This window comes from Bacteroides clarus (assembly GCF_015555825.1).
In the GTDB taxonomy this organism is placed as follows: Bacteria; Bacteroidota; Bacteroidia; order Bacteroidales; family Bacteroidaceae; genus Bacteroides; species Bacteroides clarus.
Window position 1 is genome coordinate 57672 of record NZ_JADNLF010000008.1, and the last position, 57671, is coordinate 115342.

At 46.6% G+C, this 57671-nt stretch carries 35 protein-coding genes (2 of these 35 cut by a window edge); 9 read left to right on the forward strand and 26 right to left on the reverse strand.

The window, feature by feature from the left end; translation table 11 throughout:
• The 13 genes from I2F54_RS10175 to I2F54_RS10235 form a co-directional block, all read right to left on the reverse strand.
• On the reverse strand, window positions 1-1322 hold the 5' portion of the coding sequence (locus I2F54_RS10175; protein ID WP_195501116.1) for a pectinesterase family protein. It extends 1081 nt beyond the left edge of the window; the window shows 1322 of its 2403 coding nt (coding positions 1-1322); its start codon is at window positions 1320-1322; the stop codon falls past the left edge of the window.
• Window positions 1323-1362: 40 nt separating this feature from the next.
• Complete coding sequence (locus I2F54_RS10180) at window positions 1363-3210, reverse strand: fimbrillin family protein (RefSeq protein ID WP_195501117.1); 1848 nt, start codon at window positions 3208-3210, stop codon at window positions 1363-1365.
• A gap of 71 nt (window positions 3211-3281) precedes the next feature.
• Window positions 3282-4925, reverse strand: a complete 1644-nt coding sequence (locus tag I2F54_RS10185; protein ID WP_087412761.1) for a DUF5123 domain-containing protein — start codon at window positions 4923-4925, stop codon at window positions 3282-3284.
• A gap of 22 nt (window positions 4926-4947) precedes the next feature.
• Window positions 4948-6849: a RagB/SusD family nutrient uptake outer membrane protein gene (locus I2F54_RS10190; protein ID WP_022218886.1), complete on the reverse strand. Its 1902-nt coding sequence runs from the start codon at window positions 6847-6849 to the stop codon at window positions 4948-4950.
• Window positions 6850-6872: 23 nt separating this feature from the next.
• Window positions 6873-10088 (reverse strand): SusC/RagA family TonB-linked outer membrane protein, encoded by a 3216-nt coding sequence (locus I2F54_RS10195; protein WP_195501118.1) that lies wholly within the window; start codon window positions 10086-10088, stop codon window positions 6873-6875.
• A gap of 32 nt (window positions 10089-10120) precedes the next feature.
• Window positions 10121-12571: a BACON domain-containing protein gene (locus I2F54_RS10200; protein WP_195501119.1), complete on the reverse strand. Its 2451-nt coding sequence runs from the start codon at window positions 12569-12571 to the stop codon at window positions 10121-10123.
• A gap of 30 nt (window positions 12572-12601) precedes the next feature.
• Window positions 12602-14413 carry a DUF5123 domain-containing protein gene (locus I2F54_RS10205; RefSeq protein WP_195501120.1) on the reverse strand — a complete coding sequence of 604 codons (1812 nt, stop codon included), beginning with the start codon at window positions 14411-14413 and terminating at the stop codon, window positions 12602-12604.
• 18 nt (window positions 14414-14431) lie between these two features.
• Window positions 14432-15292 (reverse strand): hypothetical protein, encoded by an 861-nt coding sequence (locus tag I2F54_RS10210; protein ID WP_118046177.1) that lies wholly within the window; start codon window positions 15290-15292, stop codon window positions 14432-14434.
• Between the two features lie 352 nt (window positions 15293-15644).
• Window positions 15645-16226 carry a Maf-like protein gene (locus tag I2F54_RS10215; protein WP_118046176.1) on the reverse strand — a complete coding sequence of 194 codons (582 nt, stop codon included), beginning with the start codon at window positions 16224-16226 and terminating at the stop codon, window positions 15645-15647.
• Window positions 16227-16269: 43 nt separating this feature from the next.
• Complete coding sequence (locus tag I2F54_RS10220) at window positions 16270-16800, reverse strand: KdsC family phosphatase (protein WP_195501121.1); 531 nt, start codon at window positions 16798-16800, stop codon at window positions 16270-16272.
• Window positions 16801-16822: 22 nt separating this feature from the next.
• A complete protein-coding gene (locus I2F54_RS10225; protein WP_195501122.1) occupies window positions 16823-17614 on the reverse strand; it encodes a Rossmann-like and DUF2520 domain-containing protein in 792 nt (263 codons plus the stop codon).
• 1 nt (window position 17615) lies between these two features.
• The gene (locus tag I2F54_RS10230; RefSeq protein ID WP_022218893.1) at window positions 17616-17951 is read right to left on the reverse strand and encodes a hypothetical protein; all 336 of its coding nucleotides are present in this window, start codon (window positions 17949-17951) and stop codon (window positions 17616-17618) included.
• A 2-nt stretch (window positions 17952-17953) separates the two neighbouring features.
• The gene (locus tag I2F54_RS10235) at window positions 17954-18490 is read right to left on the reverse strand and encodes a nitroreductase family protein (protein ID WP_195501123.1); all 537 of its coding nucleotides are present in this window, start codon (window positions 18488-18490) and stop codon (window positions 17954-17956) included.
• Between the two features lie 79 nt (window positions 18491-18569).
• Here I2F54_RS10235 and I2F54_RS10240 point away from each other — a divergent pair, with 79 nt between their 5' ends.
• Entirely contained in the window at window positions 18570-19553 is a 984-nt protein-coding gene (locus I2F54_RS10240) for a GNAT family N-acetyltransferase (protein WP_195501124.1), read from the forward strand.
• 92 nt (window positions 19554-19645) lie between these two features.
• Here the strand turns inward: I2F54_RS10240 and I2F54_RS10245 are convergent, their stop codons facing one another.
• From I2F54_RS10245 to I2F54_RS10260, 4 genes are all read right to left on the reverse strand, one after another.
• Window positions 19646-21286 carry a SusE domain-containing protein gene (locus I2F54_RS10245; protein WP_009122415.1) on the reverse strand — a complete coding sequence of 547 codons (1641 nt, stop codon included), beginning with the start codon at window positions 21284-21286 and terminating at the stop codon, window positions 19646-19648.
• Between the two features lie 21 nt (window positions 21287-21307).
• A complete protein-coding gene (locus I2F54_RS10250; RefSeq protein WP_195501125.1) occupies window positions 21308-22936 on the reverse strand; it encodes a RagB/SusD family nutrient uptake outer membrane protein in 1629 nt (542 codons plus the stop codon).
• A 12-nt stretch (window positions 22937-22948) separates the two neighbouring features.
• Window positions 22949-25957, reverse strand: coding sequence for a SusC/RagA family TonB-linked outer membrane protein (locus I2F54_RS10255; protein ID WP_009122417.1), 3009 nt, complete (start codon window positions 25955-25957; stop codon window positions 22949-22951).
• A 398-nt stretch (window positions 25958-26355) separates the two neighbouring features.
• On the reverse strand, window positions 26356-28824 hold the full coding sequence (locus I2F54_RS10260) for a glycoside hydrolase family 2 TIM barrel-domain containing protein (protein WP_195501162.1): 2469 nt from the start codon (window positions 28822-28824) through the stop codon (window positions 26356-26358).
• 354 nt (window positions 28825-29178) lie between these two features.
• On the opposite strand from I2F54_RS10260, the gene I2F54_RS10265 reads away from it, so the two are divergent.
• The 6 genes from I2F54_RS10265 (at window position 29179) to I2F54_RS10290 (ending at window position 39550) form a co-directional block, all read left to right on the forward strand.
• Complete coding sequence (locus tag I2F54_RS10265) at window positions 29179-30186, forward strand: LacI family DNA-binding transcriptional regulator (RefSeq protein WP_039950921.1); 1008 nt, start codon at window positions 29179-29181, stop codon at window positions 30184-30186.
• 36 nt (window positions 30187-30222) lie between these two features.
• Complete coding sequence (locus tag I2F54_RS10270) at window positions 30223-31593, forward strand: SLC45 family MFS transporter (protein WP_195501126.1); 1371 nt, start codon at window positions 30223-30225, stop codon at window positions 31591-31593.
• A gap of 181 nt (window positions 31594-31774) precedes the next feature.
• A complete protein-coding gene (locus I2F54_RS10275) occupies window positions 31775-34093 on the forward strand; it encodes a family 65 glycosyl hydrolase domain-containing protein (RefSeq protein WP_195501127.1) in 2319 nt (772 codons plus the stop codon).
• A gap of 9 nt (window positions 34094-34102) precedes the next feature.
• Window positions 34103-35155 (forward strand): efflux RND transporter periplasmic adaptor subunit, encoded by a 1053-nt coding sequence (locus I2F54_RS10280; protein WP_195501128.1) that lies wholly within the window; start codon window positions 34103-34105, stop codon window positions 35153-35155.
• 51 nt (window positions 35156-35206) lie between these two features.
• Window positions 35207-38236, forward strand: coding sequence for an efflux RND transporter permease subunit (locus I2F54_RS10285; RefSeq protein WP_195501129.1), 3030 nt, complete (start codon window positions 35207-35209; stop codon window positions 38234-38236).
• Between the two features lie 39 nt (window positions 38237-38275).
• Window positions 38276-39550, forward strand: a complete 1275-nt coding sequence (locus I2F54_RS10290) for a TolC family protein (protein ID WP_087425184.1) — start codon at window positions 38276-38278, stop codon at window positions 39548-39550.
• A gap of 92 nt (window positions 39551-39642) precedes the next feature.
• Here the strand turns inward: I2F54_RS10290 and I2F54_RS10295 are convergent, their stop codons facing one another.
• The 9 genes from I2F54_RS10295 to I2F54_RS10335 all read right to left on the reverse strand — a co-directional run bounded on the left by I2F54_RS10295 (window position 39643) and on the right by I2F54_RS10335 (window position 49532).
• On the reverse strand, window positions 39643-40878 hold the full coding sequence (locus tag I2F54_RS10295; protein WP_009122426.1) for a sodium ion-translocating decarboxylase subunit beta: 1236 nt from the start codon (window positions 40876-40878) through the stop codon (window positions 39643-39645).
• Window positions 40878-42713, reverse strand: a complete 1836-nt coding sequence (locus I2F54_RS10300; RefSeq protein WP_009122427.1) for a biotin/lipoyl-containing protein — start codon at window positions 42711-42713, stop codon at window positions 40878-40880. The genes I2F54_RS10295 and I2F54_RS10300 overlap by 1 nt, the downstream gene beginning before the upstream one ends.
• 41 nt (window positions 42714-42754) lie before the next feature.
• On the reverse strand, window positions 42755-43012 hold the full coding sequence (locus I2F54_RS10305) for an OadG family protein (RefSeq protein WP_009122428.1): 258 nt from the start codon (window positions 43010-43012) through the stop codon (window positions 42755-42757).
• 195 nt (window positions 43013-43207) lie between these two features.
• Window positions 43208-43678, reverse strand: a complete 471-nt coding sequence (locus I2F54_RS10310; protein ID WP_187366644.1) for an HU family DNA-binding protein — start codon at window positions 43676-43678, stop codon at window positions 43208-43210.
• Between the two features lie 861 nt (window positions 43679-44539).
• Window positions 44540-45523 carry a helix-turn-helix transcriptional regulator gene (locus I2F54_RS10315; RefSeq protein WP_195501163.1) on the reverse strand — a complete coding sequence of 328 codons (984 nt, stop codon included), beginning with the start codon at window positions 45521-45523 and terminating at the stop codon, window positions 44540-44542.
• A gap of 139 nt (window positions 45524-45662) precedes the next feature.
• Entirely contained in the window at window positions 45663-47237 is a 1575-nt protein-coding gene (locus tag I2F54_RS10320; RefSeq protein WP_087412775.1) for a peptide chain release factor 3, read from the reverse strand.
• Window positions 47238-47270: 33 nt separating this feature from the next.
• Window positions 47271-48131, reverse strand: coding sequence for a dTDP-4-dehydrorhamnose reductase (gene rfbD / locus I2F54_RS10325; RefSeq protein WP_009122434.1), 861 nt, complete (start codon window positions 48129-48131; stop codon window positions 47271-47273).
• 134 nt (window positions 48132-48265) lie between these two features.
• Window positions 48266-48811, reverse strand: coding sequence for a DUF4924 family protein (locus I2F54_RS10330; protein WP_087412776.1), 546 nt, complete (start codon window positions 48809-48811; stop codon window positions 48266-48268).
• 67 nt (window positions 48812-48878) lie between these two features.
• Window positions 48879-49532 carry a LysE family translocator gene (locus I2F54_RS10335; RefSeq protein WP_009122436.1) on the reverse strand — a complete coding sequence of 218 codons (654 nt, stop codon included), beginning with the start codon at window positions 49530-49532 and terminating at the stop codon, window positions 48879-48881.
• Between the two features lie 261 nt (window positions 49533-49793).
• Here I2F54_RS10335 and purL point away from each other — a divergent pair, with 261 nt between their 5' ends.
• The gene (gene purL / locus I2F54_RS10340; RefSeq protein WP_195501130.1) at window positions 49794-53501 is read left to right on the forward strand and encodes a phosphoribosylformylglycinamidine synthase; all 3708 of its coding nucleotides are present in this window, start codon (window positions 49794-49796) and stop codon (window positions 53499-53501) included.
• Between the two features lie 222 nt (window positions 53502-53723).
• On the forward strand, window positions 53724-57671 hold the 5' portion of the coding sequence (locus I2F54_RS10345; protein ID WP_195501131.1) for a hybrid sensor histidine kinase/response regulator transcription factor. Its footprint extends 111 nt past the window's final position; 3948 of the gene's 4059 nt are visible here — the first part of the coding sequence; its start codon is at window positions 53724-53726; the stop codon falls past the right edge of the window.

The window sequence follows — 57671 nt, forward strand, 5'->3', positions numbered from 1 at the left end:
ATAGCGTTTTTATCAATTACAACGTAATATTCCGTATCAAAGTCCAGACGTTGCTGGTGAGGCTTGATGATAAAATCGTTTCCTTCCACCCGCGCCGGATAATAATTTACGACACGGCGGCTGACAGAAGAGCCTTGGGGCGTTACGCCAATAATATCCATCCAAGTATTGAGCAATGTTTCTCCATCTTTAATGGATACCCGGCCTTCTCCCATATTAATCTCATCCACCATCTTATGGTCGCTCTTACGGTAAATACGGATATATCCACTCTCCCCTAATCCAGGTGCCACACCTTCGAAAGAAATCTTCAATTCGGTATCGGCAAATGCATCGGTCGCTTCATTGGCAGGGAAAAGATTATATCCGGCAGGCTTATGTCCGTCAGCCGTACCTTCTTCTTTGCTTCCATCATCCCAAGGAGCGGAGCTATTACCGGCATCTACATCTTCCAACCGTCCTACAATAATATCGGCAGTAGGATCAATGTATATCCCAAATGTATATTGAGAACCCGGATTGAACTTGGGCAAACTGATGTCGAGGTCGGCAAATACCCATTCACGTGTTCTGCCATCCAGCACAAAAGATACTTTATAGGCATTACTTAATGCAGTAGGCAGAATAATAGCTTCCCGATAGTCCGTGGCAGTATTCACATAGGGAGCGATATCCGAAACGGCAGCCTCGTCCGTAGTCAATACTCCTGTCTGCACGTTGAATGAAGCCGAAACGGGCATTCCCTGTATCTTTACATCACTTACTGTCAAAGGTCTTTTCTCCATATCCATGAACTTCAGTACCACTTTGGAAAGGCGGTGAGTAAACTTCAACGCGATATCAGTATCACTCTCTTTATCATAAACATACGGTTCGGCCGTAGTACCGTAAAGCAAATCGCAGGCTGTACTTCCATTGCTTTGGTCGGCTATTGCCACAGGATAATTGAAGTCCTGTATATCCGCATTGTACGGATAATAGGCTACGAACTTCACCGGAGTACCGTCATCCTGCACCGTAAGCGGCGTTTCCGAAGTAAAAGCCACCGATTGTCCGGCCTCTGTGCAGACATAAGGCGTATTGACGGCTTCCGATACAAGTTCGGAAGTTTCCGCATTCAATACGTAGGTTCCAATCTTATCCCCGTTTGTCCAGGACGTTCCGTCCTGTGTAATGCGGGTTGTAAATCCTGTCAAATCTATACCGAACGTAATCGCTCCGGAATTAAGGGCAGGATTACTACCCGTCTCCTGCTCGTCATCCGAGCAGGAGAGGCATAGTAGGCCTAAAAGGGGATATAATAAGGTATGAAATAGTCTCATGATTTTTATATTCTAAATAATATTACGATAGAAGCAAATGTTATTCTACTGACTTGTACCAACGCGGGTCGCCGACTTTGGCATCAATCAAAAGCGTAAAATCTCCGTTGGCTGCATCCTGCATCAGTTCGGACATCTGATAATCCGTATTGAAGTTAACATTTTTAAATCCTCCCGTAGCAACTACATCCGTACCATCATTCTTTGCTGCATAGTTGCCTTCCCCTGTGGATGCGGTGGTATTATAAGAAAGATTATCGTGTGAAGGGTCTATCAAAGCAGACACATTGTTTTCGTAGGTTATAACACAGCCATTACTCGTTCCCTGAATAGGTGTCTTATCCAAACTTACCAAAGTACAGTGCTGTACAATAATGGTCGGATTGGGAGCCGTTCCATAAGTATGCGGATGAATAGCCTGTCCTGACATTTTATAGAAAGTCGAATTGGTCAATACTAATTCTTTCGAGCGATATTCTTCAAAGACAGCCGTCATATCGTGCATATAGCAATCGTCTACGATAAAAGAGGCCAAAGCGTTTCTGTCAGCATCATATTCCGTATTACCATTCCAATTACAGAGATGCTTCATTCCGCTAAGCTCGCATTTCTTAACTTCAATGACTGCATCTGCCGCAAACTGATTGGCAAGATTATCATCTGCGGCATTGCTCAATAGAGAAGTATTCTTATCACCCGTTATTTTCAGATTATTCAGAGCCAATCTTTGAAGACCTGTATTTATAATACTTTTCATCGCAACTTCCACCTGTTCTTCTCCGTCGCCCAACAACATCAGTTCCGTTACTTCGGCCGGTACGACAAGGTTCTCGCTAAAACTATAAGACGCGTCAGCCGCAAACAGCAAAGCAATCTTACCCGAAGCATTATTCAATACAGCAGTCAAATCCGTAGCCTCATTCACCGGAACCGTCGCATATCCGCTTGGTATTGCCGGATTGGTTTCGGTAGCATCACCATCTTCTCCCTCGCCCGGTTTCCAACCTTCCGTACTTCCATTACCCCCCGAAACCAAGTTACCAGACATATCTTTCAGATTAATATTAAATGTATACTCATAACCCGGATCAAACTTTGTCACTTTACTGGTTGACGGCACCATATACTGGAATCTTTCACCATTAGCATCAATAGTAACCGACATTACTTGCGCCAAACTTCCGGCAGGCAGCATTACACCTACGAAAGACTTATCCGACAATTTATGTAATGTTATCGCTTGCGGCATATCCTCTATGGCTAACTCACCTTTAAGAAGGTCGAATCTCGCAGTAGAATTCAACCCGTTGACTTTGACACTCTCTACTTTAACATCATCATTGTTTATATTGACATACAACAAAGCCAACTGGTGATGAAAGGTCAATGACAGTCCTTTACTCAACAAATCACCCGTACTCATGTCACCGGTTGACGCCCACATCAAATCATGTGCGGAAATACCTGCCGACTGGTCTGCAATATCTACATTATAAATGCCTGCACCCGCATCAACTTTACCCGCATCAGCAGAAGAGTACGGATAATACGCCATAAAGTAACAAGGTTGATCGTAAATACCGATACCACCGTCATCAGCCACAAAATTTGTGGTAGCTGATGTTTCTTGTAAATCTGCGTTATATTGTATATTCATGGCAGAGTTTCGAATATTATCAGTTTCCGCATCCAACATATACACTCCAATGGCATCCCCTTGCTCCCACTTACTATCCAAACTGACACGTGTAGCAAAACGATCGGTACCGGATTGTATGGTTTCCAACTTTTTTTCACCCAAAGCATTGGAAGCCAATTCGTCCACCTCGCTGCATGCAGCCGCCAATGTGGAAGCGGCCGCTGCAAAGAATAAGTATCTAAGTTTCATACTATTAAATTATTAAGTTTGTAATTTCTATTGTTTCTTCCATTAATTTCTATTACTTATCTCATTTTTTATCAAGGCAACCAGCGCGTATCACCTGCACGGTTAATTACAATAGGTGAAGAACTGTCCTTGATGGTAAGGTCTCCATTGTCCGGATCAACAAAAAGTTCTGCTGCCGTGATATCCAAATCCGTTGCATTCATCTTGGCACCACCCAATGCATAATCCTTTGTCGTATAGTTATTGGAGAAATGAGTGGTAGTATTAGCACCCGCCACATATAAGTCTCCCGAAGGTGACGCAAGCACCATACCTTCAATGGTAAGTTCGGAACCAACTGCAGAGCTGATGTTAATCAATCGCTTGTTGAGACTATAGTTATAGATTGTAATATTCTTGAATTCCAACTGTATAGGCTTATCCACATAAGGCGCATAGAAAAGATTGCCCCAACCGAATCCTGCCGTTCCGTCATTATCACGACTGAAAGTACAGTTACGGAACACCGCCTTATCTATCTGGTCGTACGATGTCGGGTCATTGAACGAACGTAAATCTACCAAACCGTAACTACCCGTCTGCCATCCGCATTTGTCAAAACGGCAACCTTCTACTTCAAAGTTCATAATATGCTTACCGGTTGCTTGCTGATGACGCCAGAATCCACGGGTCAACCCGATGAAGTCACAGTTGACAAAGCTGACGCTCTCAAGAGTAAACGATTTATCGGCATTCATAAAGTATTTATTGTTGGAAGCATGCTGGAACTCAATATTCTCAAATTCCAATGATGTAATATACGAACCCTCCGCAATCTTCCACCAATCATCCAGAATCACTTTCGGCTTGACTCCATCACTGCTGCCCACCAAACGGAAACCTTTGGCAAGCTCGAACGGAGTGACGCGATAAGAAGAACCGGCAGGCAGATAATATTCCGTTCCTTCGGGAACTTCAGGGTTGAGGTCGTTTTCCTGCAACATGGCAGACAAGTCATCCGACGGCCCCACAGGTATGGAAGAAGCCGACGGCCCTGCGGTACGAAGCGTCACCGAGTTGTAAGGTTTATCATACTTACGAGGTTTGTTGGTATCATACACATTGACGGTATAAAGCGTATTCTTTGTCAACCCCTCAATCTCGGCATAGCCCTGCAACATTTCATCAATAGTAAGATAACGGCTGACACCCGGCAGCGTTGTATCCATCATCGGCATGACACTGATACTGTCCACCGGGTCTTGTTGATAGTTTTTCTTCCAGCGGATGACAGCCGACGTTTCGGTAATTTCCGTCTTGGAAACATCTTCGAGCAAACGCGTGAATTCCGGACGTTTCTCGGTAGATGCCGTAGCATAGCTCCACTGTGAATTGTTGACCGCATCGGCAGCATTGCTGCGTACACGGATATAGTAGGTGGTTCCATAAGGAATATCATCTACAAACAACTGAGGCACCGTAGTCTCTTGCGCCATGAACAGATTGTTGTGATACTGGTCCAGGTAGTACTCTACGGTATAAGAAACCGCATCATTCACCTCGTACCACACAAGGCTGATAGAGTTTCCTGTCACTTCAGGCTCGTCCAACACGAAACGGGGCTGAAAGAGGTCGTCTATCTTATTGTATTTATCATCCGTACAGCCGGTAAGCAGCGCCCCACACAGCAATACGGGCGATGCGGCCATTATCAGTTTATGGAATAATTTTATCATAACTTTCTTCTTTTTGCTGTTATTAATATCCGTAATAGTTTTGAATCAGTCCCCGGTGGTCGGTAATGACTTTAGAAGGATAGGGACAGAGGTAACGCAGAGGATCGGTAGGCTTTACCGTCTGCTCATTGTTTTGATTGATGAAGCCTCGGAAACTCCAATAGATTTCGCTCGCGGCCTCATACTGTTGCGTCTCCTGATTAAGCACCCGCCATGCAATGGCATACTCTTTCATCTCGTAACCGGCAGGACGCCCTACTTCCGGACCGTATTCATCAATACCTACAATATCAAGAACCTTGCGTTCGGGATGTTCAGAATCTTCCACACTCTGATAGTAGATACGTTCAGGCACTTTATCCACACCCGGAACGGCAGTACCATTGGCAACCAACCCCCAATCAATCATCTGGTTGTAAAGATTGTAAATAACCTCACCGTATTTATTCCAACGGGCAAGGTCGTACTTACGGATTCCTTCACCGCCAAACTCCCACTTGCGTTCGTCCATTATGGCTTGAAAAAAGTCCTGTTCATTGGTGAGCGCGGCTACATAAGCATCTACCTTTTCTGCATGAAGAGAAGAGTCGAACGCACGGCGCCGTACACGTTTCAAAGCTTCCTGAGCATCATCACGCGGACCATAAAGTTCGTTTACGGCTTCGGCATACATCAACAGTACATCTGCAAAGCGCATACGTACATTGTTAATTCCCGTATTGGAACCGCTGGTAGCACCCAAAGGAGCCTGCATATAGAGTTTAGACCATTTGGCGGCGCCCATCCCTGCAATTCCCATATCATATTCCTGATTGAGATTTTTGTCGTATTTGTAAGGAACGCAAGTCATGTCACGGCGCAAATCGTCTTTATCGAATGAAAATACGTACGTACCACAAAAGGTTACATAATTACGGGCGCTTCCATACTCATGGCTGCCTTCGGCAATCGTTACGCCAATGTTATAGCCAAAACGGCTGCTTATGCTTTTCAACATAGGTACAGCAAAGATTACATCATCGTTATTAGCAGTTTTCCAGTTACATTCATTCACCCACAAATCTTTAAAGCTCTGGTTCAAATCGTGTTTCCCCTCTTTGATAACCTTGCCTAAGTAGGTTATGGCGATTTGATAATAGTGTTCAAAATTGTCTCCACGTTCCATATAACCCACATTAGCCGGATTATCCTTATCGGCACGCAACGCCCAGCCACCGCGATAAAGAGCAAGCTGCCCTATAAGTGCCTGGCAATATTCGCGTGAAGCGCGCTCTACGCCATAATCCAAATCGGCCGCGTACTTCATCATCGGCTCTGCGGCAATAAGGTCATCGATAAGAAATTCCAATATCTTATCACGATTGGTTGTACCGCGGCTAAAGAAATCATCGGTAGACCGCGTAGCCTCTGTAACAAACACCACATCTCCCCATGTACGGATCAAATCGAGGTAGAACATGGCACGAAGCGTTTTTACTTCACCATACATTTGCTGTGTTTCGGTAGGTCCGTCTTTTGACACCTCTTCCGACCAAAGGGGAGACTCCTCGACAGATTGCAGGAAGTCATTGGCATAGTTGATTACATAGTACAAATTGTTCCAAGTACTGTTCAGCGTTCCCCAAGTGGGGCGCGAATCGAAACAACCGATATCCGAACCGGCAGAATTGACTGTGCTGTTCTTAAAGGATGACATCTCCACATCGGTATTCGTATTAAGACCGCTTGCAAGGTTACTGCCGTAAAGCCCGTCTTCCGTCATGGAGGAGTAAATGCGGGTCATCAGCGATTTCATTTCTTCCTCAGAGGAGAACACATATTCCGGAGTAAAGCCTGATGCAGGAGTCACATCCAGAAAATCATTGCAGGATGACAAGGAAAGCATAGAACCTGCGATGAATGCGTATAATATTTTCTTATTCATTGTTCCTTCGTTTTTAGATTCAATTAAAAGGTTAACTGCGCACCAAAAGTATATGTACGGCTACGCGGATAACGGTTGTTATCGATATTCGGCGTAAGTCCGGTAGCGATGTCCACTTCCGGGTCGTAACCGCTATAACCGGTGATAGTGAACAGATTACTGCCTGCCACATAGAAACGAACTTTATTCAGACCGGCTTTCTTTGTCCACTCCTGAGGTAAAGTATAACCAAGCGTAGCAGAGTTGAGACGTAAGAACGAACCGTCTTCTACCGCATAGGACATGCTGATAGGCTTACCGATAGAGGTGGGATTCCACATCGTAGCATTCTTATTGAACTCGGCAAGAAGTTCCGGACTGTAACGAATTTCATTACCCATATCATCGAAGTTACGCCAACGCTTGTCCGAAGCTACCTCCATACCGAAATTGTTCTCGTGGTTGTCGGCCCATGTAGTAAGCATCACTTTATTGGCATTGAATACATCAAAGTCATACATGAAGTTGAAGAACATACTGAGGTCAAATCCTTTATATGTGGCGTTCAGGCCAAAACCACCCGAGAACTTCGGAGTAGTATTACCGATAACCGTACGATCCGCCTCTGTCAGTTGATAAGGATTGGAACTGTTCGGGTCTACGGGAGTCAACTTCTTGAACTTGGCATTACCGGGACGCGGAGTGTCTGAAAGCGGGCTTGAATCTACCACACCTTCTTTCAGCTTCCATGTGCGCGATTTGGAATCGAAATATTCAAAGTCTTCCACTTTATAAAAACCGTCATTGACATATCCGTAAATCAAACCGCTGGTTCCACCTACATAAGCGCGGTAATCGTCAGCGTTCATCACACTCTTATTCCAACCGGAAGTAAGTATCCACTCTTTCTCTCCGCTCGCCAGTTTATCAATCTTATTTTTATTATGACCGATGTTGAAAGTCGCGTTCAACGAGAAATCTTTTGTCTCGACGATGTAAGCATTCAATTGAAGCTCAATACCTTTGTTGGATGTTTGTCCCACATTTGTCATCAGCTTGGTGTAGCCCGTATAGCCGGGGATGTCCGAAGGAACCAACAGGTCTTTCACCGTATTCCAATAGATATCTACCGTACCGCTAAGACGTTCTTTGAAGAAACCGAAATCGAAACCCAAGTTACGGGTAACGGTCGTTTCCCATTTCACATTAGGATTGTAGACGTACTTGGTATTGTAGAACTGATAATAATAGTGGCTCATCTCTCCCCAGCCGGCAGGTGTCTTGCTGCTTACTCCGTAAAGCTTTTGATATAAATCGGCATCAATGCGGTCATTACCGGACGTACCGTAACTCAAACGTAATTTCAAATTGGATATCCATGTAACATCCTGCATAAAGCCCTCGTTAGAAAGACGCCATGCCAATGCTCCTGCGGGGAAAAATCCCCAGCGATTATTGGCTGCGAACTTAGACGAACCGTCGGCACGGAGTGTAAATGTAGCCAGATACTTATCCTTATATCCGTAGTTGATACGACCGAAGAAAGAGGAAATACGTGAAGGAGAATCCGCCTTTGAGGAATTCTCATAAGGCGTACCGAGCGACAAATTGTCAAACGCCTTCTCCGCGGTTGTATTCTCCGGAAAATAACGTGTGGAATACGTTTTCGTAGTTGTTTGCTGGTTCTTGATTTCCTGTCCTAACATCAGGCGGATATCATGCGCATCATCATCTAAAGTAAAATTATAGTTCAAGACGTTGGTCAACTGCCATTTGGTTCCTTGCTTCATCATCCATTCCGCCATGGGTTGGTTGTTGTTGTTCTTGGCATTTTTGGTTCCCATCCCCCAGAACTTACGCTGTTCTTCCGTATTATTTTCGAAGCCAAATTCGTTACGCAAAGTCAGCCCTTTCGCAATATCCCATGTCAACGCTCCCATAGTATTAAGCGATTTATTGATTCGCTTCTTATAGTTCTTCTCGGATTCCTCCTTCGGATTGAAACGTACGATTTCTTCCAATTGGTCGGGATCGAAATAAGTATCGTCTTCGGGTAAAGTCATATATTCGTCCAGCCCTTCGGTAGGAGCCTGACGCAGAGCATCCAGCAAACTGACACCTTCCGTACCCGAACCGTCCACTTCTTTGTGCAACAGGCGCGTACGGTATTCCATCGTAAGAAACTTGAAAGGCTTGAAATTAAAGGAAGCATTCAGGTTATTTTGCTTCAATCCATTACCTACCATTACACTGGGTTGGTCTTGATGAATAAACGCCAGTTTATACTTTGCTTTTTCAGTACCTCCGTTTACGCTCAAATCAAGATAAGAAGCCACGGGATGGGTTCCGAACACTTCATCCTGCCAGTCCGTACCGGGATCTCCCTGATAAATATAATGCTCGTAGGCATGACCATATTTATTGTTGAAGTCAGTCGGATTGGAACTTTTCTGACGGGCATTTTCATATTGCATCAGTACAAATTCATAAGGGTCCATCACGTCCAGTTTATTGGAGAGTGTTTTAGTTTGTATATATGTATTCAAGCTGATAGACACACGTCCCTCTGTCGGATTCTTGGTCGATACCAAAATAACGCCATTAGCACCGCGGGCGCCGTAAATAGCGGTAGAAGCAGCATCCTTCAATACCTCGATAGACTCTATATCCGTAGGCGGAACATCATTCAAGCTACTTACTTCGAACCCGTCAAGAATAATCAACGGACTGTTGTCCTGCGTAATAGAACCACCGCCACGCACCAAAATCTTAACTTCCGCATCCGGTGAACCATCTACTGTCGTTACCTGTACGCCCGGCAGTTTACCTACGATAGCCTCAGCCGCAGAAGTAGTCTGTACTTTCTCCAATATCTTTCCCGATACACTGGAAATAGAACCTGTAAGGTTACCTCTTTTCTGAGTTCCGTAACCGATAACCACCACATCTTCCAGCATACTGGCAGACTCTGTCATGTGTATATTGATGCCCGAAGTACGTCCTTTCAAAGGTTCTTTTACTTCTTCCATACCCACAAAGCTGATTTTCAGAACAGCTTTATCTACATTAGGAACGTTTGCCAACGAAAACTTTCCATCCAAATCCGTAGTACAACCAATTGTTGTACCTTGTACTATTACGGTGGCGCCAATCACAGGTCCGTAATCATCTGTCACCGTACCGGTCACAGTGGCAGTCTGCGCCACAGCACCGACTGCTACCATCAACAGGGTAAATATGCTTATGATTAACTTATTCATTCTTCTAAAGTATTATATATGTCTGTTATTCTTTACTTTCTTTCCATGGGCTGCCCGCCTTGGTTTTGATAATAGACAATGTGTTGCACCAGATTATGGAAGTAAACTTCCAAATTGGAGTAGCGACCGTTAGGGTCTACACTGCTACTGATTACATTTGCATCACTCGGATCTTCAGGATTCAAGCCATAGGCGAGTTCCCAAATATCGGGTATACCATCATTATCGCTATCCGGCCAGAGATATCCCTTTTTCATCTCTACATAACCGCCCGCGGCATCGCTTGGAGTATCGATGATACCCGGCTTCTTATCAGAGTCCTTCAGAGTTACCAAGTTTCCTTTCTCATCCCAATAAGACATTTTAGAACCTTTGTAGGGAGCGCTTCCCGCTCTGACTTCACCTATAATCCGCCGGTCTATTTCATCTCGACGCAAGGAAGCGCCTGCATAGTCCAATACTCTTTCATAGGCTACCTGCGCCGTATGGCTGGTCACTTTGCTGAAAGGTTGGTAGTCCGCCATCTTCATAGCCTGCTTTTCTTCATCCGATACGCCCTGTTCTACCAAGCTCTTATCAAATTGCGCCCAAACACCGTCCGTCCAATTATCGGAACTAACTTTTGAATTACCCTCTATATAATTGTCGCTAATATAGGCTCTGGCCGTAGGATCGGTAGAAAGGACACGATACGACTTATAGCCCGTACCTGTGGCCGGTCCCGGTTTGTAGTAACAGTTCGTCAGGTTGAATGTAGCATATTTGCCACCATAACTTCCAAAACCGCTCTCACTCCAATTGTAATAAACATTATTACGTACATCGAAATATCCGCAGTAGTCATAAGAGCCTTGAGTTCCCGGTTCCGAGAGATCGGAGATACGTGGGCAACGGCTACCGTGATGCGCCAGCAAAATATGGTGGAAAGTAGTATTGTCACCGCTAAACATAGCGCCATAACCGTGAGCACCCTTGGCATGGTTCGATAAGTTCAGACTTTCACTGGCGATACACCATTGCGCCGTAAAGTTCTGAACTCCATAGAAAGTCAACGTTTCATCCACACTCCAACCGGCTGTTACATGGTCTATGATACCGTTCTTGAAATAACGGCCACCGATAGCATCTTCCGCATAATCGGAGCAAGCGTCACCCGGACGAATACGTAAGAAACGGACAATGGCATTAATACTGTTTCCCGCACCCTTTTCCGGATCTTTAGAAAGATTGAATGAAAAATTGTAATTCTTCAACGTGATACCTTCACCGGGAGCAGTCTGCCCGATAATACTTAAATCGGGATAATCCACCAAATAAATCCCCCGCTTCAGTTCAATCGTACCGTCTACATCAAAAACAATAGTACGAGGACCTTGAATCTGCTCGATACCATAACGTAAGCTACCTTCTATCGGAGTTTCGCCCAGACCGTAATCATCCAGATTCGTCACTTTGTAAAGTACTCCGCCACGTCCGCCTGTAGTGAAACGCCCACCGCCTTCTGCACCGGGGAAGGCAAGGGCTTCAACACTCTTGTCATCACCAATACCGGTATCAGGCTTACCATACTGAAAGATAGTTATGGTCTTATCCAAAATACGCACGGTAGAGGTACGCGGCAGAAAATCTTCATTATCAGCAATCGTCAAAACTATTTCGTTGCTCGTAGACTCTCTTTTGTTATGAGTAATCCAAGCCTCGGAAGGAATAGCATCGAAATTATCTACCGGTTCATCTCCTTCCTGTGTGAAAGGAATTACCAAAGTCCGGCATTTATAAGGAATAGTATATTCATCCTGCTCGATAGCAGCCACACCGTTTACCGCTTCTTGCATCACTTTCAACACACGTTGTAGTTTATACTCACCTACCGTACTGAATACAAGTTCCGTTGTACGTGCATTACCGGTATTCAACGCGACTTTCAGTTTCAGAATCTGTTCGGAGAAATTACGGGTTACCGGAGTTTCTTCCACAACTTCAATCCAGTCGCACTGTTCATCAATATCCATCTTCCATTCCATATTGGCTACAACTTTGAGCTCTACTTCCGCACCACGGAAAGAAACAGGTTCGGAAATAAATTCAAACAGAATATCCGGGTCGGAACCTAATTGCTCTATGGCAATCTCTTGCTCCAAGGTAGAGCCTGCACCTGCCATGGTAACCTTAACCTTACCCATACGTTTGGCTCCGTCTGTATTTTCCGCTACAAACAGGCGAAGTTCATCATTTCCCGTACCATTGCTTTTCGACAACGTAAGCCAAGCCTGCTCCGCATCATTGGTGGCCGGTTCTACTACGGTTGCCAACCATTCACCGGTGGCGGTTATATCCACAGTGGAAGAAGTAGCCACATTGGACAGTTTCAGTTCCTTTTTCGATAGTTCCAAGCTATCGGTTCCTACGGCGCCATTCAATTCGCCCTCGTCACTGCATGCTCCTAACAAGCCTGCTAATAGTATGAATAGAAAATATCTCATAGCTTTTATTTGTTTTTCGTTAGTATTCGATTATTTAATCCAATGCGGATCGCCGATGTTATTCGTATAAATCTCAGAACTCTTATCAGTAATAGTAAAGTCTCTGTTAGCTACATCCCGGAATAGTTCATCCATTCGGAGAGCGGTTTGCTTCGGTTTCTCATTTTCTCCCACACCCCAATTATTCAATGTAAAGCCGTTGGTGATGTAGTTATTCTCAAATATGCGGGTAGTAATCTTTTCATGGATATTAAACCACGTACCTTTTTCACTGTCAACAGCACCGCTGAAAAGATTATTTCTCACTGTCAGGCTACCGTTCGTTATACTCTTAGCACCCAAATCGAAGAAAGTCATACCCGTTTTCATAGCAATAAATGTACAGTTCTCTATTGTAACATTCAAATCACCGGTCATTGCTCCCAATCTTGTAATCAATGCATTATTCAAATCATTAGCATGGAAAGTAGAGTTTCTAAATTCAAAGTTATGTACTGGAGCATCCTGACTAGCAAGGCCGAACAAACCACTTTCACCGGAATTCAATCCGAAGAAACGACAGTCTTCAATAACAATCTTGTTTACGGTCTGCTTTTGCGCAGCATCCACTCCCTGATACCACATGGTACGTTGCAAGTCGTTAATTTCACAGTTCTTCCATGAGATAGTCCCGATATGGAATTCCTGGTTCTTAAATTTAAAGAAATCCTGCGCATCCACCTTTATCACCAAGTTCTCGAAGCGGAACGCTTCAATATCATCCGCACTCGATACGCTCAGGCTTGATTTCAATTCCAATACAGCCAAGTTTTCACCCTCTTTAGGTTCCTGCCCTATAATAGAAAGCCCCTTAGGCATATCATCCAACGTTTTGGCAACAAACTGATAAGTTGTCCCCGCTTTCAGGAAAAGTTTGATGTCTGTTGCAGTTTCATCGTTCTTCAATCTATTGAAGACGTTATTGATATTCTCTCCCGGGCTAACGTATGTATATCCCTCCGGCACGCGAATAGGAGCATCCGGATTAATATCTTCTTCTTCCCATTCTTCCGGAGCGATAGTTACCGTATAATCCTGAATAGTCGGTTCATCCGCATTGTTCAATTCGAAAGAAACCGTTGTAAGGTTCTTTGGCAGAATAGGGAAAGTTCCTTCTATCTCTTTGGTCTGTATTACTTGCTGATTTGCGTCCAAATATTCAAAACGGACTGTTACCGCTTCGTTATCCGTATCGGTCTCGAACAATACCAAGTCGTCGGTATAGTTCACACCACCCGTAGAGGTCGCTGTATTGCGTACCACCTCGATAGGCGACTTCACAAACGTGGCATCCGAAATCTTATAGCCGGATATAGGCGTAGAAACGATGGCGCGTATCGTAGAATAACGTTTGTCCGCCTTACGGTCGGTTGCCCGCAAACGGAGCGTACCGGTACGGTTATACATACGAATCTCCAAAGGCTCATCAAAAGGAGAAGCGTACTCCACCGGAGCAGACAAAGCATAGACTTTCTCTGCTTTGGGGTCTTGATTAAGCACTATATCATTCAAATTGCCCGGATGCGGCAACGAATCAGCTTCCGTAGTAGCAACAATACGATATGTACCGTCAGGCAATTGGAAACGGTATAAAGTAGAATAGTTCGCCACATAGCTGCCATCGGCAGCATAAATAAACAGCGGTTTGTTGGATGAGCCTGTATTCAGCGAATAAGCCTCATCATCCAAATACATTTGAATATCCTTCACTACCGAAGAGTTGTATTTACTGTCTTCGGAACAAGCAGCTATGCCGAGCAGGAGCATCAGTCCCGCCACAGCAGATGATATACTTTTTCTCATATTAGATTTTGCAGGAGTTTAAAGTTCTGTTTCTTCTGTTATATCTTCCCATCCCGTTTCTACCCAATCTTCATTCAGTATTTCCATGTGAACGACCGAACGCTTGGACGACTTAAAAGCAATACCCGTATCAAGCGCACCATTCGTACGGTTCACTTCCACTCCTTCTTTTAAGTAAGTAACATCAACCGACGTACGCGAACCGTTATTCTCCGTGGGGAAGGAATAGACAAAAGCCTCGAAACCGGCGGTACGGTCTGTACGTACGGTTACATCTTCAAGGACTGCTTTTTCATCCTTCACATTATAAGCCACGCCTACATTGGTAAATGTTATATCCAACGCGTCAAAATGGGTAATACCGTCCAATTCCTCCGCTGTTTCTTTGGGACTGAACACTGCTTGTCCCATCAATCGCTTCAACTCAATATCGAGTGATTTTACGGAATTGTCCGAAGTAAATCCCATTATCCCGGAAATGTAGACAGGTTTCTGCATATTGTCTTTCTGACGGATAACGGTAGTAGAGAGCTTATCGGCACCGGACACTTCATCAGCATTCGCTACAACAAACGTCTGCAAATTCTCTCCCAAAGGTAAAGGAACCTCAACAGCCCCATGTACCAAAGATTGCGTTTCTCCATAAATAAGAGAATCGGACATATACACATAAATTCCGATTTCGGAGATACCCTCTGCGGCAAATGTCTTAATACTCGATTGGCTGAAACGGACACCAACGGGATGCAGTTCATCTTTCCGAGAAGTGTTACCTTCGTCTTGAGGAAGCTCACCATTATCCCAAATCTCGTCAACTTGCGAGGTACAGGAAAAAAAAGCTAAAAGCGGAATAAATAATAATTTCATTAAACGCTTCATAAGTATTAGTGTTTTATAGTTAATATTCGAAGTTCACAAATAGCAGTTCTAATGCCTGTGCAAATATCCGTAAATGGAAGAAACTATGTGAGTAAGATTTAGTACAAAAAGGGTAAAATCCGGTCTGGCACAAATTAATTACCCGCTCAGAGACATCTCTACGAGCGATTTTAAGTATTTCACAAAATATCAGTCAATATTATTTATGAAGTAAGCAAGTACTCGTTTTATAATGCTGACAGGCACGAATTATATGGAACTTCACGACTATCCTGTCTATAAAACCGTGAACTTCCATATAATCCGTGCCTGTTTAAAAATCATCCGGTAAATGCCCGAATATAAAAAATACTTATATCCTGATAAGTTCCTTATAAAGTCGTTGTACCGGCAACCCCATTATATTATAATAACTTCCCGAAATATTCTCCACTCCGATAAAGCCAATCCACTCTTGCACCCCATAGGCGCCGGCTTTATCCATCGGTTGGAACTTATCTATATAATAAGTGATTTCCTCTTCGCTCAGTTTGGAAAAACGAACCTCCGTCTGGGCGGCAAAACTTCGCTGCCATTCCGTTGTAGTAATACAAACACCGGTAAATACTTCGTGAGTGCGACCTGACATAGCGCGAAGCATACATAAAGCATCTTCCCTATCCTTAGGTTTTCCAAGTACTTTTCCATCTAACCAGACAATGGTATCGGCCGTTATCATCAATTCACCCGGTTGTAACATATCCCGATAGGCATCCGCTTTTTCTTTCGCTATATAAAGAGGTATATCCGCTCCTTGCAATGTATCAGGATACGATTCGTCTACATCCGGCAAGGTACGCACTTCGTAGTCCACGCCAAGTCCTGCCAACAATTCTTTCCGGCGGGGAGAATTGGAAGCAAGTATGACTTTATATTTTTTGAGATTATCCAACATGACTCTAATAAATTATGAATTGCGAGTTATCAACTGACAGAAATTACCAACCAAAGGCTTTCTCGTCTGCCATCCAAAGACCTTTTACTTTTAAGAACTGCTCTACAATATCCCGTCCGCAGCCATATCCACCCTCTTTGTGGGAAATGTAGCGGGCAACGGATTTTACTTCGGGAGCGGCATCTTTCGGACAACAAGGCAAGCCACAAGTACTCATCACCTCAATGTCAGGAATATCATCACCTACATACAATATTTCTTCATCCCGCAAACCATAACGGTCACGAAAATCATGATAATCATGTATTTTGACGGAAGACCCCATATAGATATTCTCTGCCAATATTCCTAAAGCAAGAAAACGCTTGCGCACCGCTTCCGTACGCCCACCGGTTATAATGGCCAGTGGAATTCCATATTTGGCAGCCAGATGCAATGCATAACCGTCCTTTATATTTACCGTGCGCATCGGCTCACCTTCCGTACTCATCGGGATAACGTTAGTGCTCAATACCCCGTCCACATCAAAAGCGAGCGCTTTTATCTTATTCAAATCATAGTTGATTGTACTCATACCGTTATTCTTTACTCAGAAGTCAGCTGTTTTGTTGATGTATACTTTCGCTAATCAGCCTATACAGTTCTTGCATTCCCGGTTCATCGGAAAGCATCTGCAAGTGATTGTTGATGACATTCTCGTCATACCGTATGGCAGGCCCCGTCTGCGCAAGACGCGGTTCGAGTTCGTGTACTTTGCGGGCAGTCTCGTCTATCAAGGGTAACATCACTTCAAAGGGAAGCTGATATTTCTTCAACAGTTCGGCAGCAAGGGCGTACATATGATTTGTAAAATTACAAGTGAATACCGCCGCCAAATGCAAACTCTTACGCTGTTCGGAAGTAGCCTCATAGACTTTTTCGGAAAGTACGGAAGCAATATCTTTCAAGGTCTGAGTATCTGTCGCAGAATTGCTTTCCACAAAAACCGGTATCTGCCGGAAATCGACAGTACGTTGTTTGCTGAATGTCTGCATAGGATAGAACACACCATATCGGTTTACCTTACCCACCCAAACGTCCATCGGAATACTACCGGCAGTGTGTACCCATAAGGCATCTTCCTTGCCGGCAACTATCTCCGGCAACAACTGTACAAACGCCGCATCTTTCAGAGAAACAATATAAAGTTGGACATCTGTCGCCACAGACGACAAATCGGTAGTATAGGCGGCCTCCACAACCTGTGCCAATGTCCGTGCCGACTCTTCCGTACGGCTGTATATCTGCACGATACGGAATCCTTTATAATAAAGCGTCTTTGCCAAATTCGTCGCCAGATTACCGGCTCCGATAAATACGATAGATGTATCCTCTATGCTTCTCTTCATTTTATCTTGTAGATACCAAATATAAAATACCGCCTACAACCAATAACGCCACCGGCAACAAATAAGCTGACATAGTACCAAGCAGAGCCGTTATCAATCCGAAATTCAATATCAACCACAAACCTATCAGCACCAATCCCACTGACTTATCATGCTTGAATAATAAGAAGATTATTGCCGTATAAAGCAGAAAGTTATCCCTGTTCATCACCCACGACAAACCCAATGTAGAAAAATGCAGCAACTTGTCTGCCAGATAAAGCACACCGAACACAATCAACGTGATAGCCGTAGCCTTATATGTGTCTTTGTTATTGTTTGCTTTTGCCGCGCTCACCTTTATTTCCCTCCATATTTATTAAGGTGAATCTTTTCCCATTGCAGATTGTCTTCATTGAAAGGTTTGCGCTCCATTCCTTTATGACCGATCGCTATTATACTGAGGGCTTGCAATTGCAAGGGTATATCAAGTACGTCATGTACATATTCATTGGAAGACATTCCGGATGCGGTAAAACGTTCGCGAAGCTGTACCCAGCAACTTCCCAACCCCATATCTTCCGCCTGAAGCTGCAGATAAATGGAAGCGATAGAAGCATCTTCTATCCAAACGTCACTTGCCAGCGGATCGGCAGTTACAACCACCGCCAATGCCGCATCCGCAATGAATTGTGAAGCCTGCTCTTTACAGAAAGATAGTTTTTTCAATGTTTCCTTATCATCCACCACGATAAACTGCCATGCATTACTGCGTTTGGAAGTAGGCGCCATCAGCACGGCTTTCATCAGTGTAACCACCTGTTCTTGTGTCAATTCCTCTTCCGTAAACTTCCGCATGCTACGGCGTTTTTTTATCAATTCACTAAAACTTTCCATATATGTATACCGTTTAGAAATGAATACTTTGTTGTTAAGCAATGCAAAGATACAAGATTATTTTTTTAAATTTGCAGCAATGCCCTTGAAACTGACTACATATTACCAGGGGAGCCGGGTGCCCGAACTGCCGGGCACCAATACATTCCATTCCACGGAGCTGTTTCGCATCTACGAAGCAACTCCGGGATACACTCCTTTGCTTATTGTAGCATCGGAAGGCGGAGTACCCGTAGCCAAACTACTTGCCGCCATACGAAAAAGCGTACGTCTGTTCCCACCCTCTATTATCAAGCGATGCGAAGTATACGGCACAGGAGAATATTTTGATGAAACCATTGACAGGGAACCTGTTTTTAGTGATATGCTGCAACGCCTCACAGACGAAGCTTTGCGGGAAGCCTTTCTTATCGAGTTCCGTAATCTGGATAATTCGCTATCCGGTTATAAAGTATTCCGTAAGAACCGATACTTTGCCGTTAATTGGCTACGCGTACGCAACTCACTGCATAACGTGGAGCAAGCGGAAGTCCGTTTCAGCCCCTCGCGTATCCGCCAAATCAAAAAAGGACTGAAAAACGGGGCAAAGGTAAAGGAAGCGCATACTCCGGAAGAAATCCACGCTTTTGCCAAAATGCTGCATCACAACTACTCCGCCAAAATACGGCGCCACTTCCCCAGCATGGACTTTTTTCAGCAGTTGGAAAAACAAATGACACAGAGCCGACAAAGCCGTATTTTTATTGTAACCTATAAAGACAAGATTATCGGTGGAAGCGCCTGTATCTATTCCGATGACAGCGCATACCTATGGTTCTCCGGCGGTATGCGCAAGACATACGCTTTGCAATATCCCGGAATTCTTGCCGTGTGGCAGGCATTACGCGATGCGAAAGAGCGCGGCTACCGCCATCTTGAATTTATGGATGTAGGACTGCCTTTCCGCAGACATGGCTATCGGGAGTTTGTACTTCGCTTCGGCGGGAAACAAATCAGCACCCGTCGTTGGTTCCGTTTTCGGTGGGAATGGCTGAACAGGGTGCTGATAAAGATGTATGAATAAATAATAACAGACTTTATTTCTAAATTATCACGTATAAAAAATAAGCGGATATAAAAACATATCCGCTTATTCTATATAACTCAATAAAGAGTTTACTTCTTAGTCATTGTTGCAGTTTTGGCTTCTACGTTCAGTACTATTTCGTAAGTTCCGGCAGTAACTGTTATATTTCCACCACCATCAGTTAAAGCACTTAAATCACCACCTAAGTCGCCTTTACTCCAATCTCCATCTTTACGGAATTTCATTCCACCATCTTTTAAAGTAACGGTGATAGACCACAGTTTTGTTTCCGGATCATAATCCATTACTGTTCCTGCACTCCATTCACCAGGGGTAGCATCACCAATCACTTCCCAACCTGCCTTAGTTATAGTACCGGTCAAATTCTTTGTATCCAAATCCATACGGAAATTACCACTTCTATCCATTTTAATTTTATCGCCGGCATTCTTCTGTATGTTGAATGTTCCTTTGGAACCATCTTCTTCCCACTTGATTTCACCATTTATACCATAATACACATCTGTATCTTCATAAAAATTAAATGATTTATCTTTATAAAGAACAAATGTTCCAGTATAGATATAATCCAAACCCGGTGATTGAATCTTCAAGCAATCATCTGCAGAAGCATCCGCCGTTCCATCTTTCTGATAATCTCCTGGCAGATAAATAAATTCTGTAGAAGGAACAAAGTCAACAGCTTCCAAAGTATACGAGTATTTACCAACTTCCGTTAAGTTCAAAGTAACCAAATAAGTCTGATCCTCTTCCGCTATCACCTTTATATTTTCCTCACCGCCAAGCACACCACCATCATTATTGGTGTTAGTAGTAGCTATTCCATACCATTGTTCGGGATCTGCTCTAAATTTAAATTCCTTTCCAGCCAGTAACTTAATGACCTTCGACCACAAACGGGTCTCCGAATTATAATCCAATTTGGTCATTTCCCCCCAACCTTTAGGAGTGGCATCTCCGGCTACTCCCCACAGAACAGGGTTTGCAGACTGAGTTACTTCGCCTTCCACTACACTGATTTGATAAAATCCTTTCTTGGCAACAGTCTGACCTTCACCCAAAACTTCATATGTTTTTCCGTCTAATACTTTATATATCAAGTTATCCTCTTCAAAATTAACCCAACCTTCATATTTACCATCACCATTCACATCGCCAATCATATAAGCTGTTGCCCAGTTCCAATCGGCATTAGCGGCAGCTTTCGTTACGGCAGGTTTATAAACAGCAACATAAGCATAATCCCAATCTATATTCACCGTTCTCGGGTCATAAGGAGTTGCCTTAAATTTAATGACATTACCAGCCACGCTATCCAACTTTCCTTCATAAGCGGAGTAATCTAATGAAATAGCCAGTTCACCCTTTTGCCCGGGATATACATTCAGGTCATTCATCAAAAGGTTAATATTTTCATTGGTAAGACTCAATTCATTGGCGCTGGTTGTTCCTAATTCCACACTTTTCTCATTGGCAAGATTAGTAAGCATTACTGTATAAGAGGTAGATGCCTGAAAGCCATAATCCGTAGGTGTCCATTTAACAGTAAACGGCTCGGACGCATTATCCGCAGTAAACACATAATCACTTTTGGGAAGTTCCTGAAGTATCGCATTCGCCTTAACACTAAGCACCGGAGTTGCATCATCTTCACAAGATGTCAATCCCACAAGTCCCAGTAATAAAGTATATAAATATATCTTTTTCATAATTTGTTCTTTATATATAGGTTATTTCTGATAACCAGGATTTTGTACTAAGTTTGTATTAGAGCCGATTTCATCAGAAGGCAACGGGTAAATCTTCAGATAATCACCTACCGAAATACCTTCAACGGCGCCACCTTTCCACGGCCATAAATAACTGTCGCCAGTAAACACATCAAAACGAATCAAATCCGTACGTCTTTGCGCCTCGAAGAAAAACTCACGTCCACGTTCATCCAGCAATAAATCCAAAGTCAAGTCTGAATCGCTAACTGTAGCTGCAGCATCCTGATCATAAGCACGTTTACGCAAATCGTTTACATATCCCAAAGCCGTAGTACGACTTCCGCCTGTTCCGCCACGTAACACGGCCTCTGCATAATTCAGATAGATTTCTCCTAAACGGAATAGCGGGAAATCCGTATACGCCTCTTTAGACGGCGGCAATGTTCCATCTTTATACTTATTATAATATTTGGCTACCGGAATACCATTATTTAAGAATTCCGTCTGGTTCACAATCTCAATATTGGTAGTCAGTTCTGTATGCAACATAGATTTACGCATATCTTTCTCCGAAGCATTTTCTTTTTCAAAAAGCCTCAACAAAGAAGATTTAGCACGAACACCCTGCCAAGCATCCTTACCATTGACTTCATCCTTTAAATCGGCTGCTCCCCAGTTAATGAAAGCCGTCATTCCACCCCATGTCATTGTCTGATCTCCCTCGTAACGAACCGGGAAAATCATTTCTACCGAGTGGTCATTATCTGCGCAGAATATAGCTTTATATTCTGGATCTAAGGTGTACCCCGAAGCAATAACTTTCTTACAAGCATCTATACATTCCGTATATTTCTCTTGCCCGATATATACTTTCGCATTCAAATACAAACGTGAGAGTAAACTCCAGGCAGCCGCTTTATTAGCATGGCCATACTGTTGGGAATATCCAACAACCGGATCCAGCATATCGTCGACGCATTCCGTCAATTCCGTTTCAATGAAATCATACAGTTCCTGTGGAGTAACCTGACTTGGAAGCACTTTCTCGCCAATAGCGCTATCTTCCGTAACCAAAGGTACATTACGATATAAATCAAGCAAATACCAGTAATTCAAAGCACGCAAGAATCTTGCTTCGGCACGATACTCCTTCATTTTATCCACTAAAGCTGCATCACAACGGCGTTCAGCCAGCTTTTCATCTGTAGTTTCACGCAAAAAAGCATTCGACAGATTTATTTGATAGAATAAGCGATAATAAGAACCTTTAATCCATGGACTGTCCGCTCCCCATGAAACCTGATTAAAACCGGGAATACCCGGGTCACTCCATGCACAATGTGCCATATCGGTGGGAAGTTCCTGCATATTCCAAAGTACACGCAAAAAAGAAGCCTGGCTACCACCATCAATACCGGCTACATCCTGATCGGAGTCACCACCTTTATTACCACCGATTGCCATACCGGCATATATCTTTGCCAAACTCTCAACATAAGTTATTTCTTCATTACCGAACACATTGTCGGAAGTCTGCTCTGTAGGAGACAAAGGAACAGTATCCAAATCTCCGATACATGAGGTTCCTGACAGCATCAGACTAACCAACGTCGCTGAAATATAATATTTATACTTTAATGTTCTCATAATATTCTTCTATTAAAAATTAAGGTTAAGTCCAATCATAAACACGCGAGGACGCGGATAAATATTATTATCAATACCTTCACCGCTAATTTCCGGATCAATACCGTCATACTTAGTGATAACAAACGGATTCTGTACCGTTGCATAAACACGGGCACTCTGACGATTATTGAACAATTTATTAAACGTATATCCCAAAGAGATGTTATCCATTCTCAGGAATGAAGCGTTCTGAACATAATAGCTGGAACGACGACGGGCATCTTTAAAGTCCGTATAAGTAGCGCTTGTTACACGATTCTTCAAAAATCCCGTATTATCGAACATTTCCGAACCACCCCATGACTCACGGTTTGATTGTACATTGTTATAAGCATAGTTGCCAATACTTGCGCGCAAAGCAAAGGAGAAATCCCAATTCTTATAGGAAAGTTGAGAGGTCAATCCCATGAATACATCCGGAGCAGACTTTTTATAAGCGATTAAGTCTCCGTCATTATCTTTCTCTCCTACTTTTCCGTCACCGTTATGGTCTACGTAAGCACCTTCGATAGGTTTACCATTCTGGTCATAAATCTGTTCAAACACATAAAATGAGTTATACGGATTATTAACAGCATTAATCATTACATTATATCCTGTACCACCATCAATACCACCATGAATAACACCCACATAGTTAGGATCATCATTGATAGTCATCTTTGTAATTTCATTTTTATTGTAAGAGATGTTATAGCCTATTGTCCACTTCCAGTCTTTCGTAGTAATGGCATGTGCGTTTATTGTAAATTCCACACCTTTATTTTCCAATGTACCTACATTGGTCAGCAACTGGTTACTGAAATTTGTTCCGGCGGCGATAGCTACCGTATTCAGCAAATCCTCTGTTTTACGATAATAGAAATCCAAAGCACCGGTAATACGTCCATTCAAGAAACCGTAATCAATACCTGCATTCCAAGTAGTAGTTTCTTCCCACTTCAGATTCTTATCATATGCCAATGGAGCAATCAGACTATATTGAGTATCACCGAAAAAGTAACTTGCACCGGCCTTACTATCCATATAACGTGGTAAATAAGGATAATCACCATTATCCAAATTCTGCTGACCTGTTACACCATAGCCCAAACGCAACTTCAAATCGGACAAGAAATCAAACTTTTTCATAAAGGTTTCCTCATTAATCTTCCAAGCCAAAGCCACAGACGGGAAAAGTCCCCAACGATTATCCTTGTTAAATCGGGAAGAACCATCCTCACGCAATGTGAATGTCAACAAGTAACGATTCATTAAAGAATAGTTCAAACGTCCGAAGAACGAAACCAAGTAATTTTCAGTTTCATAACTGTCACCATCTTTATATTCTTTCTTTCCTTCTATTTCAGCTTGTGCCGCAGAATAAGGATAAGAATTCTTTTCGCTTTTGTAGAAGTGTTGCCATGAATAACCGGCCATCACATCTATATTATGTATTCCAAAATCTTTTGCATAATTCAAATAGAAATCCAGCAATAAGTTACGCTTCAACTGACTGTAATGAGAGTTATCCCCCCACCCTTGTTTGTAGTTACCACTACACCAAGTCATGGGAGAATTATCTTCGATAATAACATCACCTTTACTCTTTGAGATATCATAACCCAAATTCAAGTTGGCACGGAGTTCCGGCAGGAAATGCATCTTATAATCAATCTGCGCATTACCGATACTTCTATATACGGTAGACTCATCATGTTTTTGTTCGAGCATAGCAACCGGATTAGCCAATGCAATACCAATAGGTTTATTATCGGAAGCCATAGCCATATAATAACCGTTACCATAATCGGAATTTGACATGTACACCGGTTGTGTAGGATCGTATTGAGTAGCCAGACCGATTGCAGCCTTATCTGCAAAACGATTTGTATTATACACACCTTTCACATTCAAATTAATATTCAACTTCTTATCAAAGAAAGTCGGATTCAAATTAATTGCACCGGTCAGACGTTGCAGATTAGAGGTTTTCAAGATACCATTTTCATTTGTATATGCAACAGATACACGGTAAGGCATATTAGGAATAGAGCCTGAAACGCTTACATTATGATCGGTACTGAAAGCTGTACGGAAAATCTCATCCTGCCAATCTGTAGAAGCTTTTCCCAAAGCTGCGTATTGGTTACTTTCCTTTCCGTATTTATCCTCTACAAAAGCACGGAACTCATCAGCACCCATTACATCAACAGTCTTTGTTTTCGTACTAATGGAAAATGAACCGTTATAAGAAACTCTCGGTTTGCCGGACTGTCCTTTTTTCGTAGTAATAATAATAACGCCATTGGATGCACGCGAACCATAAATAGCCGTTGAAGAGGCATCCTTTAGAATAGTAAATGTCTCAATATCATTAGGGTGTATAGTAGCCAACGGATTTGACATACCATTCACCCCCTCATTATCCACAGGTACGCCATCAATTACAATCAACGGATCGTTGCTGGCTGACATTGATGAACCGCCGCGTACACGAATCGTAGCGCTGGCTCCCGGAGCACCGCCATCGGTAATGACACTTACACCGGCAGCTTTACCAACCAAAAGGTCGGAAGCAGAAGTTGCAGCACCCTTTACCATCTTTTCTGCGTCGATTGCTGTTACCGAACCTGTCAGGTCATTTTTCTTCACCGAACCGTATCCGATTACAACTACCGCATCCAATAATTGCGAATCATCTTCCATTGTCACTACTACAGAAGGAGCCGCAAGTACTTCCTGACTTTTATAACCGATAAAAGAAACTACCAAAGTAGCTCCCTTGGGAACCGTTAACGTAAAATTACCATCCAAATCCGTAATAGTACCGTTTGTGGTATTTCCTTTTTCCACGACATTAGCACCAATCACACCACCTAAAGCATCTTTCACATGCCCTTTCACCGTGATGTTCTGTGCATAAGCGCCAACTGACAAGAATAGCCCTAATAACAAGGGAAGAATCGTTCGATAGATTCTAAGATTAACTTGCTTCATGCATTCAAAAATTAAAGTTAACAATATTAATTATCTATAGTATATTCAAAAAACGTTTCAGTATATTAACATTATTGCAGAACGTACTTCAAATACTTTATTATGATACAACAAATGTATGCCATATTATCGAGTAAGAAACACAGATACTGCAAAAAGTGCAGCAAGAAGAATGCAAACGATTGCATCATATTTGTGGTCTGATACGCAGTGACAGCGAACAAAAAGAAGGGAATAGCTGTTGCAAGCCATAAAAGGAAACACGCCAACAATAATATAAAAACCGTCTTACTCCGGATTCAGTTGACAATTCCAATAATCAACTAAATCCGGGATAAGACGGTTTTGCCTGCACTCGAATACTGTTTATTCCCCTGCAACAAAAGAAACAGGGCAAATTAGCGCTGTGTACCGGCAGACAATACGATTTTTCCTGTCCGCAGACCTTTGGCTTTGGCTTCAAAAACAATCTCACCGGATTGCTCCGTACTCTGCACAATAGCCGTCAACTGTCCATTGAAAGCGGGCATCTTGGGCAAGTGGAAAAGGTCGAGGCTGGTGGCGTCACCATTAGCGGCGGCGCGATAACGGCCGGCTCCCTTCACAGAGAAAGAAACAAGACGATTGTCGGACGGACAAAGATTACCGTCTTTATCGACAACACGGACCGTGATATATGCCAAATCTTTGCCATCGGCAACAAGTCCGGTACGGTCTGCCACCAATTCCAGATGATGAGGCTTGCCGGCGGTATAGACTGTTTTTTCCTCTACCGGTTTGCCGGCAGCATCATAGGCTACAACTTTCAGTTCGCCCGGTTCATAAGGAACATCCATCCACATCAGGCGGTAGCGACGCTGCAAGGCAAGCGAGTCTTTACCCTGCAAGGCTTCACTCTCTCCGGCTGTAAGTTTACGCTGCTTGCCGTAGCTCTTACCATTGATAAAAAGCTCTGCGCCGGGATAGTTGGTATAAACGAAAACGGGAGTATTCTCTCCTTCCCTGCCCGGCCATGTCCAATGAGGAAGGATATGCAGCGTATTCACATTCTTGTTCCAAATGCTGCGATACAGGTAATAACGGTCTTTAGGCAGACTTGCCAGGTCTATGATACCGAATACGGAGCTATGGCTGGGCCAGGAATCCGTATCGTATGGAGAAGGTTCACCCAAATAGTCGAAACCAGTCCAGACAAACTGCCCGATAGTCCAGTCATAATCATCAGCCAAGGCAAAGTCCACATCGGGGATATTAGACCAATAGCAACACTCTACGTCATATCCCGAACATTGATGGTCGTCATACCGCACACTGGCACGCTTCTCCACCGGAAATTTATAGACGCCGCGTGAACTGACGGTAGAAGCAGTCTCCGAACCCAGAATGATATTTTGCGGAAGCGCATTATAGGATTCTACATAACGGTGAGCACGATAGTTAAGACCGGGTACGTCTATCATGGCGGCAAATCCGTTTTCCAAGACACAAGACACCTGATCCATACCGCAGGTAACAGGACGCGTAGGGTCTTCACGATGGCATATATCCTGCAGGAACGAAGCGACTTTATAACCTTCCGGACTGCATTGCGTAGGCACTTCATTGCCAATGCTCCACATTACCACACTGGCATTATTACGGTAATGACGCAACATATTCACCATGTCCCGCTCCGCCCATTCGCCAAAGTAGCGGTGATAACCGTTTTCACATTTGGCAATGTCCCATTCGTCAAAAGGCTCTATCATCATCATAAAGCCCATCTCATCACAAAGCTCCACTAATTCCGGGGCCGGCATATTGTGTGAGGTACGGACTGCATCGCAACCCATATCCTTCAACAGCGTAAGCTGGCGGCGAAGGGCGGCTACATTGACAGCAGCTCCCAAAGGTCCTAAGTCGTGATGATTGCAGACGCCCTGAAATTTACGGTGCTTGCCATTCAGGAAGAAGCCTTTGTCGGCAACAATCTCTATGCTGCGAATACCGAAGCGGGTGATGTATTCATCCACCTGTTTACCGTCTACGTATATTTTGGAAGATGCCTTATATAAATAAGGTGTCTCCGGCGACCATAAGGCGGGACTGTTTACCAGAAAATTCTGTTCGAAAGGTCGGCCGTGATTAATCTTACCTGTATTATCTTTTACGGCAACCACCTTACCGTCCGGCGATACAATCTCCGTTACCACACGGATATTATTTTCTCCCGCATTGGCTATCTCCGTGCGCAGACGTACGGAAGCGTATTCGGAAGATACGTGCGGAGTAGTGAGTTGCGTGCCCCACACCGGAACATAGATACGGTCTGTTGTTACTACACGTACATTGCGATACAGTCCTGCACCGGGATACCAGCGGGAAGACTGCGGTTTGTTCTCCAGGCGAACCGACAACACATTATTCTTACCATTCTCATTCAGCAGTTCCGTAACGTTGCAATGGAAAGAATTATAGCCAAATGGCCAAAAGCAGGCTTCTTTCCCATTGACGTACACACGGGCTTCACTCATGGCTCCGTCAAAAACCAGCGTTGCCTGTTTGCCGGCAGGAACATCGAATTTCGTACGATACCAGCCAACGCCCACGTACGGCAGTCCGCCGGAACGCCCTGTCTTAACGGATGCCTTCTTCTCAAAATTCTGTGTAATGGCAACATTCTGCAAATCGTTGTTGCGGTCGAAAGGTCCGAAGATAGCCCAATCGTGCGGTACGCTGACAGACTCCCACTTACTGTCGTCAAACTCCGGCGATACGGCCCCGGTTACATCACCCTTAGTAAATTTCCAATTCTTCTCAAGCAAAAATTCCGAACGCTGTGCTTGTATCATAGCAGACAGGAAAAGCCCGCAACCTACAATCAACATTCGTAAAGTCCCCAAATTCATGCAATTCATAGTCGTAAATTATTTTTCTGCAAATATAGAAAAATTGCGGCTACTCCGGTCTGTCCCATCAATAATTAGTCAAAGATAATGAATATGCAATCGTTTGCATTTATACTTAACCCGATTGCTGTCAACAATAAAGCATTTATTCCGAGATTCCCCTATTTTTGCAATCGCATCGGAGAAGCTAAAATAAGCAAGTTCATTTTGTACCGCTTTCGGCTTGCATTATCTTTAAAATAAGATAAGCCGCACTCAGCATTAAAAATAAGCAAGCATATTTTGTACTGCCTTCGGTTTGCATTACCTTTGGCTGAAAAAGAAATAATACTCATGAACAAACCGCAGATAACTATCAAGGATATTGCCCGGGCGTTGAATGTCTCTCCTTCCACCGTATCGAGAGCGCTCAAGGACAATCCGGACATCAGCCGGGAAACCCGTGACCTCATCCATGCCTACGCGCGCGAACATAATTATAAGCCCAATGTACTTGCCGTCAACCTTCGTTCAAGCCGCAGCAACACGATTGGCGTGATTGTGCCCCAACTGGTGCATCACTTCTTTTCGTGCGTGTTGAGCGGTATCGAAACGGCGGCGGCCGAAGCCGGTTACAATATAATCGTGGCGCAAAGCAACGAATCGTACGGGCAGGAAGTAAAAATAGTTCATTCTTTTCTCGCCGCCCGTGTCTGTGGCGTCATTGCATCTCTTGCCAAGAATACGGAACAATACGATCATTATCAGGAACTCTTAAATAATAATATTCCGATTGTTTTCTACGACCGCATCTGTACCGGACTGAAGACGGAGCGAGTAGTGGTCGACGACTATGCCGGTTCGTTTGCCGCTGTGGAGTACATGATTCAGACAGGATGTAAACGCATCTTCTTTTATGGAGCCGATCCGCATCTTGAAATTACCAAGAACCGGCGTAACGGTTATCTGGATGCCATGAAGAAATACAAGGTTCCCGTAGACGACAGCATGATTAAGCTATGCGACAATCGCGAACGCGCCATTGCCATAACACCCGATTTGCTGGAAAGCGACAACCGCCCCGACGGATTCTTTGCGATTAACGACGAAACGGCGGCAGGCATATTGTATGCCTGCAAGCTGGTGGGACTAAAAGTACCGGACGAGGTTTCTATCTGCGGATTCACCGACGGAGCCATCGCCCAAAGTACCGACCCGAAACTGACAACGGTGGAGCAGCATGGAGAGGAAGTCGGCAAGAGCGCATTCGGCATCCTTACCGACAAGCTGGAAGGGAGTGAGGAGAAAAGCACCAATAAGATTGTACGGACGAATCTGGTGGTGAGGGGAACGACGAAATAATGAATTATAACTAATATCATAAAAAACAAAAGAACAATGAAAGTAAAACCCGATTTAAGTTTCTGGAAACTGTGGAACATCAGCTTCGGTTTTTTTGGCGTACAGATCGCGTATGCCCTGCAAAGCGCGAATATCAGCCGTATATTCTCCACTTTGGGAGCTGACCCGCACAGTTTGAGTTATTTCTGGATATTACCGCCGTTGGCAGGTATCATAGTGCAGCCTATTGTAGGAGCCGCCAGCGACAAGACCTGGACGAGATTCGGACGTCGCATTCCTTATTTATTCATCGGTTCGCTGGTTGCGGTGCTCGTCATGTGCCTGCTGCCCAATGCGGGCAGCTTCGGCATGGCGGTAAGTACGGCCATGATTTTCGGTCTGGTATCGCTGATGTTTCTGGACACCTCTATCAATATGGCGATGCAACCGTTCAAGATGATGGTAGGCGATATGGTGAATGAGAAACAGAAAGGACTCGCCTATTCCATTCAGAGTTTCCTATGCAATGCCGGCAGTCTGGTGGGGTATCTGTTCCCGTTTATATTTGCGTGGGTGGGCATCAGCAATACGGCGCCGCAGGGGGTAATTCCCGATTCTGTAATCTATTCGTTCTACATCGGAGCCGCTATCCTGATATTCTGCGTTATTTATACAACGGTCAAAGTCAAGGAAATGCCGCCTGCGGAATATGCCGAGTATCATGGCATCACAGAAGAACAGGAACATGAGAAAGTCAATATGCTGAAGCTGCTGGTTAAAGCGCCGAAAGCCTTTTGGACGGTAGGACTGGTGCAGTTCTTCTGCTGGTTCGCTTTTATGTTTATGTGGACATACACCAACGGCAGCATAGCCGCAAATGTTTTTGACGCACCGACCGTTGAGCACACTGTAAACGGAATCACTAAAATAGTTCTTGACACCAAGAGCCTGCAATATCAGGAAGCCACCAACTGGGTAGGCGTACTGTTTGCCGTACAAGCCATCGGCTCTGTACTTTGGGCGGTCTGCATCCCTATGTTCAAAGACCGCCGCTTCATTTACGCGCTGAGCCTCGTGTTGGGCGGCATCGGCTTCATATCCACTTATTTTGTACACAGCCAGTATGTGCTGTTCATCTCTTTCCTGCTGATAGGTTGCGCATGGGCCGCCATGCTGGCGCTGCCTTTCACCATCCTGACCAACGCCCTGTCCGGCGGACACATGGGCACATACCTCGGACTGTTCAACGGAACCATCTGTATCCCGCAAATCGTGGCAGCGGCATTAGGCGGAAGTATTCTGGCACTGTTTACGCCGAAAGGAATGCTTCCCCCGGAAATAAACATGCTGGTAATGGCGGGTGTGATGCTCATTATCGGAGCCGTCTGCGTATATTTGATAAAAGAGACCAAAGGAGAAAGGTCGTAAACCGACCCTTCTCCGAACATACCGTGGAAAGGATGTCGGTCACTCACCGATGAACATATCCTTCCTCACCGACCGACGCCCCGTTCCTCACCGATGAACGGGGCGTTTCTTTTTCCCGCATCTTATTTGTTTATCCTTTTATTTGTTTATCTTTACACCGATAACACAGAAAAAGACTGCCATGAAGAAATACCTTAAAACTGACGAATGGAATATTATAGAAGATAGTTTTCAAGCCGACCGCATGCGATGGTCGGAAAGCATATTCAGTCTTGGGAACGGCCGTTTCGGACAACGGGGATATTTTGAAGAGCCATACAGTAGCGACAGCTATCGCGGCGCATTCGTGGCAGGCATCACATTTCTGGACAAGACCCGTGTAGGCTGGTGGAAGAACGGTTTTCCACGGTTCTACACACGCATTCCCAATGCTCCGGACTGGAGCCGTATCAGCCTGCGCCTTATCGATGAGGAGCTGGATTTGGCTCAATGGGATGTAGACAGTTTCAACAGACGCCTCGACATGAAAACAGGTATCTCCTATCGGGATGCGGAAGTCACCTCTCCGCGAGGAAACAAGCTCCGTCTGCACGTGGAACATATCACCGACATGGCTCATCCCAACCTCTGCCTTATAAAATATAGCGTTACGTCCGTCAACTACACAGGCAAGATTTCCCTCGTGCCTACTTTCGACGGCGACATCGTGAACCAAGCCGAGCATCCTGACGAAAAGATTTGGAATATCCTGCGCTCCGGCACCACCAGCGATTGCGCCTATCTGTGGACGCAGACCAGACGGGAAGACGCGCAAATATGCTATGCCATGACCTATCGGTTTTTCAAGAACAATAAAGAGACATTCGCCAACCCGATACGTATCGAAAAAGAAAAGCAAACCGGATTCAGCGTAGGTGTAGAAGTGAAACCGGGTGACACCGTAACGCTCATTAAATACATTGCCATCGCATCGTCCCTCTATTATGAGCGGCAGGACTTGATAGAAGCGTCCGTCTCGGAAGCCCGGAAAGCCCGGAGTACGGGTTGGGATGTTCTGGTGCAGGAGCACCGGCAAGCCTGGCAGGAGATATGGAACGAAACCGACGTTATCATCGAAGGAGACCCGGAAGCCCAGCAAGGCATACGCTATAATATCTTCCAACTCTACCAGACATACCGGGGAGACGACCCTCGGCTGAATATCGGCCCCAAAGGTTTCACCGGAGAAAAGTACGGCGGAAACACTTACTGGAATACCGAATTGTGTTGCGTGCCCTTCTTCCTGCTTTCCACTCCGAAGAAGATTGCCGAGAACCTGCTGATGTACCGCTATAAACAACTGCCTAAAGCCATTGAGAATGCCCGTAAGTTAGGATTCGGCAATGGAGCCGCCCTCTTTCCGCAAGTCACCAGCAATGGAGAGGAGTGTCACAGCGAATGGGAGATTACCTTTGAAGAGATTCACCGGAACAACATGATTGTCTATGCCATTCTGCAACACTCCACCCTCACAGGCACACTGGATTACATCGCCCGCTACGGACTGGAAGTAATGATAGCCATCAGCCGCTTCTGGAGCCAACGGGTGTCTTTCTCACAATCCAAACAGCAATACGTCATTTTGGGAGTTACCGGACCCAACGAATACGAGAATAACGTAGACAATAACTGGTACACCAACTACTCCTGCATGCGCTGTCTCAGAACCACCCTCAGTTTCCTTGAAATCATCGCACGGCAATACCCCGACGAATACGCCCGCATACGCCGTATCACCCGTCTGAACTATACGGAAGAGAGCGAACGCTGGCGGGATATTATCGAACGGATATATCTGCCGGAAGACCCGGAACGCGGTATCTTCGTGCAAAACGACGGTTATATGGACAAAGTTCTGCAAAGCGCCGATGCCATTCCCGATGGCGAGCGCCCCATCAACCAGTACTGGTCGTGGGATCGTATCCTGCGTTCCTGTTACATCAAGCAGGGTGACGTTCTGCTCGGGCTATACCTCTATTATTTCAACTTCGACCGGGAAACCATCCGCCGTAACTTTGAGTTCTACGAACCGATGACCGTGCACGAATCGTCCCTTTCCCCGCATATCCATTCCATTCTTGCCGCACGCATCGGAAAGGTGGAGAAAGCGTATCAATTATTCTTACACGCCACCCGCCTCGACCTGGACGACTACAACAACGAAGGAGACCAGGGACTGCATATCACCAGTATGCCGGGCAGTTGGCTGGCTATCGTGCGCGGGTTTGCGGGATTGCAAATACTGAACGACACACTCAAGATAGAACCCGTCATACCGGAGAAATGGAGCAGTTACTCGTTCAAAGTGAACTACTTAGGCAATACGCTGCATATACAGGTAAGCAAAGAGATAAAAATCAGCCTGACCGCCGGAAGCCAACTGAACATACAGGTATATCAAAACGTTTATGAATTAAGACAAGGGTTGGCTTTGACCGTCAACCTCAAAGACTTGTCTTAATCGGAATAAATGAAGAAAATGTATCTGTTCGCCTTGGCGGTGACGTTCATCATTACGTCCTGCGGGCAAAAAAAGAGGGAAGAAACCACCCTCGTTCGACCTGTGAAAACCGCTACCGTACGTTCACAGTCAGTCATTCTCAAGGATTTCTCCGGCATGGTAGAAGCGGTGGAATATGTGAAACTGGCATTCCGTGTCAGCGGACAAATCATCAACCTTCCGGTAGTGGAAGGACAAAGGGTAAGGAAAGGACAACTGATCGCCGCCATCGACCCCCGGGATATCTCCCTGCAATATGCCGCCGACAAGGCTGCCTATGAAACCGCTGCCGCACAGGTCGAGCGCAACAAGCGTCTGCTGAGCCGCCAGGCCATTTCCTTGCAGGAGTATGAAATCAGCGCAGCCAATTATCAAAAGGCCAAATCCGCCTACGAGTTATCCACCAACAATATGCGGGATACAAAACTGCTCGCCCCTTTCGACGGCTCCATCGAAAAGCGTCTGGTAGAGAACTATCAGCGTGTCAATTCGGGAGAGGGGATCGTACGGCTGGTAAATACGCAGAAACTGCGTATAAAATTCACCGTACCCGATGATTACCTGTATCTGCTTCGTGCCAAAGACGCCACGTTCAAAGTGGAGTTCGATACTTATAAGGGTACGATATTCAACGCCAAACTGGAAGAATATCTCGATATTTCAACAGACGGTACGGGCATCCCGGTTACCATCACCATTGACGACCCAGCTTTTGACCGTGCCGTATATGATGTGAAGCCCGGATTTACCTGTAACATCCGTCTCGCCTCGGACATCGCCCCTTTCATAGAGGAAAAGCTGATGAATGTACCGCTAAGCGCCGTATTCGGCGACAGCGAGAACAAGAACACCTATGTATGGATCGTGAAAGACAACAGGGTAAGCCGTCGCGAAGTAACCGTATATTCACCGACCGGTGAAGCCAATATTCTCATCTCCAAAGGGCTGAAACCGGATGAAACCGTCGTTATCGCCGGAGTATACCAGCTCGTAGAGGGGCAGAGAGTAAAAGAGGTAGAGTAACAGCCTTTCCCCTATCACTTTATAACTTTATCACCCTATCACCTTTTACATATGAACTTAGCCAAATATTCATTAGACAATACAAAGATTGTCTATTTCTTCCTTGCCGTATTGCTCATCGGCGGCATATTCTCATTCGGTCGTTTGGGAAAGAAAGAAGACGCCCCCTTTGTCATCAAGACAGCGGTCATTATGACACGCTATCCCGGAGCCGAACCCACTGAAGTGGAACGGCTCATTACCGAACCTATCTCCCGCGAAATACAGAGTATGAGCGGAGTGTACAAGATAAAGTCGGAGTCCATGTACGGACTTTCCAAGATTACGTTCGAGTTGCAACCTTCGCTCTCCGCAGCATCTATCCCGCAGAAGTGGGATGAACTGCGTCGTAAGGTTCTCAACATACAGCCCCAACTGCCCGCCGGAGCTTCCGTGCCAACGGTATCGGACGACTTCGGCGATGTATTCGGCATTTATTACGGACTGGTCGGCGACGACGGTTTCTCTTATGAAGAAATGCGCAACTGGGCGGAACGCATCAAAACTCAGGTCATCACCGCCGAAGGAGTGATGAAAGTAGCCCTGTTCGGCACACAGACGGAAGTAATCAATATCTTTATCTCCGTAAACAAGTTGGCGGGGATGGGTATCGACCCCAAACAACTGGCAAGCCTGCTGCAATCGCAGAACCAGATTATCAATACGGGTGAAATCGGCGCGGGCGAACAACAGTTGCGCATTATCGCCAACGGTACTTATACCACCGTCAACGACATCCGTAACCAGCTAATCACCACTCCCGGCGGCCAGGTCAAGCTGGGCGACATAGCCATTGTCGAAAAGGGCTATATGGACCCGCCCGGTACTATCATGCACGTCAACGGAAAACGGGCTATCGGCATCGGTGTCTCCACCGACCCGCAGAAGGATGTAGTAAAAACCGGCGAACTGGTAGACAAGAAACTCGCCGAGCTGCTGCCTCTCATTCCCGTAGGGCTGGAATTGGAAAGCCTTTATCCCGAAAACATCATAGCCAAAGAAGCAAACAATGGGTTCATTATCAACCTGATAGAATCCATTCTGATTGTAATTGTCATCATCATGCTGGTAATGGGGATGCGTGCCGGCGTGCTCATCGGTTCTTCACTGATATTCTCCATCGGCGGTACGCTGCTTATCATGTCATTTTTGGGAGTCGGATTAAACCGTACCTCGCTGGCAGGCTTCATCATCGCCATGGGAATGTTGGTGGACAACGCTATCGTAGTGACCGACAACGCGCAAATCGCCATAGCCCGCGGTGTAAACAGACGGAAAGCGCTGATAGACGGCGCCACCAAACCGCAATGGGGACTGCTTGGAGCAACGTTTATAGCCATCTGCTCCTTCCTGCCGCTTTATCTTGCGCCGTCTTCCGTCGCCGAGATTGTGAAGCCGTTGTTCATCGTCTTGGCCATCTCGTTAGGATTAAGCTGGGTACTGGCATTGACGCAAACCACCACTTTCGGTAACTTCATACTGAAAGCCCGAACCGGCAACAACAAAGATCCCTACGACAAGCCTTTCTACCATAAGTTCGCATCTGTCCTCAGCCTGCTGATACGCAAAAAAGCGTTGACGTTGGGAAGCATGGTCGTATTGTTTATCCTCTCCCTCGTTGTCATGGGACTGATGCCGCAAAACTTCTTCCCCTCACTGGACAAGCCCTATTTCCGTGCCGACGTATTCTATCCCGACGGATACGGTATCCGCGATGTAGAGAAGGAAATGAAGAAAGTGGAAGCCCATCTGCTGGAACAGCCGGAAGTGAAACGGGTTTCCGTCACCTTCGGCAGTACCCCGCTACGCTACTATCTGGCATCCACTTCCGTCGGTCCGAAGCCCAACTTCGCCAACCTTCTGGTAGAAGTGACAGACAGCAAATATACCAAGGAATATGAAGAGAATCTGGATAGCTATATGAAGGAGAATTACCCCAATGCCATCACCCGCACCACGCTCTTCAAGCTCTCGCCTGCCGTAGATGCCGCTATCGAGATAGGCTTTATCGGCAATAACACGGATACTTTAGTGGCGCTGACCAACCGGGTTCTGGAGATGATGCACCGTGACAAAGACCTTATCAATATACGCAATTCATGGGGCAACAAGATTCCCATATGGAAACCCGTATACAGCCAGGAGCGTGCGCAACCGTTAGGCGTGTCCCGCCAGAGCATGGCGCAAAGCATACAAATCGGCACCAACGGAATGACATTGGGAGAATACCGGCAAGGCGACCAAGTACTCCCTATCCTGCTGAAAGATAATACAACCGACTCATTCCGCATTAACGACCTGCGTACACTGCCCGTATTCGGGACTACGCGTGAAACCACCACGCTGGAACAGGTGGTCGGTGAGTTCGACTATCAGTATAAGTTCTCCAATGTAAAGGACTACAACCGCCAAATGGTTATGATGGCACAAGCCGACCCCCGCCGGGGAGTAAACGCCATTGCCGCCTTCAACCGTGTATGGGAACAGGTGCAGAACGAAATAGACGTCCCCGAAGGATATACCATGAAGTACTTCGGCGAACAGGAAAGCCAAGCCGAATCCAATGCCGCACTGGCAGCCAATATGCCGCTGACGTTTTTCCTGATGTTCGTCACCCTGCTGTTCCTGTTCAAGACCTACCGCAAGCCCATTGTCATATTGCTGATGTTGCCGCTCATCTTTATCGGCATCGTATTGGGGCTGCTGCTATTGGGCAAGACATTCGATTTTTTCGCCATCTTGGGTTTACTGGGACTTATCGGGATGAACATCAAGAACGCCATTGTCCTCGTAGACCAAATCGATGCGGAAACGGCTGCCGGAAAAGCGCCGCGCGAAGCGGTCATCAGCGCAACGACCACCCGTATCGTTCCCGTAGCCATGGCATCGGGCACCACCATTCTGGGTATGCTGCCGTTATTGTTCGACGCCATGTTCGGCGGTATGGCAGCCACTATCATGGGCGGTCTGCTGGTAGCTTCGATACTCACCCTGTTTGTATTGCCTGTGGCCTACTGTGCGATACAGGGAATAAAAGGATGAAGGGATTTACGATTTGACTATTTACGATTTACTATTTGAATGATGAGAAAAATTATACTTATATTATCAGTAATCAGTCTCGGCATAAGCGCCGAGGCGCAGGAAACGTATCTCAGCCGCGAGGCCTATCGGGATAAAGTGGAAGCATACAGCCAACTGCTGAAGCAACAACGCCTGAAAACCGCCGCAAGCACCGAGGCCCGCAAAATAGCGCAGACAGGCTTCCTGCCCAAGATAGACATTACCGCCGAAGGGACTGCCAACTTGAGCCACCTGGACGCTTGGAACAGTCCTGCGGGACAATACCGTCCCTATACCTACCAGGCATTGGCTACATTGGGGCAGCCTCTTTATACAGGCGGTTCGCTCATTGCCCAAAAGAGAATAGCCAAAGCCGACGAGGAACTGGATAAGCTTGCCATAGAGCTGACACTCGACCAGATACACTACCAGAGCGATGCTGTTTATTGGAACGCTTCGGCCGCATTGGCGACACTCGAAGCTGCCGCCCGTTTTGAAGAGATTGTCAACCGGCAATACAGCATCATTCAAGACAGGTTCGATGACGGCGCCATCAGCCGTACGGACTTATTAATGATTTCCACCCGCAAGAAGGAGGCTGAACTGCAGTTCATCAAAGCCCGTCAGAACCATACCCTCGCCTTGCAGCGACTCAATATTCTGATGGGAGTAAAACCGGACGCTGCGGTAGACAGTCTTTGCGAAATCGGCGCCGGCTCTCCTCCCGTCGATTTACTGAGCCTCGACGAAGTATTAGGACGCCGTGCGGACTATGCCGGAACCAATGTCAGTATCGCCAAGAGCGAAGCGCAACGCAAGGCCGCCCTCAGCCGGTACAATCCTCAACTCAGTATGTTTTTGGCTACCGGATGGGATACCGGTATCGCCTATATGGGACAGGACGTACCCCACACCCCCATTGCGGGGCTCAATCTCAACATCCCCATTTTCCGATGGGGGGCACGCTTCAAGACCAACCGCCAGCAAAAAGCATATATAGGTATCCAGAGATTACAGCAAAGCTATGTAGCCGATAATATTTTGGAAGAATTATCCGCCGCTACCACCAAACTGACGGAAACGGAACAGCAGGTAAAGACAGCCCAAGAGAATATGGCGCTTGCCGAAGAGAATCTCGACCTGGTTACGTTCTCATACAATGAAGGCAGGGCAAGCATGGTCGATGTGCTTTCCGCGCAACTTTCGTGGACGCAAGCGCAAACCAACCTTATCAACGCGCACCTTGCCGCAAAAATGGCAGTGGCCGAATACAGGAAAGCCATCAGTGAATAAAGGCAAGCGTAAAAAAGAATGTGTTAAAACTATGAATGGCTTCTCATTCTGTCATTCATAGTTTTAACACATTCTTTTATATCATCAACCCCTTACCCGAGGAACGAAATCAGCACGCCCGCCGCTACCGCAGAACCGATAACACCGGAAATATTACTGGACATACAGTAATTCAGCACATGGTTCTTGGGGTCGTACTTGGTAGCGATTTCATTACATACACGACTCGCCATAGGCACAGCACTCAACCCTGTTGCGCCAATCAGCGGATTAATCTTCTTCTTGGAGAACAGGTTGAACAGTTTCACAAAGAAGATACCGCCCGAGATAGACAAGGCGAACGCAAGGAAACCGCCGATAACGATACCGATAGTAGTCCAGTTAAGGAACGCCTCGCTCGTCATGGTAGCACCCACGCTCAATCCCAGGAAGATGGTTGCCGCATTCATAATGCTGTTGGCCGCCGCATCGAACAGGCGGCTGGTATCGGAACCTATTTCCTTAATCAGGTTACCGAACATCAACATACCAATCAAAGGCACCGCCGTCGGTACGAAAAGGGCTACAATAGTAGTAACGGCAATCGGGAAGACAATCTTCAATACACGCAGGTTCTTTATCTCGGTCTTTGAAGGATACAGCTTCTCCTGCTCTTTCATGTTAATCATCAGTTCCTTCTTGCTGCAAAGCAGTTTCACGACCAATGGAATGATAACCGGAACCAACGCCATATACGAGTAGGCCGCAATAGCGATAGGACCCAGCAAGTGCGGAGCAAGTTTAATGGTAGTAAAGATAGCCGTAGGACCGTCTGCGCCACCGATAATGCCCAATGCGCCGGCTTCCTGCGGTGTAAAACCTATCATTACCGCGCACAGCAGCACTGTAAAGATACCAAGCTGTGCAGCCGCGCCGAATATGGAAAGGCGCAGATTGCGGAGCATAGGTCCGAAGTCCGTCAGCGCACCCACACCCATAAAGATGATGGGCGGCAGGAATCCGGTCTTTATCAGCATATAGTAGATGAAGTTCATCAGTCCGAGATCGTGCGCAATCTCATGCAACGGCATCTCCCAGATGTTCTTCAGCACTCCGTTCACCATTACCATACCGTTTTCATCCGCCTGAATCACGCCCATTTCTCCGCCGGGGAAGTTGGCTATGAGCACACCGAAAGCGATGGGAACCAGCAACAACGGTTCGTAATGCTTCTTGATGCCCAGATACAGCAAAATGAAGGCAATGGCATACATTACAAGGAACGACGGATCGGCAATGATATTGCTGAACGCCGTCATATCATAAAGTTTCGCAAATATATCTTCCATTATCCAATCTTCATTAATACATCATCTTCAGAAACAGAATCACCCGGATTGACACAGATAGCGGTAACCGTTCCGCCAAAGTCGGCACGGATAGCATTATAAGTCTTCATCGCCTCGATGTAGCAAAGCAGGTCGCCTTCCTTCACCTTGTCTCCTACCTTAAGCGGAGTTTCCTGCGCATTCTTGGTCAGGAAGAACTTGCCTTCGAGCGGAGCCGCCACTTCCTGCCCTTCGCCTACGGGGGCAGTGACTTTCTCGGTAGCGGAAGCCGGCAGGTCTATGTCGCCGTAGGCCACCGTCACGCGATAAGCCTGTCCGTCCACCTGTACAGTAAGCGTTTTGGGTTTGGCGTCATCCAAAGGAGATTTATCACGTTCGGCACGGCGTTTTTCCACATCTTCCAGAAAGTCCTCTTTGGCCTTGCCGCTCTTGTACGCCTCGTATTGCGCCGGATGCATGGCATACTCAAAGAGTTCCTCATCATCCTCTCCGAGTTCCCACTTGTTTTCTTTCATCAGCTTGCGGTACTTATCAAGCGCATCGGGATAATTGTCCTGCGGGTTGCCGTTGAAGAATTTACGTCCCTCACGTTCCGCCTTTTCCACGATTTCGGGCGCAAGCTCACCCGGCAGTTTACCGGCTTTGCCCAACAGCATATCCCAAATATCGTCGGCTATCATGCCCCAACGTTCCTTGCCTTTCTCCATAGCCATCACGTTCATCATGGACAGGTTCTTTACATATTGGCTGAACGGGGTTACCAACGGCGGGTAACCTACACGCGGCCATACGTAAGCCACTTCGTTGAAGAGTTTAATCAGCAGTTCGTCCTGCTTCATAAACGGCAGGTTACGTTTAGCCTTATACTTGTTGATAGATTCCAGATTGGACTCCAAGTCCGCCATCAAGCTGCCCATCATGCCGCCCGGAAGTCCCGGACCAATCAGCAACGAGTTCATCAGACGGTTCTTCGGGCTGATGTACAGGCCGAGGAAATCATCCATAAACTCTTGTATCAGGGCGCGCACCTTCATGTAGGCTTCCATATTGACCTCAGGTACTTGGAAGCCGGCGTCTTTCAGCATGGCTTGCACGCTAAGCAGGTCGGCATGTCCGGTACCCCATGACAGCGGTTCCATACCTACGTCGATGTAGTCGCAGCCGGCTTCACATACTTCGAGAATGCTCGCCATATTGAAGCCGGGACCCGCATGGCTGTGATATTGAATGGGAATTTCCGGATGGGCGGCTTTGATATTGGCCACAATCTTGCCCAGAGATACCGGACGACCGATACCGGCCATGTCCTTTATACAGATTTCGTCCGCACCCAGTTTGATAAGCTTCAATGCCATATCCGTATAATACTCCACTGTATGGATAGGTGAATGGGTGATGCAAAGAGAGCACTGCGAAATCATTCCCGCCTCGTGCGCATAAGTGATGGAGGGGGCGATGTTACGTATATCGTTCAGTCCGCAGAAAGTACGCGTGATGTCCGTACCCTGCGCTTTCTTTACTTTATAAAACAATTTGCGCACATCGGCGGGCACAGGGCTCATGCGCAAACCGTTCAGCGCACGGTCCAACATATGTGTCTGGATGCCGGCTTCGTGGAAAGGTTTCGTCCACTCGCGCACAGCCTTATTGGGATTCTCGCCGAACAAAAGATTTACCTGTTCAAAACCGCCGCCATTCGTTTCTACACGGGCAAAACATCCCATCTCGATAATGGCGGGAGCTACCTTTACCAGTTGGTCTACACGGGGAACATACTTTCCGGCGCTTTGCCACATATCCCTGAATACCAAACTGAACTTAATTTCTTTTTTCATACTAAATTATTCCTGTGTGTGTTTATATAAGATTAGTTATTTCAGATTTTCTCTACTTTCGCTACCTTGCCCTTGCCTTGCGTCACCACCGTAACAGCCGCATTGATGGCCGCCATGATATTGCCGGGAATAGCCGCGGGAGCATTTGCCGCCTGTTTGGCAGGAGCAACCTCTTCGGGAGCATATTTATTCACAAGAGCGATGAGGAGTTTACCTAAGTAGATAACAATCAGCAGGATGGCAAAAACCGTTGCCATACCTACTACCATTAGCAGGAGCGCTAAATTCAAGTTTTCCATATTATAAATTATTAGTTATTCTATCGGAATTGCAAAAATTCGTCCGAAATTAGCGATAATTCGTTAAAGAATAGTGTGATATAATTATAAATAATGCTAAAACAGAAATTCCCGTGCCGTCCGGAAGGGCAACACGGGAACTCATTTATCAATACTGCGATATCGGTACAGAATCCTGTCCGGATACGATAAAGATTATCCTAACGGATTTTCTTCTTCACCACCGCCCGCACCATCTCCATTACCGCCATTCCCGGAAGCTGAAGTTTTGCCCCACTCTTCCCAACAGATATTACTGTCTACCATACTACGGGTAACAACCTTATTATTAATGTCCCGTTCGACCTCGGGAATGAAACGGACACGTACACCCGCTATTTGAGAAGCGCTGACCTCTTTAGACGTTTTCACTCCATTCTTGTTGGCAGCAGCCGTATAATAAAAAGTACCTACCCCGTCTATTTTCACCGTACGTCCTTGCGCCATATAAAGAGAAAGTACGCTTCCCAAATTCTTAATGATGGCATACGCGTCACCACGGGTAACGGTAGAAAGCAACGCCAATTGATCCGCCACCTGATTACTTGTAACAGCTTTGCCCCATGTGATGGACTGAGGATACCATAAACCGTTGATTTTTTGTTGAGTTTTCTTATAAAACATAATTGATAATGTATTAAGTAAATATATAATAGTTGCCAGTGAGCCAGTCATCACCGCTTTGACCGATCAGGTTGAAGGCCGACCGAAACCGCATCTCTTTCAAGAAGTATAAGGAAGAACTCTACCGCGAGGCCTCAACGATAAAGTATTTCGCTTTTCTCAAATTCGATGTTGCAAAGTTAAAGGACACAAGAAGGAATAACAAGAAAACAGGCTCTACAACAATCCCGGCAAAACAGCTATAAATCAACATATTATCAACCGCACATCTCTACAACCCGACAATAGGATACCAAACCGGAGATTCAATATTCTATGAATATCTCTACCTGAACGCTATGTAAAGAGCTGATAACCAGCATCACGAAACCAATGTATCTCTACAATACCGAGAAACTTACACTTCTTTCTCTCTACGATTCATATCCTGAATGATTCCTAAAATCTTGCCGTATTCTAAAAAGGAAGTAGCGGCTTTGCGCTATATCAAAAATTATCAGACGATACAGGCAAAAGTTGGCGGGTAATTGAAATATAGCAACAAAACACGGATGCCGGACATGCTATCTTAACGGTGGCAGGCATTGTCGTTATGCGAGGCTATCTCTGTCGTTATGCAAGACGGCCTCTGCCGGCGTATGAGAGTATCACAGCCGTTATCTTTGATTACCCCGTCAAGAAGTACTTTCGGTGGGACTTTTTTTGCAGTATAATCGAGTTTACCCCAGTTTCGGCTCTCTTATCCGGATTGCAACAAAACTTTACACATGGAAAATGTAATACCAGACTGGGCTATGGGTAATTCCTGAGAGCATCGCATTGGAGACATAAATCTCACAAGCACCTGCCGGGAAATAACACGTATCAGCATCCGCACACCACCACATCCACCGTCTCCCCGTTTTTGAACAAAGATTCATCCGCCTGTATCAGCCGCTTTTTCAAGCGGAACTTCTGCTGAGAGACAGAAGCGGGAGAGACAGCCGTAAGCGTTGCTATCTGTGTGTTCGTGAAGCGCAGGCGAATCAGCAGGCAAAGCTGAAGGTCGGCAGGCGTGAGCTGGGGAAAGCGGGAAGTGAGGCGTTCGGAAATACCTGTATACGCTTTGTCTGTCAGTTGCCGCAGATGTTCCCATTGGGCTTCCGTCAGAAACTTGGGATGAGCGCGCAACCGCTCCACCACCTCGTCACGGTCTATCAATGCGGCGGTGAGCGCTTGTACCTGTCCGTCCAGTTTACGGGCACGTTCACCCTCTTTTTGCAGCAGTTCCAGCTCATAAGGGACAGGATGGTCTTCGTACTCCCTGAGACGTCCGCGAAGCACTCCGTTCTCCTCGTGCAACCGGCTACCCCGGGTCATAAGATTCACCAACGAGCGTTGTACTTCTTCGCGTTCGTCATCTTCCAGTGACATCTCTTTGAGGCATTCTTCCAGTTCGGCACGCTCACATTCGTTGTTATGCAGGTGGCGTTCGTTCTCGCTCAAGTTGATGAGGTAACGGCGGTGCTTGCGCTCGTTCGTGAATTTTATGTCCCGTATGGAAAGCCAGACATTCAAGCCCAGCATCAATGCGCCGAACACTCCCCAAAGGGTATGCTTCCACCCCGTGACCGGCATCAGACGAAGAGGTTTTCCTGCGGACTGTTCTTTTACACGGGCGTATTCGCGATGCAGGCCGAAAAGCAGACGAGCGGTACGGGCACTGTCGGCAACACCGGACTGTACCAACGAATCGGCATGGGCAAGGGAGTGTTCATACTCCAACATATCCTTATCGACGGGAGCGGAACAGGCCGTTATCCCCCAAAGGAGAAATAACGGCAGAATAAAATCGAGGCAGGACTTCATGCGCATATAATAGTAATGGGTAAATGAGTAAAGTATAAGACAAAAAACACGGATTACACGAATCCGGCGGTTCAAGTCAATCAAGAGCCGCGTAAATTCGTATAATCCGTGCCTCAAAATAAGTTTCGGTTCCCTGTTATCAGAACTCGCTCGTAAAGTGGAACTTTATGTTTTTGAAGTCCATTTGCGCCATTTGCAATACATAGCCGCTGTCTGCCAGAAACACGTCCCTGCCCTCGCGGTCTTTCGCCATATACTGGTACTTGCGTTTCTTGAAGGATTCCAGTTCGGCGGGGTCGTCGCTTTCAATCCAGCAAGCCTTGTAGAGGCTCAACGGCTCCCAACGGCACTTGGCGCTGTACTCATTTTCCAGACGGTATTGGATAACCTCGAACTGCAACTGTCCTACCGTACCGATAATCTTGCGCCCGTTGAACTGGTTGACAAACAACTGCGCCACACCTTCGTCCATCAACTGGTCGATACCTTTGGCAAGCTGTTTCTGCTTCATCGGGTCGGCATTCTCAATGTACTTGAACATCTCCGGCGAGAAGCTCGGCAAGCCGCGGAAATGAAGCATCTCGCCCTCGGTCAGCGTATCGCCTATCTTGAACGTACCGTTATCCGGCAGGCCGATAATATCTCCCGCCCATGCCTCGTCGATGGTAGTCTTGCGCTGCGCCATAAACTGCGTGGGCGACGAGAAACGCATGGTCTTGCCATGACGCACATGCAGGTAGGGCGTATTACGGGTAAACTTACCGGAACATATCTTGCAGAATGCGATACACGAACGGTGATTCGGGTCGATATTGGCGGTAATCTTGAAGATAAAGCCTGTGAATTTCGGCTCGTCCGGCTCCACTTCACGCTCTTCCGCCTTTACAGGACGGGGACTGGGAGCAATCTCCACAAAGCAGTCCAGCAACTCCTGCACACCGAAGTTATTCAAGGCGGAACCGAAGAATACGGGAGCCAGTTCACCTTTCAGATATTCCTCTACCTGAAATTCGGGATATACCCCGTCTATCAGCTCCAGCTCGCCGCGCAGCTTGTCCGCCAGCGAAGAGCCTATCTGATTATCCAGTTCTTCCGTATTTATATCCACTTCCACTTTCTCCGTCACCACCTGTTTGGAAGGCTGGTACAGGTTCAGATTATGTTCGTAGATGTTATAAACTCCCTTAAAGCGGGCGCCGCTCTCGATAGGCCATGTCAGAGGACGGACATGGATGGAAAGCTCCTCTTCCAGCTCATCCAGCAGGTCGAACGGGTCTTTCGCCTCACGGTCCATCTTATTGATGAAGATAATCACCGGAGTGTTGCGCATACGGCAGACCTCCATCAGCTTGCGCGTCTGGGTTTCCACACCTTTCGCGCCGTCCACCACAATGATAACGCTGTCCACCGCCGTCAGGGTACGGTAAGTATCTTCGGCAAAGTCCTGGTGACCCGGAGTATCGAGAATATTGATTTTGTAATCGTGATAATCAAACTCCATTACAGAAGTGGTTACAGAGATACCACGCTGTTTTTCAATATCCATCCAGTCCGACGTCGCCGTCTTCTTTATCTTGTTGCTTTTCACCGCGCCCGCCACCTGAATCTGACCGCCAAACAGCAGCAGCTTTTCAGTCAACGATGTCTTACCGGCATCCGGATGCGCGATAATCGCAAAGGTTCGTCTTCTTTCTATCTCGTTGTTACTTGCCATATATAAATAGGTATAATATTCAAATAAATATCGTTATGCTTGCTGCGCCAGTCGCTCGATGCAGACCTGTAAGCTCTCTTCCCAGTGGGGAATCCCGATACCGAAAGTCTTTTTAATCTTCGTCTTGTCCAATACGGAATATTGCGGACGCGGAGCCTTGGCCGGATACTCGTCCGTATGCAACGGACTGACTTTGCATGAGGTAATGCCCGCTATGCGATGAATGGCTACCGTAAAATCATACCAGGAACAAACACCTTCGTCGCTGAAATGGTAAATACCGGGAACAATGCCTCGATTGATAGCCGCAAAGATGGCACGCGCCAAATCGTTGGCATAAGTCGGCGTACCGATTTGGTCGAAAACGACTCCCAGCTTCTCACGCTCATTGCCCAAGCGAATCATGGTCTTTACAAAATTATTGCCATAAACGGAGTACAGCCATGCCGTACGGATAACCATTGCGCGACTGCACTTCTCCATAACAGCCTGTTCGCCCGCCAGTTTCGTGGAGCCGTAAACGGAGTTGGGACAAGGAGTCACTTCTTCCGTATAAGGAATATGGCCGGTGCCGTCGAACACGTAGTCCGTAGACACCTGTATCATGGCGGCGCCGCAAGCCTCAGCGGCAGCAGCCAGATAGCCGGGAGCCACATGGTTCAGTTTATCGCAAAGCTCCGGATTGTCTTCCGCCTTGTCTACCGCCGTATAAGCGGCACAGTTTACGATAACATCCACCCGGTTGCCGGCCACGAATGTACGTATGGCCTGTTCATCACATATATCCAGTTCCTGCACATCTGTAAAGAAGTAAGTGTGTTGCTGATTTTCAGCGGAGAGCGCCCGCATCTCGTTGCCAAGCTGACCGTTGGCGCCGGTTACCAATATATTCATCTTAACAGTTACTATTTATTCCCTACGGTCATGATATTTCTTTTATCTCCGACACGTAGGTATGTTGACAATTTACTATTCTATTATTTATATTTATCACTCAACTTATTATCCAAGTCCATACAAACATCCTGTCAGTCATTATCCAGCTTCAACACGCCTTTCTTGTCCTTGTCGTAATAGTTGGCGAGCAAGGAAAGAAAACTGCTGATAGCCTCTACCGCCTTAGCAGTGCCCTGACTGATTTCTTTTTTCTGCAAACGCAGCAGCAATATGCCGTAAAGCGCCTCAAAGCAGGTTTCCAATTCGGGTTCTTCCTCCTGTCCGCCCTTTTGCCGCAATTCTACAATAAAAGGCAAAGCCTTGAAGTATGCCGCATTATAAAAAGGATACTTCGTGGAAGCCAGCAAATCGGCATGCAGGTCCGTAAGGTTACGGATGACGTTGCGGTTAATCTGCAAATGCCCTTTCTCCGTCACGCCCTCGGCACGCATCATATCGGCAAGATTGCCGTACCATTCTTCCAAAGCCGCATGCTCCTCCGCAGGGTAGCGGGAAATAATGTTACTGCGAAGCAGGTCTATATCGCACTTATTAGCGCGAAGCAGGTCTTCCACTTGCCACATATATATAAGGTATTCGGCAATATTCTTCTCTTTCAGTTGCTGTGAAATCTTCACGTTGAGATTGATGATTTATTATTTATGATTGATTCAAACGTCACATTCCCTGTCTGCCGGCCGTCAACTAATACAACGATTCGCCCATCAGCGTAAATACCAGCCCGAGTGCAGACACCACCATGACAATGCCGCCGATGATACGGTTCAATATCCAAATGCCGCGTAAGTTGAATTGCGTACGGACCTTGTTGACGAAAAAGGTAATTCCAAACCACCACGCCAACGCTCCCAAAGCAATGGCAAGATACCCCGTAACGGCCTCGAAGACCAACACGCCTTCGCTTACGAAAGCAAAACGCGCAAACAGACCTACGAAAAGAAAGATGATAAGCGGATTGGAAAGAGTGACAGCGAACGCCGTGATAAAGTTATGAAAATAAGACCCCTTGCTGGTGGATACCGGACGAATGGATTGTACCGGATTACTGCGGAACGTGTAGATACCGAATATCAGCAGCAGGATACTTCCGAACAGTTGCAGATAGAAAATATTCTTGTTGACATAATCGAAGACGAAACTCATTCCGTAACCTGTCAGCAAAGCGTAGGCTATATCGCTCAACGAGGCTCCTATACCGGTTACAAAACCATACCAGCGCCCTTTATTCAAAGTACGCTGAATGCACAATACTCCTACAGGACCCAAAGGTGCGGACACTATAACACCGATTATGAACCCCTTCCACAATATGTCAAATATGGTCTCTATCTGAATCATGCCTGCAAATATCGGACTTTTTTATGAGACGACCGAATAGAGTTAACGTTTTTTCGTCAGAAAAGGATTTTAAAAAGCTATATTATCCCTATGAAACGTGAAACATGTTCTCTCGCATCCGACTGAAGTTTTTTATTTCCATTTCTTTCTCCCGCCCGACGATTTTGTATATCTTTGCACCCAAGAAGAAAAGAGAAGAGGCTAACTGACAGACAGCAGCTTCAATCAAAAGTAGCAAATCGTAAACTCTTAAATAAAAGTATGATTCTTTTTTTCAGAACACCATCCAAGAGCGTGATTGCCGTAGAATGTGACCACGAACTTACTCAGGCAGACAGCGACAAACTCTGCTGGCTTTTTGGAGAAGCCGCCCCCGAAAGTGAAGACAACCTGAAAGGACATTTCGTCGGCCCGCGCCGTGAAATGATTACTCCTTGGAGTACCAATGCTGTGGAAATCACCCAGAACATGGGTTTGAACGGTATCGCCCGTATCGAAGAATATTTCCCCGTAAAAGACGAAAACGCAGAGCGTGACCCGATGCTGCAACGTATGTATAAAGGTCTGGACCAAAACGTATTTACCACCAACCGCCAGCCGGAGCCGATAATCCATATCGATGACCTGGAAGCATACAACGAAAAAGAAGGTCTGGCGCTCTCCAAAGAGGAGATGGACTACCTTAAGAAAGTAGAGAAAGACCTGGGACGTCCGTTGACCGACTCCGAGGTGTTCGGTTTCGCGCAAATCAATTCCGAGCACTGCCGTCACAAAATCTTCGGCGGTACCTTCATCATCGACGGAGTGGAACAGGAATCTTCCCTCTTCCAAATGATTAAGAAAACCACTCAGGAAAACCCGAACAAGATTATATCAGCCTATAAAGACAATGTAGCCTTTGCCGAAGGTCCGGTTATCGAGCAGTTTGCCCCGGCAGACCACTCCAAGCCCGACTTCTTCCGGATAAAGGACATCAAGAGCGTTATCTCCCTGAAGGCCGAGACCCATAACTTCCCTACTACCGTAGAACCTTTCAACGGCGCTTCTACCGGTACGGGCGGTGAAATCCGCGACCGTATGGGCGGCGGTAAAGGCTCATGGCCTATTGCCGGAACAGCCGTATACATGACTTCCTATCCCCGTACAGACGAGGAACGTTCCTGGGAAGACATACTTCCGGTACGCGAATGGCTGTATCAGACTCCCGAACAAATCCTGATTAAAGCGTCCAACGGCGCCAGCGATTTCGGAAACAAGTTCGGCCAACCGCTGATTTGCGGTTCCGTACTCACCTTTGAGCACAAAGAGAAAGATGAAGTTTACGGTTACGACAAAGTTATCATGCTTGCCGGCGGTGTAGGATACGGTACGCAACGCGACTGTCTGAAAGGCGCTCCCGAAGCAGGCAACAAGGTTGTCGTTATCGGTGGCGACAACTACCGCATCGGTTTGGGCGGCGGGTCCGTCTCATCCGTAGATACGGGACGTTACAGCAGCGGCATCGAACTGAACGCCGTACAGCGTGCCAATGCGGAGATGCAGAAACGCGCCTACAACGTAGTGCGCGCACTTTGTGAAGAAGACGCCAACCCGGTGGTTTCCATCCACGACCACGGTTCCGCCGGACACGTAAACTGTCTGTCCGAGCTGGTGGAAGAGTGCGGCGGTCTTATTGACATGAGCAAGCTGCCTATCGGCGACAAGACCTTATCCGCCAAAGAAATCATCGCCAATGAAAGTCAGGAGCGCATGGGCTTGCTGATTCGGGAAGAAGCTATCGAGCATGTACGCAAGGTGGCCGAACGCGAGCGCGCCCCGATGTACGTAGTCGGCGAAACGACCGGCGACCATCGCTTCGCTTTCCAGCAGGCCGACGGCGTACGTCCGTTCGACCTTGCCGTAGAGCAGATGTTCGGCTCCTCACCCAAGACTTATATGGTGGACAAAACCGTAGAGCGTCATTATGAAATGCCGGAATACGAGTTGTCACAACTGCATGAATACCTCACCAACGTACTCCAGCTGGAAGCCGTTGCCTGCAAAGACTGGTTGACAAACAAGGTAGACCGTTCCGTAACGGGCAAGATTGCCCGCCAACAGTGCCAGGGCGAACTTCAGTTGCCGTTGAGCGACTGCGGTGTCGTAGCTTTGGATTATCGCGGCGAGAAAGGTATCGCAACATCTTTGGGACACGCTCCGCAGGCAGCGCTTGCCGACCCGGCGGCCGGTTCCATCCTCTCCGTCAGTGAGGCATTGACCAACCTGATTTGGGCTCCGCTTGCCGAAGGTCTGGACAGCGTATCCCTGTCGGCCAACTGGATGTGGCCTTGCCGCTCGCAAGAAGGCGAGGACGCGCGTCTCTATACAGCGGTAAAAGCATTGAGCGACTTCTGCTGCGCCCTGCAAATCAATGTTCCTACGGGTAAGGACTCTTTGTCCATGACACAGAAATATCCCGACGGCAGCAAGGTCATCGCTCCGGGTACGGTTATTGTATCTGCAGGCGGTGAGGTTTCGGATGTGAAGAAAGTGGTGTCTCCCGTACTCGTCAACGACGACAAGACCACCCTCTACCATATCGACTTCAGCTTCGACAAACTGAAACTGGGCGGTTCCGCCTTTGCGCAGTCACTGGGTAAAGTAGGCGACGAAGTGCCTTGCGTACAAGACGCCGAATACTTCCGCGACGCCTTCCTGGCCGTACAGGATTTAATCAACAAGGGACTTGTTCTTGCCGGACACGATATTTCAGCCGGCGGTCTCATCACTACGCTGCTCGAAATGTGCTTCGCCAATGTAGAGGGCGGTATGGAAATCAACCTCGACAAGATGAAGGAACAAGACCTCATCAAAATATTGTTTGCCGAGAATCCGGGTATCGTTATCCAAATCAGCGACAAGCGCAAGGAAGAGGTCAAGAAGATACTGGAAGATGCCGGTGTAGGCTATATCAAAATCGGTAAGCCGACCGATGAGCGCCACATCCTCGTAAGCAAGAACGATGCCACTTACCAGTTCGGCATAGACTATATGCGCGATGTATGGTATTCTTCATCTTACCTGCTCGACCGCAAGCAATCCATGAACGGATGCGCCAAGAAGCGTTTCGAGAACTACAAGATGCAACCGCTGGATTTGGTATTCCTACCCGAATTCAAGGGTAAGCTTTCACAATACGGCCTTGACCCGGACCGTCGTACTCCGACCGGTATCCGTGCCGCCATCATCCGTGAAAAGGGAACCAACGGTGAACGCGAAATGGCGTACTCGCTCTACCTTGCCGGCTTCGATGTGAAAGACGTAACCATGACCGACCTTATCAGCGGACGTGAAACACTGGAAGACGTGAATATGGTAGTTTACTGCGGCGGTTTCTCCAATTCCGACGTACTGGGCTCCGCCAAAGGCTGGGCGGGCGCTTTCCTTTTCAACCCGAAAGCCAAAGAAGCGCTCGACAAGTTCTATGCACGCGAAGACACGCTGTCTCTCGGCGTATGCAACGGCTGCCAGCTGATGATGGAATTAGGCCTCATCACTCCCGACCACGAAAAGAAGGGAAAGATGCTGCATAACGATTCTCACAAATTCGAGTCAACCTTCATCGGCCTGACCATTCCTACCAACCGCAGCGTAATGTTCGGCTCTTTGAGCGGCAGCAAGCTCGGTATCTGGGTGGCGCACGGAGAAGGCAAGTTCTCACTGCCTTACGACGAGGATAAATACAATGTGGTGGCAAAATATACTTACGATGAGTATCCCGGCAATCCGAACGGTTCCGACTACTCCATCGCGGCCATAGCCAGCACCAACGGACGCCATTTGGCTATCATGCCTCACCTGGAACGCTCCATCTTCCCGTGGCAGAACGGCTACTATCCCCAAGACCGTGTACACAGCGACCAGGTTACTCCATGGATAGAAGCATTCGTCAACGCGCGTAAGTGGGTGGAAGAAAAGACCCGGAAATGACAAAGCATCCAACCATAACGCGATAATAGAATAATGTGCCAAAGTTCCCTCCAATGCAGAATCTTTGGCACATTTCTTTTATTCCCCGCCCTGTTCCGCCAACTTATCGCCTTCGTACTCTGTTTCTCTTTTTTTTGCATATCTCAAACATATTCACTACTTTTGTGTTAATATTAAGTCCCCCCGAACGTTTATCAAACTCAAATTCCAAAATTGGCTGATATGAAAAAGCATTTCTTTTTCTTTATTTTCCTGGTATCATCCTTTTTAGCTGCTGCTCAGACATATAAGTACATCGGCGTAGAGGATGGTTTGAGCAACAGGCGGGTGTATGCTATTCAAAAAGGACCTAAAGGTTACATGTGGTTCCTCACGCACGACGGTATCGACCGTTACAACGGAAAGGAATTCAAACAATATAAACTTCTGGACGGCGAAGAAGAAATCAACTCCATGATGAACCTCAACTGGCTGTATTCGGACTCGCAAGGCAGATTATGGGAAATCGGCAAGCAAGGACGCGTTTTCTGCTACGAAAGCAAGCACGACCGTTTCCAACTGACATACAAGCTGCCCAAAAGCGAGACGGAAGGTTTACATACTCCCGTCAGCTATGGTTTTGTTGACGACAACAATACAATATGGCTCTGCAATCAAAGAAACATCTACCTATACGACAGCGATACGAAAAAGACCGTTACCATCAAGAATGAAATCAACGAGAGCATTACGGATATCGAGCAGATAGATGCCACCCACTATTTCATAGGAACGGACGTAGGCGTACATTACGCCGAGCTGAAAAACGACATACTCGCGCTGAGCCCTTGCGAAAAGCTGGATACGCTAAGGTTACAAATCAACGAGCTTTTCTTTCATAAAGGCAGCCGCAAAATCTTCATCGGAACTTTTCAAAGGGGGATTTATGTATATGACCTCAACCTTCACAAGGCATTTCATGTCAAGTCGGGTTTGATAGACGTCAGCATCAACCGGATTTGCACTTTCGGCGAGAATGAGATATTGATAGCGACAGACGGCGCGGGTGTCTACAAAATGAATGTGGATACCTATCAGTCCGAACCGTACATCGTGGCCGACTTCAACCGGTACAATGCCATGAACGGCAATACCATCTACGACATATACGTGGATGACGAGCAACGTATCTGGATGGCGAACTATCCCATCGGCATTACCGTACGCAACAACCGGTACAGCGATTACAAATGGATAAAGCATTCCATCGGCAATAAACAATCCCTCATCAACGACCAGGTAAACGCCATCATCGAAGACCACGAAGGCGATTTATGGTATGCCACCAATAACGGAATCAGCCTGTACGAGCACCGCACCCGGCAATGGTACTCCTTTATGAGCGTTTTCAATAAAGAACATGAGAATCAGAACCACACGTTCATATCCCTGTGCGAAGTCAGCCCCGGCATCATCTGGGCGGGCGGTTACAGCTCCGGCATCTACCAGATAGACAAGAAGAAACATTCCGTCAGCTTCTTCACCCCCGCCCTATTCGGCGGTAAGACGATTCGCCCCGACAAATATATCCGTTCCATTACCAAGGACAGCGAGGGCTATATATGGTCGGGCGGTTACTACAACTTGAAGAAGATAGATTTCGAGCATCAGAAGATAGAATTGATTCCCGGACTGGAAGCCGTAACGGACATCAAGGAGAGAGACAAGGATTCCATATGGATAGGTACGGCCAACGGGCTGTATCTGCTGGAGAAAGCGACCGGCAAATACCGGTATATTACAATGCCGGTAGAGTCGTCCTATATATACTCCCTGTACCAAGACCCCAACGGACTGCTGTATATCGGAACAAACAACTCCGGTCTGCTCATATACGACCCCGTTCAGAAAAGCTTCGACCACTATCACAAGGATAACTGCGCACTTATCTCCAATAACATCTACATGATTCTGTCTGACGGGAAAGACGACATCCTGCTAAGCACCGAACAAGGGCTGAGCGGTTTCTATCCCAAAGAGAAGATTTTCCATAACTGGACCAAAGAACAAGGATTGCATTCCGACCACTTCAATGCCAGTTCGGGAACCCTGCGCAAGAATGGAAACGTCATTTTCGGAAGCACCGACGGCGCCATAGAATTTCCAAGAAACATGGTATTGCCCCGCGAGTACAGTTCGCGCATGATATTCAGCGACTTGCGCGTTTTCTACCAGACGGTATACCCCAAAGACGAAGGCTCGCCCCTGGTGTTGGACATTGACGAGACGAAAAGCCTGAAACTGAAATACAATCAGAATATATTCTCGCTTCAGGTTTCTTCCATCAACTACGACTATCCTTCCCTCATTCTGTATTCTTGGAAGCTGGAAGGGTTCTATGACGGCTGGAGTCGCCCCGGAGAGGAGAATATCATCCGCTTCACCAATCTGAACCCCGGTCAATACACCCTGCGCGTCCGCGCCATATCCAATGAAGACCGGCGCATCGTCCTGGAAGAACGCAGCATGGATATCATCATCGAGCAGCCCATCTGGCTCAGCATATGGGCGCTGCTGCTGTATGCGCTCATTCTTATAGCCCTTGCGAGCATCGCGCTGCGTATTATCGTGTTGCGCAAGCAACGAAAGATATCCGATGACAAGATTCGCTTCTTTGTCAACACGGCGCACGACATCCGTACTCCGCTGACGCTTATCAAAGCGCCGCTGGAAGAGCTCAACGACCGTGAAACGCTGACCCAAGAAGGGACGGACAACCTCAGCACGGCGCTTCGCAATGTCAACGCCCTGCTACGTCTTACTACCAACCTCATCAACTTTGAACGGGCGGATACCTATTCGAACAATTTCTACGTATCCGAGTACGAGCTGGGAGCTTATATGAACGATACCATCAACGCTTTCCGCTCATACGCTTCCGTAAAGCACATCAACCTGACTTACGAAAGCAACTTCCGCTATCTGAACGTTTGGCTGGATAAGGACAAAATGGACTCTATTCTGAAGAACATCATATCCAACGCGCTGAAATATACGCCCGACGGCGGAAGCGTACACGTATATGCCTGCGAAACAGAAGATACCTGGAGCGTAGAGGTCAGCGATACGGGCATCGGTATTCCGCTGGACGAGCAGAAGAAACTGTTCAAGATGCATTTCCGTGGCAGCAACGCCATCAACTCCAAAGTAACCGGCAGCGGAATCGGCTTACTTCTCGTATGGAAGCTCGTACATATACATAAGGGAAAGCTCAACTTTACCAGTACCGAAGGAAAAGGCTCCTGCATCAAAGTATCTTTCCCAAAAGGCGAGAAGCGCTACCGCAAGGCCATACACCGCCCCGTTCCCATGAAAGAGAAAGAGCCGGAAAGGAGTAATGAGCTGGAGCAAATCACCGCTCCGAAGAAAGATATGCCGAACGCTCCTGCTGCCAATGCGTCCATTGAAGGCTACGAACACGCCCAACAGAAAACCCAAGATGCCGATAACCGCCAGAAGATACTGGTAGTAGAGGATAACGACGAACTGAGGGAATACCTGCGGCGCACTCTGGCCGAGAACTACCACGTGCAGGTATGCTCCAACGGCAAATCGGCGCTTTACATCGTGAAAGAGTATTTCCCCGACCTGATTATATCGGACATCATGATGCCCGAAATGCGGGGTGATGAGCTGTGCCAGATTGTAAAGAACGACATCGACACCTCGCACATCCCCATTATCCTGCTGACAGCCCTCAATACGGACAAGAACATCATTGACGGACTGCAAACCGGAGCGGACGAATATGTCGTGAAACCGTTTAATATCGGAATCCTGCGCGCCACCATCGCCAATCTGCTCGCCAACCGCGCTTTACTGCGCCACAGATACGGCAATCTGGATTTGAACGACGATACCCACAATACGGAATGTATCAACTGTTCTACGGATTTGGACTGGAAATTCATTGCCAGCATCAAGAAGAACGTGGAGGACAATATGGACAATCCGAGCTTCACGATCGATGTGCTTTGTACCCTGCTCAACATGAGCCGTACCAGCTTCTACAACAAGCTAAAGGCGCTGACCGACCAGGCGCCGGGAGATTACGTCCGGCTGATCCGCCTGAAACGCGCCATGCAACTGCTGAAAGAACAGAAGTACACCATCACCGAAGTGGCCGAGATG

Bases quoted from the DNA above. Each gene is read 5' to 3' on its own strand.
- I2F54_RS10180 (WP_195501117.1), bottom strand. From the start codon at position 3,210: ATGAAACTTAGATACTTATTCTTTGCAGCGGCCGCTTCCACATTGGCG.
- I2F54_RS10185 (WP_087412761.1), bottom strand. From the start codon at position 4,925: ATGATAAAATTATTCCATAAACTGATAATGGCCGCATCGCCCGTATTG.
- I2F54_RS10190 (WP_022218886.1), bottom strand. From the start codon at position 6,849: ATGAATAAGAAAATATTATACGCATTCATCGCAGGTTCTATGCTTTCC.
- I2F54_RS10195 (WP_195501118.1), bottom strand. From the start codon at position 10,088: ATGAATAAGTTAATCATAAGCATATTTACCCTGTTGATGGTAGCAGTC.
- I2F54_RS10200 (WP_195501119.1), bottom strand. From the start codon at position 12,571: ATGAGATATTTTCTATTCATACTATTAGCAGGCTTGTTAGGAGCATGC.
- I2F54_RS10205 (WP_195501120.1), bottom strand. From the start codon at position 14,413: ATGAGAAAAAGTATATCATCTGCTGTGGCGGGACTGATGCTCCTGCTC.
- I2F54_RS10210 (WP_118046177.1), bottom strand. From the start codon at position 15,292: ATGAAGCGTTTAATGAAATTATTATTTATTCCGCTTTTAGCTTTTTTT.
- I2F54_RS10215 (WP_118046176.1), bottom strand. From the start codon at position 16,226: ATGTTGGATAATCTCAAAAAATATAAAGTCATACTTGCTTCCAATTCT.
- I2F54_RS10220 (WP_195501121.1), bottom strand. From the start codon at position 16,800: ATGAGTACAATCAACTATGATTTGAATAAGATAAAAGCGCTCGCTTTT.
- I2F54_RS10225 (WP_195501122.1), bottom strand. From the start codon at position 17,614: ATGAAGAGAAGCATAGAGGATACATCTATCGTATTTATCGGAGCCGGT.
- I2F54_RS10235 (WP_195501123.1), bottom strand. From the start codon at position 18,490: ATGGAAAGTTTTAGTGAATTGATAAAAAAACGCCGTAGCATGCGGAAG.
- I2F54_RS10240 (WP_195501124.1), top strand. From the start codon at position 18,570: ATGCCCTTGAAACTGACTACATATTACCAGGGGAGCCGGGTGCCCGAA.
- I2F54_RS10245 (WP_009122415.1), bottom strand. From the start codon at position 21,286: ATGAAAAAGATATATTTATATACTTTATTACTGGGACTTGTGGGATTG.
- I2F54_RS10250 (WP_195501125.1), bottom strand. From the start codon at position 22,936: ATGAGAACATTAAAGTATAAATATTATATTTCAGCGACGTTGGTTAGT.
- I2F54_RS10255 (WP_009122417.1), bottom strand. From the start codon at position 25,957: ATGAAGCAAGTTAATCTTAGAATCTATCGAACGATTCTTCCCTTGTTA.
- I2F54_RS10260 (WP_195501162.1), bottom strand. From the start codon at position 28,824: ATGTTGATTGTAGGTTGCGGGCTTTTCCTGTCTGCTATGATACAAGCA.
- I2F54_RS10265 (WP_039950921.1), top strand. From the start codon at position 29,179: ATGAACAAACCGCAGATAACTATCAAGGATATTGCCCGGGCGTTGAAT.
- I2F54_RS10270 (WP_195501126.1), top strand. From the start codon at position 30,223: ATGAAAGTAAAACCCGATTTAAGTTTCTGGAAACTGTGGAACATCAGC.
- I2F54_RS10275 (WP_195501127.1), top strand. From the start codon at position 31,775: ATGAAGAAATACCTTAAAACTGACGAATGGAATATTATAGAAGATAGT.
- I2F54_RS10280 (WP_195501128.1), top strand. From the start codon at position 34,103: ATGAAGAAAATGTATCTGTTCGCCTTGGCGGTGACGTTCATCATTACG.
- I2F54_RS10285 (WP_195501129.1), top strand. From the start codon at position 35,207: ATGAACTTAGCCAAATATTCATTAGACAATACAAAGATTGTCTATTTC.
- I2F54_RS10290 (WP_087425184.1), top strand. From the start codon at position 38,276: ATGATGAGAAAAATTATACTTATATTATCAGTAATCAGTCTCGGCATA.
- I2F54_RS10295 (WP_009122426.1), bottom strand. From the start codon at position 40,878: ATGGAAGATATATTTGCGAAACTTTATGATATGACGGCGTTCAGCAAT.
- I2F54_RS10300 (WP_009122427.1), bottom strand. From the start codon at position 42,713: ATGAAAAAAGAAATTAAGTTCAGTTTGGTATTCAGGGATATGTGGCAA.
- I2F54_RS10305 (WP_009122428.1), bottom strand. From the start codon at position 43,012: ATGGAAAACTTGAATTTAGCGCTCCTGCTAATGGTAGTAGGTATGGCA.
- I2F54_RS10315 (WP_195501163.1), bottom strand. From the start codon at position 45,523: ATGAAGTCCTGCCTCGATTTTATTCTGCCGTTATTTCTCCTTTGGGGG.
- I2F54_RS10320 (WP_087412775.1), bottom strand. From the start codon at position 47,237: ATGGCAAGTAACAACGAGATAGAAAGAAGACGAACCTTTGCGATTATC.
- rfbD (WP_009122434.1), bottom strand. From the start codon at position 48,131: ATGAATATATTGGTAACCGGCGCCAACGGTCAGCTTGGCAACGAGATG.
- I2F54_RS10335 (WP_009122436.1), bottom strand. From the start codon at position 49,532: ATGATTCAGATAGAGACCATATTTGACATATTGTGGAAGGGGTTCATA.
- purL (WP_195501130.1), top strand. From the start codon at position 49,794: ATGATTCTTTTTTTCAGAACACCATCCAAGAGCGTGATTGCCGTAGAA.